Origin of the sequence: Affinundibacterium seohonense (genome assembly GCF_014284305.1) — a bacterium.
Taxonomy (GTDB): Bacteria; Pseudomonadota; Gammaproteobacteria; order Burkholderiales; family Burkholderiaceae_D; genus Undibacterium; species Undibacterium seohonense.
This window is the reverse complement of record NZ_JACOFW010000019.1, coordinates 57,672-99,390: the sequence shown is the minus strand read 5'-3', so window position 1 is coordinate 99,390 and position 41,719 is coordinate 57,672. Positions and strand designations below refer to the sequence as shown.

The window sequence follows — 41,719 nt, the reverse complement described above, 5'->3', positions numbered from 1 at the left end:
CATTGAGTCTTCGTTTGAAAAATACGTGGCGAAGTTCTTTTATTTTTAAAGTGCCTACTAGAGACGCAATCATTACCCAATAAAAAACCCCGCTTTTAATAAAAGACGGGGTTTGTCAGCGATCTGAAGCGCCAGAAAATTCTGGCGCTTTAGTAAGGCTGTTAAGTCAATTGCATTAATGTATCGTGGGTTCAGCGCCACAACAAACTTTGTATTTCTTGCCGCTGCCGCAAGGGCAGGGATCGTTTCTGCCGACTTTCGGTGCGTCACGTTTTACTGTTGCGACACCAGACTTGCGTAGTGGTGCCCAAAAACGCCGAATTTCTCCGATTGAGGCTTCCAATTTCAAGGCGAGTTGATGGCATTTCTCTGGCGTATCAACTAACTTCGTTTCTTCCTCTTCGATCTCCTCTGCACCTAGTAGGTAAATCGGTTCAAGCAGTGGCGCAATAGTTGGTGATTCCCAAGCTGCTTCCCAAGCTTCTTCGCGTAATTGCATGCCTTCCCAGAAGCCCCATGCCCAGGTTTCCCCATCAATTAGTTCTTTGCCGTTTTCTTCCATAACACAAAACAGTGGTTCGAATTCTTGCGGCGCGACTTCGAAGGTGATTTGAATTTCGTTCATGAAACGGGCAATTAAATTGGTAACCCGTTGCATTTCTTTAGGATTTTTAAATTTGGGTTCGCCCTGATCCGGCAATCCCCATACCAATGGTAGCCATTCGGTCATGGCAATGACTTCGGGCCCGAGCGCGATTGCAGTCAGATAGCCGTGCAGGGCGTCCATGGTCATGCCGTCATCGCCGACGGCATCTGACATTAAGAATTTATCGAGTTCGTTAAACTCTTTGTCGCTAAGGGGTTCGTCCAGATGCATGATACTTGCTCGTCTAAAGGTGGTTTCCAGATGTAATCGCTGCGTATTTTGTACGCGGATTTAATATCGGAAGTGTAGCGCTTTGTTTCGGGTTCGTGGTGAGAAAGCACGTACAATTAGGGCTATGAGCTCAAATATTCTAACTCCCGACCATAATCTGTTTGATCACAAGTCAGACGGCGACATAAATCGTCAAGCTAATCCTATCGATTTTTCAAGCCTAAGCCCCGATTGTGTATTCGATGCGATGCATGCACAGGGTCTTCATTGTGATGGGCGATTATTGGCTTTAAATAGCTATGAAAATCGGGTTTATCAATTGGGGATGGATGACGCGCCTCCCGTGGTCGTGAAATTTTACCGACCTTTGCGTTGGAGCGATGATCAGATCAGGGAAGAGCATCAGTTTGTGACGCAACTTGCAATTGCTGAAATTCCCGTTGTACCTGCTTTGCTGGATTTGAACGGCGAAAGTTTGCGTGAATTTGCCGGTTTTCGGTTTGCCGTATTTGAGCGTCAAGGCGGACGGGCTCCCGAATTGGACCGTGCCGGCACATTAGAATGGATAGGGCGGTTCTTAGGTCGCATACATGCAGTAGGTGCAAGGGAATCTTATCAATCTCGACCAGCAATAAACCAACAGACTTATGGCGAAGCATCACTGGATTATGTATTGCAGCATGATTTTATTCCAATGGATATTGTGCATGCCTACGAAGCGACTGCGCGCATGATGTTATCGGCAGTCAGTAATGCGTATCAACAAGCTGGCGATGTACAAAATTTGCGCTTGCATGGTGATTGTCACATGGGAAATGTATTGTGGACCGATGTTGGTGCCCATCCGGGACCACATTTCGTTGATTTTGATGACAGTCGCATGGGTCCTGCGATGCAGGATTTATGGATGCTGCTGTCAGGATCTCGTCATGAAATGCAAGAGCAGCTATGCGATATTTTATTTGGTTATGAAGATTTTCATAGCTTTGACGCGGCTGAACTGCATTTGATTGAAGCTCTGCGTAGTCTGCGCTTGCTGCATTATTCGGCATGGTTAGCGCAACGTTGGAATGATCCCGCTTTTAAGCAAGCTTTTCCTTGGTTTAATACACAGCGTTACTGGCAAGACCGTATTTTGGAAATGCGAGAGCAAATCGCTTTGATGGATGAAGCGCCATTGCGTGTCTGATAAATTATCTTGATTGGGGGATTCGCAGCGTCAATGCAGCCTTCCATCGTTTACAATGACGCCATTCTGATTATTTACTTTTATGTGATAGCTATGACACAAGATGAATTAAAACTCGCAGTCGCACAAGCGGCGATTGCTTACGTGGTCGAAGGTGAAATTGTTGGTGTTGGTACAGGTTCTACTGCTAATTTTTTCATTGATGAACTGGCGAAGATTAAGCACAAAATTAAAGGAGCGGTTGCCTCCTCAGAAGCAACCGCAAGCCGTTTAAGTGATCACGGTATCACTGTCTTTGACTTGAATGATGTTAGTTCTATGCCTGTCTATATTGATGGTGCAGATGAAATTACGGCGAGTGGTGCAATGATCAAGGGCGGTGGTGCTGCTTTGACTCGTGAAAAAATCGTTGCTTCCGTTGCAAAGTCCTTTGTTTGTATCGCCGATGGCTCCAAATTAGTGAATTTGTTAGGTCAATTTCCACTGCCAGTCGAAGTGATTCCGATGGCGCGTGAGTCTGTGATACGCGCCTTGAATTCGATTGGTGGTGAGGCTAAGTTGCGCATAAAAGATGGTGTCGCCTTGCTGACTGATAACGGCAATATCATTGTCGATGTCCACGGTTTGCAAATTGCCGATCCTGTCGCCTTGGAACAGCAGATCAACAATATTGTTGGTGTTGTGACGGTGGGTTTGTTTGCGGCGCAAGGCGCGAATGTTTGTCTGCTAGGTACAGCAAATGGTGTGAAGACCTTGCAGTTTTAATTTTAGTGATGTTAGTAACAACGGTAGCAATAAATTCGAGGTAATAAGATGGAAGATGCACAAATCAAGGATGACGCTGTCATCATACAAACGAAACTGTGGCTGGAGAAGGCTGTTATAGGCTTAAATCTTTGCCCGTTTGCTAAAGGCGTGCACATTAAAGATCAGATCCGCTATTTTGTTAGCCATGCAACAACGCCGGAAGAATTGATTAAAGATTTGATGGCAGAGTTAGAAGTGCTCGCTGAAGCAAATCCGGACAAGATCGATACCACGTTGATGATTCATCCTTACGTGATGCAGGATTTTCTTGATTACAACGATTTCCTTGAGGTGGCAGATGCGACGTTGGAGGAGTTGGATTTAGACGGTATTTTGCAAGTTGCGAGCTTCCATCCTCAGTATCAGTTCGAAGATGCTTCGCCGGATGACATCGACAATTATACGAATCGTTCACCTTTCCCGACCTTACATTTGCTGCGCGAAGATAGCATTGAAAAAGCGGTTGAGGCTTTCCCTGAGGCTGAGCAAATTTATGAAAAAAACATTCAAACTTTACGTGCTTTGGGGCACGAAGCTTGGAAAAAATTGTTCATTTGATTGAATTTACCCAATTCTGGATAAATAATTTAGCCTGAGTTTTTGCATTAATGCAGGACTTAGGTTTAATTTGATTGGATCACTTTTTGTTGGCCTTGTTGTTCCAAGAAGTCTGAAAACTAAGGCCTGCTATAGATTTTATTTAACCAAGTCGTTTCCGCGTTGATCAAGTACAGCAATTCTTTGCTTATATCGATATTTGTTTTGGTTATGTGAAAATTTCCTTTTCGTTTGCAAAACGGCTCGGTAATGAAAGTTCTAATTCACTTGATTTGGGTGAAATAGTTTGGCTTTTAAGCCTGCTTTATCTTCTATTTGTTGTTATCTCCTGATAAGTTTCTTCGAAAATGCAAGGCTGAAGTTTCGATATCGTCCAGTTTGATCTGTTTTTCGAATTTTCATTTATAGAAAATCGACAAAATCATTGCTCATTTTGATTGGCTTTTCTAAGAATTTTCTTCACTTCCTGAGCGTGATGTTTGTTATCGCTTAAAAATTAGGCGCTCGTGCCTTGTTATTTTGCAGAGCAGCATGTAAAGTCATGCGTTCTTTTTCTCGCTTTATTCCCTTTTTCGTCACTCTTTTTGAAATGTTATGGCTTTAATTGTCCACAAATACGGCGGTACGTCGATGGGGTCTACGGATCGCATTAAGAACGTCGCTAAGCGCGTCGCCAAATGGCATGATGCAGGTTATCAAATCGTAGTTGTGCCGTCTGCAATGTCAGGCGAAACGAATCGAATTATTGGTTTGGCTAAAGAAATTATGGCCGACCCTGATCCGCGTGAACTCGACATGATTGCCTCCACGGGCGAACAAGTATCAGTTGGTTTGTTAGCGATTGCTTTGCAGGCATTGGGTAAAAAGGCAGTTTCTTATGCGGGTTGGCAAGTGCCAATTAAGACCGATTCTTCTTACACCAAAGCGCGCATTGCTTCGATTGATGACGTTAAAGTAAGTGCCGATTTGGCTGAGGGTAAAATTGTCATTATTACCGGCTTTCAAGGTGTTGATGAGCTGGGGAATATCACGACTCTGGGGCGTGGTGGTTCTGATACTTCGGCTGTGGCGATTGCCGCTGCGTTGAAGGCGCAAGAATGTTTGATCTACACCGACGTTGATGGCGTCTACACCACTGATCCTCGTGTGGTGTCAGAAGCGCGTAAATTGAATACCGTGACATTTGAAGAAATGTTGGAAATGGCGTCGTTGGGTTCTAAAGTTTTGCAGATACGTTCAGTAGAGTTTGCTGGTAATTACCGCATGCCAACTCGCGTATTATCATCATTGACCGACCCATTAATGCCTTTGGCCGAAGAGATCGTCTCCGGCACCCTGATTTCGTTTGAGGAAGATACAAATATGGAACAAGCCACAATTACTGGCATCGCTTTTAATCGCGATGAAGCAAAACTCACTGTATTCGGCGTGCCAGATAAGCCAGGTATTGCCTACCAAATTCTTGGTCCGATCGCCGATGCAAATATTGAAGTTGACATGATTATTCAAAATCAATCGGTTGACGGTAAAACTGACTTCACATTTACAGTGCCTCGTGGTGATTACAATAAGGCGATGGATGTATTGAACGCTAGTGTCAAAGAACATATTGGCGCAGGTAATATTATTGGCGACGCTAAGGTATCAAAGGTGTCAGTGGTGGGCGTTGGTATGCGTAGCCACGTTGGTATCGCGTCTCAGATGTTCCGTACCTTGTCAGATGAGGGAATCAACATTCAAATGATCTCTACGTCTGAAATCAAGATTTCAGTTTTGATTGATGAGAAGTATATGGAATTAGCGGTGCGCGCTTTACATAAGGCGTTTGAATTGGAAGCCGCGTAATCGAGATTCCCACGCGAGATTTTCATGGCAAGTAGTTGACCAAAGATGAACTACCCGCTATGATCACGGTCTCGCTTGTAATGCATTGCGTGAGCATAGCGTTGTGAGAGTGTGGAGACGTGGCCGAGTGGCCGAAGGCACTTCCCTGCTAAGGAAGCATCTGGGGTAACCTGGATCGTGAGTTCGAATCTCACCGTCTCCGCCAAAGAATTGGTGCCCGCTTAATGAAAGTTAAGCGGGCATTTTTCTTTTGCGCGCTTGCTTTAATCGGCTTTCACAAAATTTATTTTGCGTGTAGGCTGTCTTTTTTAAGTGAATGTATCTTGAAATTCACTTGCGCTTCGTCTATTGTGCAATGCACCAATAATAACAAGGAATGCAATTGGCTCACGATCACACCAAGAGCAGCTTGTCTGCACTGACTTTAGCTGCGATAGGTATCGTTTATGGCGATATCGGTACTAGTCCTCTTTATACCATGCAAGAAGTATTTGATCATAAGCATGGTCTTGCCCTTAGCCCTGAAAACATACTTGGTATTGTTTCTCTGATTCTTTGGGGTCTCATTTTTATCGTCTCTTTAAAATACGTGACCTTGGTGTTGCGCGCCAATAATCGCGGTGAGGGCGGGATTATGGCTTTGGCGGCGCTGACCTTGGAATCGGTTGGTAAAAATTCTAAGATGTATTTTCCCTTAGTGATTTTGGGCGTGATTGGCGCTTCTCTTTTTTATGGCGATGGTGTCGTTACTCCAGCGATGACAGTGCTATCGGCGATTGAGGGAATTAAGGTGGCGACCCCCGCATTAAAGCCATTTGTTGTGCCGATCACTTTGATTATTTTGATCTGCTTGTATGCTGTGCAATCGCGAGGTACTGCGACAATAGGGAAATTTTTTGGGCCTGTAATGGTGGTTTGGTTTGCGGTCCTGGCTGCAATGGGCGTGTATAACATATTGCGTGTGCCAGCCATTTTGGAAGCGTTTAATCCAATGCATGCTTTGGAATTTTTGTATTTCCATCGTTGGGCGGCGTTCATTGCTCTTGGTGCGGTCGTTTTGGCATTTACTGGCTCTGAGGCTTTGTATGCCGATATGGGGCATTTTGGACCTAAACCTATTCGTGCTGCATGGTTCTTCATCGTATTTCCAGCACTAGGTTTGAATTATTTGGGGCAGGGGGCTTTGTTGATGATTGAACCAACGGCCGTTTCCAATCCATTCTTTAATCAGCTTGGCGATTGGAGTATTTATCCGCTGGTTGTGCTGTCAACTATGGCTGCGGTAATCGCTTCCCAGGCGACAATTTCGGGCGCCTTTTCAATGACAAAGCAGGCGATTTCTTTGGGATTTTTGCCTCGTATGAAAATCATACATACTTCCTCGAAAGAAATTGGGCAGATTTATATTCCGGTTGTGAATTGGCTGCAACTCGCTGCGGTTGTTGGTGCTGTGGTTGGATTTGGTTCTGCCACTAACTTGGCTTCTGCTTACGGAATTGCAAATACTGGCACGATGTTGGTGACGTCGATATTGACTTTCTTTGTTATTCGTTATGGTTGGAAATACAATTTAGCTTTATGTATTGCATCAACCTCGTTCTTCTTGCTGATTGATATTTCCTTGTTCTCTTCCAATGCTTTGAAATTCTTTAGCGGTGGTTGGTTCCCAATTGCACTTGGATTCTGTATTTGTGTTGTGATGCTCACATGGCGTCGTGGTCGCTCTTTGGTATTTGATAACTTGAAGAAGCATGCAATTCCTTTGGAAGAATTTTTGGAATCCTTGTTTATTTCACCACCTGTAAGAGTGGAGGGCACTGCGGTGTTTCTGCGTGGTGAAGCGGATGGTGTTCCACATGCTTTATTGCATAATCTTTCCCATAATAAAATTTTGCATGAGCGTGTGATCTTCATTACTTTGCATAATCGGGAAATTCCTTGGGTGCCGTTTTCTGAGCGCATTAAAGTGACTGATTTGAAAAATAATTGTTTTCAGGTCGATGTCTACTATGGCTTTAAAAATGAGCCTGATATTCCAAATGCTCTGGAATTGTGTGCGCCGTTCGGCTTGGTGTTTGAACCGCTAGATACTTCGTACTTCATTTCGCGACAAACCATCATTTCTAGTCCAGGCGGCGGTATGGCAATGTGGCGTGAGGGTTTGTTTGTGACGATGTCTAGAAATGCGCGTGATGCGGCTGATTACTATCAAATTCCAAGTAATCGTGTAATTGAAGTCGGGGCTCAAGTTGAAATTTGAGTTGCTCGGTGCATTTACGGTTTTTGGGGCTTATAAAATGAAATTACCTGTGCTATAATATTTTTCTTCGCGGCTGTAGCTCAGCTGGATAGAGTACTTGGCTACGAACCAAGGGGTCGTGGGTTCGATTCCTGCCAGCCGCACCAGATTTAAGGGACTAGATGTAAATCTAGTCCTTTTTTTCGTTTTACGTTGATCGTTTGCGAGAAGTAATATGCTGAAATTTTGAGTTGATCTTCTTCTGGCGTGTGGTGACATTTGTTTCGCAAATACATTACTTTGGCTACTTCATATTTGCGTTGTAGTCTGCTATAATATCATTTTTCGCGGCTGTAGCTCAGCTGGATAGAGTACTTGGCTACGAACCAAGGGGTCGTGGGTTCGATTCCTGCCAGCCGCACCAGATTTAAGGGACTAGATGCAAATCTAGTCCCTTTTTTCATTTGGTATTTGTATTTATGCTGTGAAATCGTCTGCAGTTTTAAGCGGTTTCCAGTATTCGACGTAAGCTCCAGTCTGACGGAAGTGGGTGGCTAGAATTTTGGATTGTAGTCGTGATTTTTTCTGAGCCATTCACTTGAATGCTCTCTTCAAAGGAAAGAATCAAACGATGGACGAGGTTGACATCAGGTAGCATGGTTCCAAGAAATAGAACTCTATGCTGATATTGAATCAGAATAGTTGGGAAGTTTTCGATATCCAAGTCGTCAATCAATTCAGCATGATCTTCGATGTCTATCCAGGCAAAGCACTTATCTGGATGTGTTGTTTGTAAATTATCAAATCCTTTCCTATACCCTTGGCAAGTATCGCACCAAGCAGCGCAAAGGCAGCTGATTAACCAAGGGCTGGTTGTTAATTTATCGTGAATGGCACGCAGGTTGTCGCTTGGGTAAATTTGAGTTTCCATATCTTATTTTAACCTATCAGCAAGCAAGCATGATTTGCCGAGCGCAAATTCTATCTCTCAATCAAATGTAAAGAAATCTCGTTGCTCGGGGTAAAATAAACAAATGACGATCATATTAGCTATTGAGACCTCGACAGATCTTGCATCGGTCGCTCTACTCTCCAATCAAAGAATTTTCAGCCGTGATTTGGCTGGTGTACAAACGCACTCATTTGGTTTGCTTCCTGCGGTTCAAGACCTGATGCTCGAGGCTTGCGTAGGCTTAGATGACATCAATGCGATTGCATTTGGGTGTGGGCCGGGTGCTTTTACTGGTGTACGAACCACATGCGGCGTCGTGCAAGGATTGGCATTTGGCCTGCAAATTCCGGTTTTGCCTGTAGTCAGTTTATTGTCTATGGCAGCGCTTGCTAGAGATGTTAATTCTTGGTGTGATGTTGTTTGTTGCTTGGATGCCCGCATGAATGAAGTTTATTGGGCGCATTATCGTTTGAGCGGGTTTGATTGGGTTGAGGTGGTAGCGCCGAGGTTGAGTGACTTTGATGCAGCGTTAACTTATGCTGCACAGATGCAGCTAAACATGGTTGTGGGAAAGGGTCTTGAAATGCCGGAGTCCATCGGCGTAAATCATATGATAGCAATGCCACACGCGCGTTCTGTTTTGCAAATTAGTGAACATAGTCTGAGGCAAGGTTTGGGTGTGGATGCTGATCAGGCTCAGCCGCTATATTTGCGAAATAAAATTGCCTTAACAACGGCAGAGCGCCAGTTAGCTCGTGAGGCGTAATGGAAGCTGCAACTTTGTCGATTGCTGACATGGATAATTACCGGATCTGTCAACTTAGTCTTGATGATCTAGGCGAGATTTTAGCCATTGAAGAAGCTGTATATAGCCATCCTTGGACCCGTGGTAATTTTCTAGATTCATTTTACAGTCAACATGAGGCGATCGGTATTCGTGACGAGCAAAGTAGCTTAGTTGCTTATTTTTTTTTAATGCCAGTGGTGGATGAACTACATTTGCTGACCTTTGCCGTAAGTGCCCAGAAGCAAGGGCTGGGGTATGGACTTGTTTTACTTAAGCAAATGAAGCGGCTAGCAGAGTCGAAAGGATTTTTATCGATGATGCTGGAAGTTCGGGTAAGTAATGCAAGGGCGATTGATATTTATAAGCGTTTTGGATTCCTCGAAATTGGACGTCGTAAAGCGTATTATCCTGCGCATCATGGACAGCGCGAAGATGCGATTGTGATGCGTATGGAGTTAAAACCGATGGCGAATGATGGAATGATCGAAGAGTGATTATGAGTAATATGCGCGATTACTATTTGCAAAATTTAGGTGTCGGTGAGATTTGGAAATCTCGAGATGTTGAGGTGATTTCCCGCGTTGTTGGTGGCGCGATGGTAGTCAGTGATGATCATTCTAATTTTGAACATCACTCCCCAGCAACGGTATTTCCAATGCAGTCAATCACTGATCTACAAGGACTTCAGGGACAAATTCAAGTTTGTACTCAATGTGGTCTGTGCAAGTCTTTGGGACAAGGGCAACTTGTGCATGCGGCGAGATCGATAGATGTGTTGGTGGTGACGGAATTTGCAGCGCCTTCGCAAATGGACGCGCAAGAAAAACTCTTCAACAATATTTTAGCCGCACTTCCAATTGAAAAGACATTCGCTCTTTATCGCAGTGCTTTACTCAAGGCACAATTTGCTGAATCGATAGAAAAAGAGCTCGTGCAAACCGCAGTTAAGGCCTGCTCTTCTTTTTTGAGGCAAGAAATTGATTTGCTAAAGCCAAAGTTCTTATTGATTTTCGGAGAGTTACCATTGCGGACGCTTATTGCACCAGATGTACCTATTGATCCGGCAAATTTGCGGCAGGTTCCACTGTACTATCAGAATATTCCTATTATTGCGACGTATAGTGCTAGTACTATTCTCGCGCATCCGGAACTCAAGCGTGAGGTTTGGATGCAACTTTGTAGACTTAAAGAGCTCATTGCATAGAGAGATAGACTATGAATACGTATCAGGATGGGTTCCATCAAGAGTGGTCTCGATTAACTGATAAACATGTTCGCGCCTTGGCGTGGTTATTAACCTCGCCTGATTTATTAGATAAAAATTCCGCGATTTGGTGGCATCAAATCGGTGCGATTGATGTGCCAAACCCCGAAAAGCTACGCGCTTGGCTTTTTGCCTTGGATGCACATCCAACGGCGTTACATGAAGCCTTGAAAATACATAAATTTTTGCGTTTGGGGCATTATGCTGAAGACTTATTGGCATTTTATTTTAATCATGAGGGCTTGCTTTTTGGGCATGGTGTGCAAGTTCACAACGCTAAAGCGGAAACAATCGGTGAATTTGATTATCTATTGTTTGCACAAGGCGGTTTGCTACACCTCGAGTTGGCGACAAAATTTTATTTATTTCATCACCCACAAGATGCGAGTCATTTAACGTCTGTTGCGGTCAGCGTATATGACTATTTAGGGCCAAATCTAAATGATAGTCTAGGTGCTAAAATGCAGAAAATTTTGCAACGTCAACTAAGCTTATCTGAGCACGATGCCGCAAAAAATTTGATACAAACAAAGATCATTGCGGCACGAGCAATAATAAAAGGATGGTTGTTTTATCGTAGTGCCGAGCCTAGGCAATTGGTGCCTGGTATTGGCTTAAATCATTGTCAGGGTTTCTGGTGGACTCAGGCTGAATTTGAGCAGCTCGCTATTCCTTATGCGTTGCGCTTGGAGCGATTGCAATGGTTAGCACCCGCCCAGGTCGGAGTCGATGAAGTGATGGATAAAAGTTTGATTATAGACCTATTGCATCGCCATTTTCATGCAGATTCCACACCAGTCATGGTGGCGATTATGAAGAAAAATGGTAGTGTGATGCAGGAATTTTGTCGTGGAATGGTGGTGCCAAATAATTGGCCGATGAAAGCCAATCAATTAATTAGATAAGCATTAAGCAATACTTAGTGTTTAGACTCACCGATCAGGGCAACCGAGTCAAATATTTTTTGATTTGCTCTATGCTTGAGCATCACAGCGTACATGGTGGATGCAACAAACAAGCCGAAAATAACGATGATGACATGGGTATGGAGATTGAGGGAAACCATGACTGCATACAGAGCTAATAACACCAAAATCGATAAATTCTCATTGAAGTTTTGTACCGCAATGGAGTGACCCGCACTCATCAATACGTGTCCACGATGTTGTAGTAATGCATTCATAGGTACGACAAAAAATCCCGCCAGACCACCAATAAAGATCAATAATGGGTAAGCAAACCAAACATTGGTGACAAAGATCATCGTGGTCACGACTAATCCCATCAAGACACCAAGTGGCATCACTGACAATGATTTTTTGAGGGGAATGATGCGGGCTGCAAATAAGGCTCCAATAGCGATGCCGACCGCGAACACACCTTGTAACTCACTACCCTTGTTGAGTGGCATCTGTAAATTGACTTCTGCCCATTTCAAAACTAGGTATTGTAAGGTCGCACCCGCTCCCCAAAACAAGGTGGTAACGGCAAGCGAAATTTGACCCAGTTTATCTTGCCAGAGTTTAATCGAGCAATGGGTGAAATCTTTCAAGAGGCAAATGGGATTGGATTTTTGAGTTTGATATTTCGCCCCTGTATCAGGGATGTAGCGATTGAAAATGGCAGCAATTATGTAGCAAATCGTGATGGCGCAGAGTGCAGATTGATTTGTCGTGTTAATGCCTAAATCGAACAGGGGAAAATCAAAGCTGAGTAAGCGTGCCGAAATCTGTGGGTCAACTAATTTTCCGCCTAAGACCACACCTAAAATAATAGAGCTAATGGTTAAGCCTTCGATCCAGCCGTTTGCAGCGACTAATTTTTCTGGTGGGAGTAACTCGGTCAAAATGCCATATTTAGCAGGAGAATATGCGGCAGCGCCAAAACCCACGACACCGTAAGCAATCACTGGATGGACATCAACGAACATCAAGGCGCAACCGGCAATTTTGATTAGATTGGTGAAAAACATCACCTTGCCTTTTGGCCGGGAGTCAGCAAAAGCACCGACAAAGGCGGCTAAGACCACGTACGATAAAGCAAAGCTCCATTTGAGTAAGGGTGTCATCCATGCCGGAGCGTCCATCGTGACTAAGAGCGCGATTGCTGCTATTAGCAATGCATTGTCAGCCAGCGAAGAGAAAAACTGCGCTGCCATAATTGTATAAAAACCGCGTTTCATTCGTTCTGTTGACCTTTGCTTTTTATTTGCTTCGTCTGGCAGGGATGCTTTATACCATGAAATACCTGTGACTTCCTTGAAATACCACAAGCTTTTGTTGGGATACTGGGTAAAATATCAGTACTTTCTTCCACAATTAAAGATCGATCTATCGCTGACAGCGAGATGCATTCAATATGGCTAAACAAAAAACAAACTACACATGCACTGAGTGCGGTGGTGTGCAAAGTAAATGGGCCGGGCAGTGTCCCTCATGCCAGCAATGGAATACCTTAGTGGAGACGCTAGTTGAGGAGGCTGGAAATCGTTTTTCAAATAAATATCAAGGTTTGGCACAAACTGCCCCAGTATTAAATTTGGCAGACATAAAGGCGGAAGATATTCCGCGTTTTGGAACTGATATTGAAGAGTTTGACCGAGTTTTAGGTGGCGGTCTGGTACCTGGAGGCGTTGTATTAATTGGTGGCGATCCAGGAATAGGGAAGTCCACGCTGTTGTTACAAGCTTTATCAAATCTGACTAAGATAAAAAAGGTCCTTTACGTTAGTGGCGAGGAGTCAGGTGCCCAGATAGCCTTGCGAGCCAAGCGTCTCGCAGTTGATGCGAAAGGCCTCTCGCTGCAGGCTGAGATTCAGCTGGAAAAAATTCTAAATACCCTCGCTGAACATAAGCCCCAAGTAGTCGTGATCGATTCAATTCAAACGATGTACTCAGATGCTCTAAGTTCAGCGCCTGGTTCGGTGGCGCAAGTGCGTGAATGTGCGGCGCAATTAACACGCGTCGCTAAGACGATGAATATCACCATGATCTTAGTCGGGCATGTCACAAAAGAAGGCGCGCTCGCGGGGCCGCGCGTATTAGAGCACATCGTTGATACGGTGTTGTATTTTGAGGGGGATACACATTCGAGTTTTCGCCTAGTTAGGGCGATAAAAAATCGTTTCGGTGCGGTCAATGAATTGGGTGTGTTTGCGATGACTGAACGTGGCTTGAAGGGGGTTTCAAATCCATCAGCACTGTTCTTGTCACAACATGACACGCAAGTGCCGGGTTCTTGCGTGATGGTGACGCAAGAAGGTACGCGTCCGCTCCTCGTCGAAATTCAGGCTTTGGTCGATACCTCGCATGCGCCAAATGCCAAGCGATTGTCGGTGGGCTTAGAACAAAATCGTTTGGCGATGTTGCTTGCTGTGCTGCATCGGCATGCTGGCGTTGCAGCTTTTGATCAAGATGTTTTTATTAATGCCGTTGGTGGTGTCAAAATTACTGAGCCAGCAGCGGATCTTGCTGTCCTGTTGGCGATCAATTCATCGATGCGCAACAAGCCTTTGCCGCGAGGTTTAGTGGTGTTTGGTGAGGTGGGATTGGCTGGTGAAATACGTCCAGCCCCGCGTGGTCAGGAGCGATTGCGTGAAGCCGCGAAATTGGGCTTTTCGATTGCGATGATTCCAAAGTCGAATGCGCCGAAACAAAAAATTGAAGGCTTGCAAATCATTGCGGTCGATCGCATCGATGAGGCATTGAACAAAATTCGTGACGTCGATGGTCTTGTCGAATGAGTGCTGCCTCAGTCAGTTAAAAATGCATATTGGCCGGCAAGCGAGCGCTCATCCGTATAAGTGTATATGTCTTACCGCAGTCTATTTTTTTGGTGGTTTGACTTTCTGTTTTGGTGAGAGCACTGTCGGTAAGGCTTTAGGAAGCGTGTTTGGATAGTCTCGACTGTAATGTAGGCCACGACTTTCGCGGCGTGACAGTGCACTGTTGACGATAAGCGACGCGACTTCGACAAGGTTGCGTAGTTCTAACAAGTTATTGGAAATGCGGAAATTGGCGTAGTACTCGTCGATTTCTTCTTTTAATAATTTGATTCGATGTTTGGCTCGTTCGAGGCGCTTTGTGGTACGTACAATGCCGACATAATTCCACATGAAGCGGCGCAGTTCATCCCAGTTATTGGCGATGACGACTTCTTCATCCGCATCTGAAACTCGACTTTCATCCCAGGCTGGCAGGTCTGGAATTTCAAAATGATCTTGTTCGGCGATATGTTGTGCTGCAGCCTTTCCTATGACCAAACATTCCAACAGGGAGTTACTCGCCAATCGATTGGCACCATGCAATCCGGTGTAAGCGGTTTCTCCAACCGCGTATAGCGCTGGAATGTCGGTGCGACCCAAGGTGTCGGTAACTACGCCACCGCAGGTGAAATGGACGGCTGGAACGACAGGGATGGCTTGTTTGGTGATATCTATGCCTAATTCTAAACAACGTGCATAAATCGTTGGAAAATGTTCTTTTAAAAATTCAGGTGATTGATGGCTGATGTCAAGTTCAACGTAGTCGAGGCCACGTTTTTTCATTTCGAAATCGATCGCGCGTGCGACCACGTCACGCGGAGCTAGTTCGGCACGTTCATCGTGCGTCAGCATAAATCGCGTTCCGGCTGCTGCACCAGCTTCTGGTGGTAATTTTAAAATGCCACCTTCGCCCCGCACAGCTTCGGTCACCAGAAATGATTTTGCATAAGGATGATAAAGGCAAGTAGGGTGGAATTGCATAAATTCCATATTCGAAACGCGACAGCCAGCACGCCATGCCATTGCGATGCCATCGCCGGTCGCGGTATCTGGATTGGTCGTGTATAGATAAACTTTGCCGGCGCCGCCAGTGGCCATCACGGTGTGTTGCGCGCAGAAAGTATGTACGGTGCCAGTCCTTACGTCTTGTACATATAAACCGAGGCAACGTGGCGTCGCGGAAGTATCACCAATTTTGCTCGAGGTGATGACATCAATCGCGTAGTGGTGTTCAAACAAACTTATGTTGGGATGGTTTCTGACGAGCTGTTCAAGTGTGACTTGTACTGCGTGTCCGGTCGCATCGGCTGCATGAATTATTCGTCGTTGGCTATGACCGCCTTCGCGTGTTAAATGAAAACCGAGTTCTGCATGTTGATCTTTGGTGAATGGAACGCCTTGTTCAATCAACCAATCGATTGCTGATCGACCTTGCTCGATGATGGCGCGGGTAGCGGCTTCATCGCACAATCCACCGCCAGCAATGATGGTGTCGGAAATATGTTGTTCGTGACTGTCGTGAGAGTCCAGTACCGCTGCGATGCCCCCTTGTGCCCAATTACTCGCGCCATCAAGCAGGGTGCGTTTAGAAATGATGGCGACTTTATGGGTTTTGGCTAAGTGGAGAGCAACCGACAAACCTGCTAAGCCACTACCGACAATGGCGACATCAAATTTCATCATGAGAATAAACCGTATAAATTAAAACTTAAAAGGGCTCAACTATATGCGATTTTTTTGTCTTCATGTGAAGGCAAGCCGTGACGCATACTCTGAATTGATTAAGGATGATCGGTTTTTTATTTATTGTGCTCTTGAATGACATGAATTTCCCTGCGTAAATATCACTTCAATTTGAAGGGGCATCGGGGTTTCTTTTTTTGTTGATGTGCTAAATAGAATTCTTGCCGGGAGTTTTTGTTGGTGATTCGCTTGAGTTTTATATGTTTTTTTAAAGCGATCCCAAAAAAGCCTGCAAACTGCTTGACACAATACTGATCGAATTGATCTAATACCGGATGCAAAATTTCCGCTGGCCCTGAATCGTTATGGTGGGCTGAATTAAAAAAGTCGAAAATATCATCGTAGTCTTAATTTTTTGTGAGGGGACCGTAAGTGAATAAAACTGAATTGATCGACCACATCGCTAAATCCGCTGATTTATCTAAAGCAGCTTCTGCTCGCGCACTTGATGCCATGATTGCGGCGGTGAAAACAACATTGAAAAAAAATGGCACGGTAACCTTGGTTGGTTTTGGTACTTTTTCTGTCGGTAAACGTGCAGCTCGTACAGGTCGTAACCCACGTACTGGTGAAGCGATTAAAATCAAATCTGCTAAGGTTCCTAAATTTAAGCCTGGCAAAGCTTTGAAAGATGCGGTAAACTAATGCTCTTCGTGATTTAAGGAATTAAATCACTTTGTTGTTGACATGTCGGGCGCTTAGCTCAGTTGGTAGAGCGGAGCCCTTACAAGGCTTAGGTCGGGAGTTCGAGCCTCTCAGCGCCCACCAGACGTCAGCAACTGCAGGAATTGGAGTGGTAGTTCAGTTGGTTAGAATACCGGCCTGTCACGCCGGGGGTCGCGGGTTCGAGCCCCGTCCGCTCCGCCAACATCTAAAAGGCGAACATATGTTCGCCTTTTTTTATATTTATTTTTGTCGCAAAATTTCGAATTGATTGGTCAATCATGTTTGAGTATATCCGTACCCATAAACGCATCATGCAAGGCGTGCTGTTGGTGATTATTTTTCCTTCATTTGCTTTGTTTGGTGTTGATAGCTTCATGCAGTCACGTAATGCAAATCAATCTGTGGCGACGGTTGCAGGACAAGCGATCAGCCAGCAAGAATTTGATCAAGCTTTGAGTAATCAATTAGATCGTTTGAAGCAAGCATATGGTCAGAATTTCGATGCTCAGATGCTGAATACGCCTGAAGCACGTCAAGGCATATTAGATGATTTGATCGCACGTAAAGCCTTGGCAGTTGAAACGGCAAAGAGTAAGTTGACCGTGTCTGACCAAGCTTTGCAGCAGAGTATTCTCGAGACCCCAGGATTGAAGAAGCCAGACAATTCTTTTGATAGTGATCGTTACAAAAGTTTGTTGGCGATGCAGGGTATGACGCCAGCCATGTACGAAGCTAGTTTGCGTCAAGATATGACATTGCAGCAGTTGGTTGGTGCTGTACAAAATACCGCAATTAGTTCTAAAGCCGTGGCAAATCGTATCGCTCTAATCTCCGAGCAAGAGCGTGAAGTGCAGTCTTTAAATTTCCATGCGAAAGACTTTGCAGCATCCGTTAAAGTGACTGATGATATGTTGCGTGTGTACTACGATAAAAATGCAAAACAGTTTGAGATCCCAGAATTGGTCAGTGCTGAATACGTCGTTTTGAGTAACGATGTATTAGCAGAACAAATCGTGGTGACTGATGCCGAAGTTAAATCACATTACGACCAGAATACAAAAAATTACACGACTGATGAGCAACGTCGCGCAAGTCATATTCTGTTGAACCTGAAAAAAGATGCTGCAGAAGCTGATGCCAAGGCAGTCAAAGCGAAGGCGGAAAGTTTATTGGCGCAAGTGCGTAAGGATCCAGCTCAGTTTGCCAAATTGGCGAAGGAAAATTCTCAAGATCCTGGATCGGCAGAGCGGGGTGGTGATCTGGACTTTTTTGCGCGTGGTGCGATGGTAAAAGCCTTTGATGAAACTGCATTTAAGTTGAAAGAAGGCGAAATTAGTGGATTAGTTCAGACTGAATACGGTATTCACATTATTCAATTGACTGCAATTAAGCCAGCAGCCGTGAAGTCACTTGATGACGTCAAAGCGCAGTTAATTAGCGACATTAAGAAACAAAAAGCGGGTAAGGCCTATGCCGAAGCTGCCGAAACTTTTACCAATACAGTGTATGAACAAGCCGATAGTTTGCAGGCAGTTTCTGATAAATTGAAATTGAAGATCGAGAAGGTGTCGAATTTAAACCGCCAACCGATTCCTGGTATGCCAACGACAATGATTGCGAATAACCCGAAGTTTTTGAGCGCAATTTTTTCTGAAGATGCATTGAAGAAAAAGAATAATATTGAAGCGATAGAGATTGCTCCCAATACGCTCGTTTCTGGTCGTGTTGTGGAATATAAGCCAGCATCCAAGCGTCCATTTGATGAGGTTAAAGCAGTGATCCAATCAAAGGTTTTGGAATCGGAAGCACTGGCTTTGGCTAAGAAGTCTGGTGAGGCTAAGTTGCAAGCATTGAAGTCCGCTGACAACGCCAATGGTTTTTCTGATGTGAAAGTCGTGTCTCGATTGAAAAAGGCCGATCTGAGTAGTGAAGCTCTATTGGCGCTCGTGAAGGCAGATGTGCAAAAATTGCCGACTTATGTTGGCGTGGATGTACCTGGTGTCGGCTACGACGTTTACCGTATCAGTAAAGTTTCTGTTGGCACTCCTGATCCCGTGCGTCGCGCTGGAGAAGCGCAGCAGTTAGAAAATTCTGCTTCACAGCAGGACGTTTATAGCTACATTGAAGCGCTCAAGAAAAAGTCGAAGGTGGAAATCAATAAGGCTGCATTGAATAGTAAAGCGAATACCAATGCGCCATAACTAGTGGTTCTCAACCACGTAAATAATTCTTTTTATTGCAGATGCCGTTCAGTAAAAACTGAGCGGCATTTTTTATTTTAAAACCGCATTAAGTAAAGCGCTTGAGGCTTGCTTAGTTCGATTCAGATTTTTCTAAAGAGCGCTCATGCCCATGTTTGCTACTCTTAGATCTCAAAGTGTCGTTATTGCCTCACTATTCTCTTCAAAGCTTCTTCAAAGAACGCATTCATCATTAAGAATTCTTACTGAATATTAAACTTCAGCGACGGTATCCAGTTGTCGCATAAACCTGTAGCTAAGCAGCCGATGTAGGCTTGTAATTTGTCTTTTTTTGTCGCGTTTTATCTTGATGTCCTGTTGTTTTTGGACTGATTTCAAATAATTTCTCTAAACGGTGAAAAGTTGCTTTGCAATACAGGTTATATTTGATTTGTATCAATGTAGCCCATGGGAACGATTGCTATCCTGCATCTGTAATTTTATTAACCGAGTGAGATCATGACAATAAACAATGAAAACACCTACAACTATCGAGTTGTTCGCCAATTTTCTGTCATGGCAGTAGTTTGGGGTGTGGTTGGCATGCTAGTTGGCGTGCTGATTGCAACTCAACTTGCCTGGCCAGAATTTTTATCCGGTATTTCCTGGTTGAGTTATGGGCGTTTGCGTCCATTGCATACCAACGCGGTGATTTTTGCCTTTGGTGGCTGTGCCTTGTTTGCGACCTCGTTTTACGTAGTTCAACGTACCACTAACGCGCGTTTATTTGGTGGCCCTTTGATCGAATTCGTATTTTGGGGCTGGCAACTGGTGATCGTGGCTGCAGCAGTAACTTTGCCATTGGGTTTCACGCAAGGTAAAGAATATGCTGAGTTGGAATGGCCAATAGATATCTTGATCGCATTGGTATGGGTCTCGTATGCCATCGTGTTCTTTGGCACGATCGTCAAGCGTAAGGTGGAGCATATCTATGTGGCGAACTGGTTCTTCGGTGCCTTTATCGTTGCGGTTGCCGTTTTGCATATTGTAAATAGTGCTGCGATGCCAGTGTCTTTCCTGAAATCATACTCGGCCTATTCAGGTGTGCAGGATGCGATGGTGCAATGGTGGTATGGACACAATGCCGTTGGTTTCTTTTTGACCGCAGGCTTCCTTGGCATGATGTACTACTTCGTTCCTAAGCAAATTGGTCGTCCTGTGTATTCTTATCGTTTGTCTATTGTCCATTTCTGGGCATTGATTTTCACTTACATGTGGGCGGGCCCGCATCACTTGCATTACACCGCGTTGCCTGACTGGGCGCAATCGATTGGTATGCTGTTTTCTCTAATTTTGCTCGCACCGTCTTGGGGTGGTATGGTCAACGGCGTGATGACCTTATCTGGCGCCTGGAGCAAGCTGCGTTCTGACCCTATCTTGCGTTTCTTGATCGTGTCTTTATCGTTCTATGGTATGTCAACTTTTGAAGGTCCAATGATGGCGATCAAAACGGTGAACGCTTTGTCTCACTACACTGATTGGACTGTCGGTCACGTCCATTCTGGTGCATTGGGTTGGGTTGGCTTTATTTCTATCGGTAGTTTGTACTACTTAGTGCCACGCTTGTTTGGTCAGACAGAAATGTATAGCAAACGGTTGATCGAAATGCATTTTTGGATCGCGACAATCGGCATCGTTCTGTATATCGCTGCGATGTGGATTGCGGGTGTGATGCAAGGATTGATGTGGCGTGCGGTCAATGAAGATGGCACCTTGACTTATACCTTTGTTGAATCTGTTAAGGCAACTTATCCCTATTATGTTATTCGTTTAGCTGGTGGCGTGTTGTACCTGAGCGGTATGTTGTTGATGGTATATAACGTTGCGAAAACGATGATGCTCGCAAAACCTGTGAACAATGCGATACCTGCGTTGCCAGCACATTCGGCTCACGCCTAATCTCGAGTCATCATTAGGAGAATCTCAATGCGTAAATTTACTCATGATTTGATCGAGCGCAATATCGGTCTTATGTTAGTGCTGGTCATCTTGACGATCAGTGTTGGTGGTTTAGTTGAAATCGTGCCACTGTTTTTTCAAAAATCCACGACGCAGGCTGTGCAAGGCATGAAGCCATATACGGCGTTGCAATTGGCTGGACGCGATGTGTATTTGCGCGAAGGCTGCTACGGCTGCCATTCACAAATGATCCGTCCGTTCCGTGCTGAAACTGAGCGTTATGGTCACTATTCTGTTGCTGGAGAATCGGTCTACGATCATCCATTTCAATGGGGTAGTAAGCGTACCGGTCCAGATTTGGCGCGCGTTGGCGGTCGTTATAGTGATACTTGGCACAAAGATCATTTGACTGATCCGCGTTCCGTAGTTCCTGAGTCAAACATGCCAGCCTATCCTTGGCTGTTGACGGCGACTGTTGATGGTGCCGGTATGGCACCAAGAATGCGCGCAATGCAGATTTTGGGTGTGCCATATACGGCCGAAGAGATCGCTAAATCTTCCGAGGAAGTTTCAGGTAAAACTGAAATGGAAGCTTTGATTGCTTACTTGCAGGTATTGGGTACCGCAATTAAAAACAAAAACTAGGATGACTTGATACTTCAGGAGAGTCAAAGATGAGTTTCACAATCTTAAGCAGTGTGATGACCGTGATCAGCATGATTGCGTTTATCGGCATCCTATACTGGGCCTTTAGTTCTAAGAATAAGGCTCGTTTTGAAAAACAGGCACAGTTGCCACAAGATGAAGAGAATGGAAAAGAGCCATGGCAGACTTTATAAGTGAATGGTGGAGTACCGCAATCGCCGTAATAACTGGCATTAGTATCCTTGCGTGCGGAGTGTTATTGTGGTCTCAATCCAAAGTGAAAGTGAAAATTGGTACTGATGGTAAGCCATTGCCAGCCGAAACTACTGGTCACGTTTGGGACGAGTCTTTGATGGAGCAAAACAATCCTTTACCAAAATGGTGGATGTGGTTGTTTTATCTGACGATCGTTTATAGCGTTGGGTACTTGATTGTGTATCCAGGCATGGGTTCTTACAAAGGCACTTTTGCTTGGAGCCAAGAGGGGGCATACGAAAAAGAAATGAAGGAGGGCGAAGCCCAGTATGGTCCTTTGTTTAATCAGTATCTAAATACCGACGTGAAACAGGTCGCAGTTGATCCGAAAGCGCGTGAAATTGGTCAGCGTCTGTTTTTGAATAGCTGCGCCCAATGCCATGGTTCGGATGCGCAAGGTGGCAAAGGCTACCCTAATTTGACGGATACAGACTGGTTGTATGGCGGTGCTCCTGAGACAATTAAACTCACGCTTCAAGAAGGGCGTAATGGACAAATGCCACCGATGGGGGCTGCACTCGGTACAGAAGATGACGTGAAGAATGTCGCCAACTATGTATTGAGTTTGTCAGGTGCTGCGCATGATCCGATCAAAGCCGCATTAGGCAAGGGCAAGTTTGGCGTATGCGCCGCTTGTCATGGTGCTGATGGCAAAGGTAATCAAGCACTTGGCGCTCCTAATCTGACTGATAAAGTTTGGTTATATGGCGGTGGGATCGACAATATTATGGAAACCATCAATAAGGGGCGTGCTAACCAAATGCCTGCGCATAAAACGATCCTAACCGATGCTAAGATTCATCTATTGACGGCGTATGTTTGGGGTATGTCTAATTCAGGGAAGACCGCAGTAACTGAATCAGAAGCAACAGCATTGAAACAAATTGCCAGTACACCAGTTGCAGCTGAAGTTGAAGTCGTACCTGCAAGTAAATAGCAATCAAATTACCGGCTACATGCCGGTAAATTAACCGGGTATTAACGTCGTATATGAAGAAAATTCCAATTATCCCAGTGCCAGTCGATGAAGCTGAAATGGCACTATTTGAAGAGCGGAAAAAAATCTATCCGCGTACCCAAAAAGGCTGGTTTCAGTCTTGGCGCTGGGCATTGGTATTTTTTACGCAAATTTTATTTTACGGTTCTGCGTGGTTGACCTGGAATGACAGGCAAGCCGTACTGTTTGATCTGGTCAACCGTAAGTTTTACATTTTTGGTTTGGTCTTGTGGCCGCAAGATTTTATTTACCTTGCCGTGCTTTTGGTGATTTCGGCTCTATCTTTGTTTTTGTTTACGGCGATTGCCGGACGCTTGTTTTGTGGATATGCCTGCCCACAAACGGTTTATACAGAGATATTTATGTGGGTTGAAGCCAAAATTGAGGGCGATAGAAGTGCGCGCGTCAGGCTTGATAATTCGCCGATGTCCCTCACAAAATTCCGTTTAAAAACAACCAAGCATTTGATCTGGCTGGCTATTGCCTTGTGGACCGGATTTACTTTCGTTGGTTATTTTACGCCGATTCATAGTTTGGCCGAAGAATTGTCAACCATGTCGCTTGGACCATGGGAAACTTTCTGGTTCTTGTTTTATGCATTTGCAACTTACGGCAACGCCGGATTTATGCGTGAGCAAGTTTGCAAATATATGTGCCCATATGCTCGCTTTCAAAGTGCGATGTTTGATAAAGATACTTTGATTGTGACTTACGACACGGATCGCGGTGAACCACGCGGTGCACGTACTAAAAAAATTGACTATCAAGCTCAAGGCTTAGGGTCATGTATTGATTGCGGAATATGCGTTCAGGTCTGTCCGACTGGAATCGATATTCGCAATGGACTCCAATATGAATGTATCGCTTGCGGTGCCTGTATCGATGGCTGCGATCAAGTGATGGATAAAATGGGGTATGAGCGGGGATTGATTCGCTATACCACGGAGCACGCTTTGAATGAAAAAATGACGAAGGAGGCAATGTGGAAACACGTATTCCGATTGCGTACTTTGATTTATGGCGCGATTCTCGGGCTCATCATTTTAGCCGCCGGCATTTCACTCGTGTATCGGGTGCCGCTGAAGGTAGACGTTATCCGAGATCGTGCGATGCCAAAAATTACTGAGATTGGTGCGATTGAAAATGTTTATCGTCTGCAAATCATGAATACGCTGGAGACTGATAGAACTTATCAAATCTCAGTAAAAGGGATTCCAGGTGCTGTGATTGTGAATGAGACCGAGGTGATGATTAAGGCCGCGACTAGCCATGTGTTTCCGGTGCGAGTTCGGATACCTGCAGGTGCTGCGCCGATCGGTTCGAATCGCTTGCGTTTTGTCGTAACCGATGGGGAAAATAGTAAAGTCACTGTCACAGAAAAAGCGGTATTTATTGTGCCAAGATAAAGGAAGAATATGAACTCTGCAATTTTGACTCATGCAATTAAAAAAGATGTTTGGTACAAAGAACCGTGGTTACTTTTAGTCATTGGTGGGCCTTTGTTGGTCGTTTGTGCCAGTTTGTTCACCGGATTTATTGCATTTCGTGGTGCTGATCAGGTAGTTGCGAAAGATTATTATCGTCAAGGTTTAATGATTAATACTAACTTGCAACGAGACGCCAAAGCCCTAGAATTAGGCTTGAATGCGAATCTTCAGTTGGATCTTGCGAATAAAAAAATTGTAATGCAGCTGACTTCAAAGCAAGCACTACCGGAGCTTGTACAGATTAGTCTGGCTAGTTCGGGAGCGATTGACGGTGCTGTCGAAGAAGTGGTGCGACGCATACCGTTGAAATTGATAAGTGCGGGGAAGTACCAAGCAGATCTCGTGAAAGATCCTAAGTTCGAAACGGCGATTCATACTGGTGCTATCCACATCTTGCACGTAAAGCTCGAAACAAATGAATGGCGACTCACAGGTGATTGGCTCAACCCACTTGAAAAAAATCTGCAAATTACGCCAGGGCGATAGACTTGGTTTGGTAATGTAGGCACGTGGTTTGTCTAGTGCCTATTTGGAATTGTTATATGCTTGTGCAAATGTTGTTGGCTTTTCTCATGTAAAAAATAAATAGAGAGGTGAAGTTTGGAACAGAACAAACCGCAGCAAGAAGAAATCTCCATGCGCTCCATGTTAATGGTTGTGCTTTGGCCGGCGTTTCTTATGGCTTGTGTTGGCACAGGCGTATTTTTCAGTCTGATCGATCCCATGGAATTGATTGTGTTAGATGAGCGTTTGCAAGTGCATATGCTTGGCGCTTACACCATCGGATTTCTAATGTTTTGGGTTCTCGGTATTTTTTCTAGCTGGCTGACGGCTTTACTCTTACAAAAAATTCGGTAAATACAATGGCATTGAGCACCACACCAGAAACTATCGTTAAAGATAATTTAGAGATCTCAGAGGAGTTGATTCGAAAATTTGACACTTTAGGACCGCGCTATACATCTTATCCTACCGCTGATCGATTTCACGCGGAATTTACTGAAGCCTCATATCTCCAGTATTTGCAGGAAAGAAATTCTTCGACAAATAAACCGCCACTGTCGCTGTATATTCACATTCCATTTTGTGCTTCACTCTGCTATTACTGCGCATGCAATAAGGTGATCACGAAGGATAGATCTAAGTCTGCGATCTACTTGGATTATCTTGCTAAAGAGCTAGCACTAGTGAAACGGCATTTGAGTGCTAGAGAGATCATTTCTCAGTTGCATTTGGGTGGCGGTACGCCAACCTTTTTAAGTCCGGATGAAATGCGTGGCTTGATGGCGATGCTGCGTGAGAATTTTGAATTTGCGGAAGATGCTGAAATTTCGATTGAAATTGATCCGCGTACTGTGACCAAGGAAACACTGCAGTTATTAGCCGAACTAGGATTTAACCGGACTAGTTTGGGTGTTCAGGATTTTGATGAGCAAGTTCAGCTTGCTGTTCACCGTATTCAACCATTTGAGATGGTTGAAGAGTGTATTCATCAAAGTCGGAAAGTTGGATTCCAATCAATAAATTTTGATTTGATTTATGGTCTGCCAAAACAAAATTTGGAAAGCTTTTCTCGTACGCTTGACCAGGTTATTGCTTTAGCACCTGCCCGCATTGCTTTGTACAATTATGCGCATCTCCCGACCCGTTTTAAGCCGCAACGTCGGATTAATGAGGCTGATTTGCCATCAGCAGAATTACGGTTACAAATTTTCCTAATGTCATTGCGACGCCTTCTGGCCGAGGGCTATGTCTATATCGGTTTAGATCATTTCGCGAAACCAGACGATAGCCTGGCGCTGGCTGTGAAAGATAAGTCGCTTCATAGGAATTTTCAAGGATACACGACACGAGCAGATTGTGATTTGATCGCGTTAGGTCTGTCATCGATCGGTAAGGTTGGCGCATCTTACGTGCAAAATTTACGTACTTTAGATGAATATTATGCCGCCCTCGACGCTGGTCGAATGCCAGTGGAAAAAGGTTTTCATTTAACTACTGATGATTTATTGCGACGTGAAATCATTATGGATTTAATGTGTAGTGCAGCCCTTAACATTCCTGAGATTGAAGAAAAATTTCAAATTGATTTTGCTGAGTATTTTCAGGACGAGTTATCGAGAATACAGAATTTCGCCGATGAAGGCTTGGTTGCTGTCGGTAGTTCAGAAGTCAGTGTGACATCCAAAGGGCGGATGTTTGTGCGAGCGTTTAGTATGGTTTTTGACCAGTATTTGTCGCGTCAAAGTGCAGCTAAATACTCTAAACTGATTTAAGTACACTGATGTTGACGCTCCCGCTGATGTTGGCCGCTATTTCTGCTGGTTTGATCGGCGGCTTTCACTGCGTGGGAATGTGTGGTGGAATCGCAAGCATTCTTACTAGTTTATCCAGCTACAAACTTACCCCCGTGACGTCCAACGACGTTGGACTCGCCAATGCAGATGGATTATCTACTGCAAAAGTGATTCCTATACAGCCAGTTCAAGATACTTCTGGGGCCATCCACAAGAAGCTTCAAATCCGTAGGCAAACTATCGTCTATCAGCTCAAATTACATGGCGGACGGCTTTCGACCTATATGCTAATCGGTGCTTTTTTTGGTGGTCTGGGGGCTGCTAGCTTGCAGTGGAAGGCAGACTTACCCGTGACGCGGGTTCTCTTTATTTTAGGGAATGTGGCTTTAGTTTTCCTAGGAGTACGACTTTCGGGTTTTCCTGTCGGCTCGCTTTTTCCGCGTTTTATCAGCGAAAAATTCACTAAAGCCTATGGTGGACTTATGCGGTTTGGCCACAAACCTGCAATGCATCCCTACCTAATGGGATTGGTTTGGGGTGGATTGCCTTGCGGCCTTTCGTATGCGATTGCGCCATTTGCACTGCTTTCAGGCGCTGCTTGGTCAGGCGCGGTATTAATGCTTTTGTTTGGCTTGGCGGCATTGCCACATCTATTGATTGCACAGGCGATGTCACGTCAATTAAAGCAACATGGGATGATGTTTGTTCTGCAACTTGTCTTTGCTGTACTACTGATAAGTTTGGGATTATTAGGTCTGTTTTATTTTGATATGAAAAATATGCCAGATTTTTTATGCATTACACCAACTTATTAGTGTGCAGATGATTTGCTTTATTCCCGTAGTTTTAGCAGAGTGGCTAGAATTTCATCGGCTGTTTTAACCAATTTCGCGGAAAATTCAAAACCGGCTTTATATTGCAGGTTATTGGTCAATTCAGTGGCTAAGTCGGTACTGCTAAATTCATTTACATTGTTTGTTTGCCCAGCAAGTTCCTGCGCAGCTTGGCTGATATTCACACGAACACCGCCATTGGGGTTTTCTTGAAAACTAGCAACTTGTGTTTGGTAGCCTTTGGTGAGTGCATTGGCAACGTTATTCGCGGTGCTATCTAAAGCGCCTTGATAAGCCTTCATACCAGAAATACCAATAGCAAGACTGGAAATGGCCATGATGTCGACTCCTTAAAGATAGATGAAATGCGCGAGGCAGTTTCAGGATAGCTTGATTTTCGACTGACTGCCAGAAATTTTAGCTTGAAACTTAAATCCTCAATACGACTCAAGACGGATTTCAATACGAATGCAACTATTTTGTACTCATGGGCGAATTTGCATTCTCAGAATTTAAGGGGATACAAATTTGAATTTGCGTTCCCTTACCAACCTCGCTGTGAACCTGAAACTCACCGCGCATGGCTTTGACGCGTTCACGCATGCCAACTAAGCCAAAAGAGCGGGTTTTGTTCATTGCACCTTCTTCAATTCCCCTGCCATCGTCTTGAATCGCAAAAGTAAGAGCGTCGTGTGTACGATCAAAGTGAATATCGACATGATTGGCTTTGGCGTGGCGTGCGACATTCGTCAATGATTCTTGAATAATGCGGAAAATCGCGGTACTGCGCTCGTCATCTAAAATCAATTGCTCTTCATCGGCAATCAAATCGCAGTGCACACCATGCCTTTGCGAAAACTCTTTTTGTAATGTCTGCAGAGCAAAGAACAGCCCGCCCTCATCTAATGCGCGAGGGCGAAGGTCAGTGGCAATTCGGCGCAATGTCGTAATCGACGTGAGTAGTAGTTGATCGATGCTAGATACCGTTAATCTCGACTTTTCTGTCATAGTCTGATCGCGTTGCAATAGAGATAAATCCATTCGTAATGCAGCTAACAGTTGTCCTAGGTCGTCATGTAATTCGCGGGCAATATGTTTGCGTTCTTCCTCGCGTATGCTCTGTAAGGCCGAGGATAATTGCGTCAGCTCAGAATGATACTGCGCCATTTTTTCTTTGGCGGCTTTTCGTTCGCTGATATCGCGAAAAATGACGGTGAAGAAGCGTTTATCATTTTCGATCAAACTGGAGATTGATGCTTCGATGGGAAATTCGCTGCCATTGGCGTGCAGACCCGTCACATAATAGTCATCAAAGCTACCTCCCATTTTGCGTTTGGTTTTTCCACGTTCGCCAAATTGATTCACATGTGCACTATGCACATGACGGTGCCTCATCGGGATAACGATGTCGATGGAAGCACCCATCAGATCATTGACTGCATAGCCAAAAATATTTGCGGCAGCAGGATTTGCCAGAATAATTTCGTGTTGATCATTGATCGTAAGAATGCCATCCATGGCGGTTTCAATGACGCCTGTTAATCTTTCTTTGTGGATGCGAAGCTCATCTGCAGCTAATTGTAGATCTTGCGTACTTTGAATTAGGCTGGAATAGGGGGCATGAATATTAATCCCAACCATGCCACGATAAATCGCCAGTGCCGCGAACAATTGAAATCCATGACCAATGGCGACGAAGATCTCATCAGGAAAACGATATAAGGAAAAGTAAATTTCCGAAATCGCCATCATTACTGCTGCAAAAAATAGCAGACTTCTTTTAATCTTGAGATGTCCTTCGATACTGAGGTTGTCAGTTGAAATGATTTGACGATAAAACAGCAAAGCCGTGACGGAATTGGTGGCAACTAAAATTATTTCACATTGAATTTTGAAGTTGGTCTGGCCACTATCTTTGAGGTAAGTGGTTGGTAAGACTTCAGGATAGTTAAATATGATAGTGGTGACAGCTAATGTAAAAAATAGGCCGAGGCAAATACTAATTGTTGAGATCTTGTCAGAAACATCGATATCACGGTTTTGTAGTACTAAACCTAGCAAGGTAAAGCTGATCAGAAAGCGTGATAGTAGCCAAAAGCTTAGTGATTTATGCATGTCAACTGCAGTCAGAAAACCTGGCATACCTTGAAATGAAATGGCATGAAAGAATCCAAACGTCGAGGCGCTCAAAAAGGTCACAGCTAGAATCAAACTGCTACGTTTGCGTAAGTTGCCGAACGCGTTCCAACAAACGATAAAGACGGACGTGAAAATAATGATGGTGGCTGTTTCTAGTCCCGTATGTATGGTCAAGGCATTGGGGATTTTTATTTGTGCAAGCCATGCTTGCTGCGACCACAAATAGCTGGAAATTAAAAATAGCACAAGGCTCAAAAAGGTAATGCCTTGTAGTTCATTGGGGATGAGTTTTTTCATGTGCAATGAGTTTGATTTGTAAGCGAATTTTGAATCGATATTGGCGAAGGTGAAGTCGTGATTAGCCTAGTGATGCTGGTAACGACCAAGTACAAATATTCAAGGGGGACATCATACTTCAATACGATCGAATCAAATAGCAGCTTTATTTGTAAAAAAGCCCGATGTCAATCGGGCTTAGGGCGTGTCGGTTTAGAGCTTGAGATTATGCCAATGTCAAAGTGCCTTTTCGCCTAGAGTTGTACTTGATGACAACGCCATATTGTCATCAATGCGACAAGAGTACTGGGATGTCCATCGTTTCTAGGATAGTCCGGGTCGTGCCGCCTAAGATCATTTCACGGAATCGTGAGTGTGCATAGCCACCCATAATCAATAAATCGGCATTCAATTCTTGGCACGTGGCGAGCAGCGATTTGCCAGTGTCGTGATTACTAAAGCGTGCCGCGATCTCGACTTTGACGCCATGTCGTGCCAAAAATAAGGCAATATCTGCACCGGGTTCCTCACCATGCGCTTCAGAATGTTTGCTTGGATTGATGATGGAAACATGGACGAACTGACTCTGTTTAAGTAGAGGCAACGCATCAGTCACAGCTCTTGCGGCCTCACGACTGCCATCCCAAGCAATTACACATCGCTCCGCAAAGCTAGTCGATACGCAATGATGTGGTATCACGAGTACGGGGCGACCTGAGTTGACGATCATGAACTCTGGAAAATCCGAAAGTACCGAAGGCGAAGGTTCATTTCGGTTGGTTTGACCTATCACAATGAGATCTGAGTACCGTGCCCGTAAGCCAAGTCCGCCGTTTGCTTCATCATTGGCGATTAAGGATTCAGTGGTGGTGATACCAAGACCCGCACTGACTTGCTTAAATTGCGTGATGGCTTTTTCGGCTCGTTCACGTAATGCCCCTAAGTGCAGCATGATATTGGGATCGCCAACACCAAGATCTGTACTCTCAAAAATATAGCGTGAGATTCCAGTGAGGGCGACTCCCGTTATATGCGCATCAAACATGCTGGCAATCTGGTGTGCTACATGGGTACGTTTGATAGCGTCTTTGGATTCGTCTATATGTACCAAGATGGTCTTGTAAGTCATATGCAATCCCACGTTAATTAGCTGCTACAAATTGATTTTGAGTTCGAGAGTGTTAATTAAGTGCTGCCGCCAATTCGCCATTCCATTGAGGCAGTAGATTTTTATTGACTAACGCCGTGACTTTCTCTGCTACTTTAATGCGTGCTTTCGCTGGTGGTAAGCGGCGTAGTGTTTTTAGTGCGACCGGATCGATTAAATTAATTTCACGTTGTTCTACTGAAATCATACCTAATTCATTCAGCGCAGATAAGGTACGACTGACTGTTTCCAAAGTCAAACCTAAGTAGCTACCAATTTCCTGACGTGTCATACGTAAATTAAAGCTGCGACCAGAATAGCCCATTTGATTGAAGCGTTCTCCTAAATTTGTCAGGAAACGAGCGACTTTTGCTTCTGCACTCAGGGCACTGAGCATGCTGATCATGAGTTGCTCACGTACTATTTCGCGACTCATTACACTAAACATCGCTTGTTCCAATTCGACATGGATACGCCCTAATGCGGTAAAAGTTTTGTATGGCAGTAAAATCATGTCGCAATCACTCAACGCGATGGCTTCGGAAGCATAATGTTGCTTATGAATGCCATCGATACCAAGTAAATCGCCTTTCATGGGGAAGCTCAACACTTGTTCGTTGCCATATTCGTCGATGTGGACAGTTTTTAAGAAACCAGAATTGACGATGTAAAGAGTGTCGAATGACTGACCAATGCGGTGTATGCGCTGGCCAGCTTTGAATCTTACATGTTGAAACAAGGTGTCCTCTTCATCCGCGCTGACTGGCGCTGGAATCGCTAATAAGTCGCAAACCTGGCGCAAGTTAGACCACAGACTGCCTTGTTGGCGCCATGCATTATCAGGCATCGTATTAATGTCAACAAAGCGGTTTGGCTGAGAAAGTGTAGATAAATTCGACATGATTGACTCTCTTTTATATTGAATTTGAATGCTGTTTAACTTGGATTTTTTTGCGTGTTGCGAATGTCGTTGCTGATGATTTCTAGATCAATGAGCTGTCCCAGTACCTTGCCATCGATGCAGAAGGTTGGGTATCTGTTCAAAATCTGTGGACTTGTCGAGAAAGCTGTCAGCCCCAGCTCTGAGTGCTTGCATACGATTTGCTTCACTCGAGTGATTGGTCAAGACAACTACACGAATTTCAGGATGGGTATTTTTGATTTTTTTTAGTAAGACTAAGCCATTGCCGTCACTGAGCTGAATGTCAAGAATCATGGCATCTGCATGCGCATTAAGAATTTTTTCGTAGGCGCTCCCGATGTCGGGGCTAATGCCAACGATGCTGACATCTGGCAACTCTTCAATAAATCGCACTAAGCGATTTTGAATTAAAAGAGAATCTTCGACGATAAACAAATTCATGGCACGTGTATTCTTTGAATGGACTAGCGTTATTTGCATGTGTCCATTATGGAGAAGTTGACGTTTGATTTATATCAGTGTTCGCTGATTTACAGTGTGGGACTTTGCCAAGGGATTGTAGGAATATTCCTAGCCGGCAAATATTTGGAAGGGGGATAGAGAAGGGGGATTTATCGACTTATCCCCCATGGTGCAATGTACGGTACGTTGCACAGCGGGTCATTTGAGTAAGTGATGAGTCATCGCGTATTGCACTAACTCGGAGATCGATTGCAGCGCCATTTTTTGCATAATTCGTGTTTTGTGAGTACTGACCGTTTTCACACTTAGATGCAGCATTTCCCCAATTTCGGTAATCGATTTGCCTTTGGCTAGATGGCAAAAGACTTCAAATTCGCGATCAGAAAGTGCACTGTGGGTTTGGTCGTTGTTCGCAGAAGGCATTGCTGACATCGCTAATTGCTCGGCGACCTCCATGCTGATATATGGTCGACCTGATGCAACTTTTCTGAGCGCAGTAACCAACTGAGTTCCGGCACTTTCTTTAGTCAGATAACCGTTCGCACCAGCCCGGATAGCGCGTACTGCGTATTGTTCTTCCTCATGCATCGTGAGAATTAAAATCGGCAGCTTTGGAAATTCCTCTTTGATCTGGTGGATTAAGTCCACGCCGCTGCGACCCGGCATCGATAGATCTAACAGCAATACATCAAACTCCTCTGATCGTACTTTAGTGATGGTGTCGTGGCCATCGATTGCTTCGCCGATCACCTGAATATCGTCTATGCCCTCTAAGATACGCTTTAATCCTTCGCGCATGATGGTGTGATCGTCTGCAATTAAAATTCGTGTCATAACGTAAGATCTTTGTATGTCTGGTCAATACTTCGAGGGTAATTTTGATTCAATCTTGTGTTTAGGTAATTTCGCGAATTTTAAATTGTCGGCCTTTAATATTGCAGCGACCAAGCTTGTTTAAGACCTGTTCGGCGATATCGCGATCGACTGCGACGTAGGACATGAATTCAAAGACATTAATTTTCCCAACTTGATTTTTGCTAACACCAACATCGCCTGTTAACGCGCCAAGAATATCGCCGGGGCGTAATTTATCCTTTTTGCCGCCGGCAATGCAAATGCTGATTTTCGGTGCGATTAACTCTGTTCGATTGAGGCTTAGCTCGCTTAAAAATTTCCAGCTTACACTTTGGTTTTGATATTCTTCAATCAGACGTACCCATTTTTTTTCATTTGGCGCAGCAAGCGTCAACGCTAAACCACGTTCGCCCGCGCGACCGGTTCGGCCTATACGATGAATATGTACTTCCGTATCTTTTGAGACGTCAACGTTAATCACTGCCCCCAGAGATTGAATGTCGATGCCACGTGCTGCTACATCAGTGGCAACGAGTACCGAGCAACTTTGATTGGCAAATAGCACCAAAATTTCGTCGCGATCTCGTTGCTCCATGTCGCCATGTAGGGCGAGGGCGGTGATGCCTTGCTGTTGTAATTCTTCGGCGAGTTCATCGCAATGAATTTTGGTGTTGCAAAATGCGATTGTCGAAATTGGCTGATAATGGAAGAGCAATTGGCTGACAGCTGCGTTTCTGTTGTCAGCGCTAACTTCGAAGAAAAATTGTTCAATTTGTTGACTGGCGTGTTGGCTTTCGACTTTGACTTCAACTGGGTCACGGAGAAAACTAGACGTGGCATGACGCATGTCATTTGGATACGTTGCGGAAAATAGTAGTGTCTGGCGGCGTGGGGAACAGGCTGCAACGATGCCGACGATGTCTTCAAAAAAGCCCATGTCGACCATACGATCGGCTTCGTCAAGTACTAAGGTCTGCACCGTTGCGAGATTGATGCTGCTTCGACCTATGTGGTCGAGTAAGCGACCCGGGGTGCCAACCACAATGTGTGCACCATGCTCTAGCGAGGCGATTTGCGGACGCATGGGAGCACCTCCGCACAAAGTCAGTATTTTTACGTTGGGTGTGGCGCGTGCTAAGCGGCGTAACTCATTGGATACCTGATCTGCCAATTCTCGCGTCGGACAAACTACCAGTGCCTGCGTGGCAAAATAACTGGGATTTAACTTGCTTAAAATGCCGATTCCAAAGGCCGCTGTTTTGCCGCTGCCGGTTTTTGCTTGCGCAATTAAATCGCGATGTTCCAGCATGACAGGGATGCTGCTTGCTTGAATTTCTGTCATTTCTACATATGCCAAACTTTCGAGATTGCTGATCAAAGCGGGGCTCAGTGGTAGATCGGAAAAGCGTTTTGCAGTTTGCGTCATGTGATTGCTCATTTTTCTGAATGCTGGACGAAGAGCGAAGTCTAACAGTTGCCGTTAGTCTGTACCATGTCTGCGGTACTCTAGAGTGGCTTCAATTAAAATTTTCGTGTCAATTGATTGTTTTCTTGATTACTTTCGTGTTTGTATTGGCAATGTACTGACAGCTGTTCTGCACTTTTAAGAAAAAATTCATGGAAATAGAAATTAGACATGTTTCCTAGCTGAAGTGGTTTCGTGCTAAAATCTAAGGTTAGATGAATTCTTGAAATTTTGTCTTAACCCTTTCTTTTTATTGGAGTTTTTAGATGGCTATCGAACGTACATTATCAATCATCAAACCTGACGCAGTTGCAAAAAACGTTATCGGTCAAATCGTAAGTCGCTTTGAAGGCGCTGGCTTGAAAGTTGTTGCAGCTCGCTTGACACAATTGTCCCGTGCTGAAGCAGAAGGTTTCTACGCTGTGCACGCTGCACGTCCATTCTTCAAAGATTTGGTCGATTTCATGATCTCTGGTCCAGTTTTCGTACAAGTATTAGAAGGCGAAAACGCGATTTTGACAAATCGTGATTTGATGGGCGCAACGGATCCTAAGAAAGCAGAAAAAGGCACAATCCGCGCTGATTTCGCTGAATCTATCGATGCAAACGCAGTTCATGGTTCTGATGCTGCTGAAACAGCTGCCAATGAAATCGCTTACTTCTTCCCAGCATTGAACGTGTATTCACGTTAATCTGTACTGAAGTAAATGTATTTGTAATTATTCGTTTTAACTGGGGCGCTAGCCTCAGGCGCGAGAAAAATTTATCTGCGAAGATTTAATTGAGAAGATTTAAATGACGGCACTCACCAACTTATTGGATTTTGATCCTGCACAGCTCGTGGCATATTGCGGCGAGCTGGGTGAGAAGCCGTTTCGCGCAAAACAATTGCAGCGCTGGATACATCAATTCGGCGCTAGCAATTTTGATGAAATGACCGATCTGGCAAAATCTTTGCGAGAGAAGTTAGCTGGTCGTGCGCATATTTCCGCGCCAGCAGTGATAAGCGATCACACGTCGACTGATGGAACCCGTAAGTGGCTCGTCGATGTCGGCAATGGAAATGCGGTTGAAACCGTATTCATTCCAGAAGAAAATCGTGGCACCTTGTGTATTTCTACGCAAGCGGGCTGCGCAGTCAATTGCCGTTTTTGTTCTACCGGCAAACAAGGATTTAATCGTAATTTAAGCGTAGGTGAAATCATCGGCCAATTGTGGATGGCTGAATTTGAACTGCGCCGTACCAAGGGTATAGAGCCTGGCCCCAAAGGTGAGCGCCAAATCACCAACGTTGTGATGATGGGGATGGGTGAGCCGCTATTGAATTTTGAGCCAACTGTCACCGCATTGAAATTGATGCTGGATGATAATGCCTATGGCTTGTCACGTCGTCGTGTGACTTTGTCAACCAGTGGCGTCGTGCCGATGATTGATAAGTTGTCTAAAGAATGTCCCGTGGCGATGGCAGTTTCGCTGCATGCGTCGAACGATCAATTGCGCGATGGCCTAGTTCCCCTGAATAAAAAATATCCTTTGCATGAATTGATGGATGCCTGTCGTCGTTATTTGGAGTTCGCTCCACGCGACTTCATCACCTTCGAATATTGTATGTTGGATGGTGTCAATGACACCGATCAGCATGCACGAGAACTGGTCGCTTTGGTGAAAACGGTTCCGTGCAAATTTAATTTGATTCCGTTTAATCCATTTCCAGAGTCTGGATTAAAACGATCATCCAACGTACGAATTAAATTGTTCGCACAAATTTTAATGGACGCTGGTATTGTCACGACTGTGCGTAAAACGCGCGGTGATGATATTGATGCGGCCTGCGGTCAATTGGCTGGTGAGGTGCAAGATAGAACGCGGGTGCAGGAGCGTATGCAGCAAATGTCGGAGTATCAGAAGAAATTTGGTCCCAATTTTGGCAAAATTACGGAGATAAAATAATGCGATTTTACAAGTCGACTTTTGTACTGATTATTACTTTTTGTGCGATGTTATTGTCGGCTTGCTCTAGCTTAAAATCTTCCAATTCGATGGATGATGAAAAGACGGTTGCTGGAAATCCAGATATTCAACGCCGTGTTTCAATTCGTATGCAGCTCGCTGTTGATTACTTCAAAGAGGGACAGTTTAAATTGGCCTTGGAAGAGATCAGAAACGTCATTTCTTTGTCGCCACAATTTGCTGATGCATATAGCCTTCGTGCATTGATACAAATGGAAATGAGTGATCCACAGCGTGCAGAAGAAAATTTCTTGCATGCCTTGAAATTGGATTCAAGTAACTCCGAGATTAGAAATAATTACGCTTGGTTTTTGTGTCAGAACGGCCGTGAAAAACAGGCCTTGCCACTTTATGATCGTATTCTTTCTGATCGTAGTTATCCAACGCCGATCAAGGCAATGTTGAGTGCTGGTGTTTGTAGCCTGCGCATGAAAGATATTGCAAACGCCGAGAAGTACTTCTTGATGGGATTTCAGGAGCAGCCGAATAATCCGTCTGTTAACGCCAATTTGGCTAAAGTGTATTACGACAAGGCGCAGTTTGAAAAAGCGAGGCCATATATTCAACGTGTGTTGAAAGAAGAAATCTTTGCTGCCGATGTGTTGTGGATAGCAATAAAAATTGACCATAAGTTAGGTGATCAAGCTTCGGTGAATGGCCTCGGGACTCAGTTGCGTCGCCGACACCCAAATTCGAGGGAGTTTGCTTTGTTTCAAAAAGGTGCTTTTAATGAATGATGTGATGCAAACTTCTGTAGCAGATCCAATTGACGGTAATCAAGAATTGAATAATGTCAAAGATGTGCTTGGGGTAAAGACGGCGGGTGAGCAACTATCAGCGAGTCGTCAGAGTAAGAAGTGGACTGTGCAGTTTGTGGCTGATCAGTTGAAGCTTTCGCAAGCGCAAATTGTGGCATTGGAATCGGATAATTTCGCTGCTTTGCCAAAGATGGTGATTGTCCGCGGTTTTGTTCGTGCCTATGCGAAATTATTGAAAATTGATTCCGATAGTTTGGTTTCATCACTTCCGCAAGATGTGATGCCGGTGCAATTGGAAAGCTCATTGCGTCCAGCTTTGTCTACGCCATTTGTCGAGTCTCGACTGTCATTACTTGGTCAGCATGATAATAATCGACGCTACATTATTGGCGCGGTGTTTTTGGTTGTTGTCGTTTTGATTTTTTTGGTTTTACAGACTAGTGAGTTTGGTAAAAATTTTCGAGCGATCTTTGATAAAAAAGATGTTGTTGTGGCTGAATCTGCTGCGGTATTAAATACGCCAGACAATGACGCACAACATACTACGGTGTCATCGAGTCAGCCGGCGGTCTCTTTGAGTGCTGTGCCTGTTTCGTCGCCAGTGGCTGAAGTCTTGCCGTCAATGCCCGCAGTAAGTGAAGTTGCAACTTCAAAGCCGGTAGAGGCGACTCCGCCCGTGGTTGATTCAAGCGTGATTTCAACAGTCGCAGCAGTAGAGCCTAAAGGTAATACAGCAGCGCCAGTGAATTTGCCGCCATTGAGCGAATTATTTGTGCTGAAATTTCGCCAAGATTCTTGGGTGCAGGTGAAGACTGAGTCTGGCACGATCCTGAGCTCGCATCTGGCGAAAGCAGGCAGTGAAGAATCATTCAGTGTGAAGCAAGCTCTTTATGTGAAGCTTGGAAATGCCGCAGGTGTTGACGCAATTTTGCGTGGAACGCCAATGACATTGGCGTCAGAGCGCGGAAATAATGTCGCTAATCTTGTCGTGAAATGACTATGCTGGTTGATCTCAAAGAAATTTCCTGTGGTGCTGGTGTACGACGAGAGTCGCGTGCAGTGCAGATTCGCTACCAAGATCGGGTCGTCGTGGTTGGTGGTAGCGCGCCTGTCGTGATTCAATCAATGACAAATACGGATACGGCTGATGCCATCGGTACTGCGATTCAAATTAAAGAGTTAGCTCGAGCTGGTTCAGAGTTGGTGCGTATCACCGTAAATAACGCGGAAGCGGCACAGGCCGTACCAGTAATTCGCGAGCAACTGGATCGTATGGGGATTGATGTGCCTTTGGTTGGCGATTTTCATTACAACGGGCACACTTTGTTGAAAGATTTCCCCGAGTGTGCGCAAGCCTTGTCGAAATACAGAATTAATCCTGGCAATGTTGGTCAAGGCGCAAAGCGCGACACGCAATTTGCACAGATGATCGAGATGGCGTGTTTACATCAGAAGCCGGTACGAATAGGTGTAAATTGGGGCAGCTTGGATCAAGCTTTATTAGCACGGATTATGGATGAGAATTCTCAACGTTCTGTTCCATTGAGTGCCCAAACAGTCATGTATCAGGCCTTGATTACTTCGGCAATAGAGAGTGCGCGCCGAGCGGAAGAATTGGGCTTGCCTGGAGATCAGATTATTTTGTCGTGCAAAGTGTCTGGGGTGCAGGATTTGATTTCTGTGTACCGTGAAATCAGTAAACATTGTGATTATCCCTTGCATTTGGGTTTGACTGAGGCTGGTATGGGCAGTAAAGGCATTGTTGCATCAACAGCGGCATTGTCTGTGTTATTGCAAGAGGGAATTGGCGATACGATTCGTATTTCTCTAACACCAGAACCAGGTGGTGATCGTTGTAAGGAAGTGTTTGTAGCCCAAGAAATATTGCAGACGATGGGTTTGCGCAAATTTATGCCTATGGTGATTGCTTGTCCGGGTTGTGGGCGTACCACTTCGACCGTATTTCAAGAATTGGCGGACGATATTCAATCGTTTTTGCGTGAGCAGATGCCTGTTTGGAAAACAGAATATCCAGGGGTTGAGGGTATGAATGTTGCGGTGATGGGCTGTATTGTGAATGGTCCAGGTGAATCAAAACATGCACACATAGGTATTAGTTTGCCAGGTACAGGTGAGTCACCAGCGGCACCTGTCTTCATTGACGGTGTGAAGGCAATGACTTTACGTGGTGAGAATATCGCGCAAGATTTTCAAAAAATTGTGCTTGATTATGTGCAGACGCACTACTCGCCAACCGTTTGAGACTTTAACGAAGAGTAATAGAAATTTAATTGTAATTTAGTTGAAAATAAAGTGGAATCAAGTGCATGTCCGAAGATAAAAAAATAGAAAAGATCAGCGGTATCAAGGGGATGAATGACATTCTTCCTGAGCAAGCTGCGCTTTGGGAATTGTTTGAAAATACTGTTCAGTCAGTATTGAAGAGCTACGGCTTTCAGCAAATGCGTACGCCCATTGTCGAGGCGACACCATTGTTTGCGCGGGGTTTGGGTGCTGTGACCGACATCGTTGAAAAAGAAATGTATTCTTTTGAAGACGCTATGAACGGCGACAAACTTACTTTGCGACCCGAGAATACAGCGGGAATTGTACGTGCTGCTATAGAGCACAATATCACCTATGAAGGACCAAAGCGCGTTTGGTATAACGGCCCTATGTTCCGTCATGAAAAACCGCAACGTGGTCGTTATCGTCAATTCCACCAAGTTGGCGCGGAGGCTCTAGGTTTTTCGGGACCTGATATTGATGCCGAATTAATCGCCATGTGTCAGCGCTTGTGGGATGATCTTGGTCTTTCCAATGTGCGTTTGGAATTGAATTCGATTGGTGATGCTGTGGAACGCAATCAACATCGCGCAGAATTAATCGCGTATTTTGAGCGGCACAAAGAGCAATTAGACGCAGAAGCGCAGCGTCGCTTGTATTCAAATCCTTTGCGTATTCTTGATACGAAAAACCCTGCGATGCAAGACTTAGTGAATAATGCACCAAAGTTATTGGATTTCTTGGGTGAAGAATCCAAGGCACATTTTGAAGGCGTGCAAAAAATATTGCGTCACAATAGTATCCCATTCACGATCAATCCAAGATTGGTGCGCGGTATGGATTACTATAATCGTACGGTGTTTGAGTGGGTTACCGACGAGTTGGGGGCGCAAGGCACGGTTTGTGCTGGTGGTCGCTACGATGCTTTGTTTACGATTTTTGGCGGTAAGTCGACGCCGGCTTGTGGATTCGCAATGGGCGTTGAGCGCTTGCTGGAGTTAATGAAACTTAATGGCGACGCTGAGTTTGCGAATGGTTGCGATGTTTATTTAGTACATCAAGGCGAGCAAGCACAGATGCAATCTTTCGTTTTGGGAGAGCGTTTACGTGATGCAGGCTTAGATGTTGTGTTACATTGCGCATCTGCTACGGGAATCGGTAGTTTTAAATCGCAAATGAAGAAGGCGGATGCTAGCGGAGCTGCATTTGCTGTCATTATTGGCGAAGATGAAGCTGCAGCTGAGACAGTCACCGTCAAGTCCATGCGTTCAGACGATTTTGCGAATAATCAAATCAGCGTTCCTTTCGATACCGCCGTTGATTATTTGGTCGATCAAATCGTAGGTACTGATCACGACGAATCCCAGTGCGATAATCCTAATCATATTCACATTCATCATTAATAAAAAATGGCATACGATCTCGAAGAGCAAGAACAAATAGACACCCTCAAAGCGTGGTGGAAACAATACGGTAACTTGGTAACGTGGTTGCTTATCGCGGCATTATCTAGCTTCGCTGGTTGGACTGCGTGGACAAATTATCAGCATGGTCAGTCCTCTCAGGCTTCGGCAATTTATGATGAGGTACAACGTGCCGCAGGATTGAAAGACAACGCAAAGGTGCAAGGTGCGACAGCCAATTTAGTAACAAAATTTGCAGGCACCTCCTATGCAAGTATGGCGGCTTTAGCGGCAGCAAAGACGGCATTTGACGCAAGTGACTTAAAAACTGCAAAAGTGCAATTAAATTGGGTTGTGGAGCATGGTTATACCAAGGAATTTAAAGCATTGGCAAAATTGCGTCTTACATCAATTCTCTTGGATGAGAAAAATTATGATGAAGCATTAAAAGTCCTCGGCGGAGAGTTCCCCGCTGAGTTTGATGCCGATGTTTTGGATCGTAAGGCCGATGTTTTGGTTGCCCAGGACAAGCTGAAGGAAGCTCGAGAAACCTATAAGAGCGCCTTGGATAAAATGGGTGAAAAACACGTTGGTAAGCAACTGGTGCAAATAAAGTTAGATGCATTAGGTGGAGCGCCTGATACGAAAGTTGCT

General features: G+C 44.7%; 39 protein-coding genes and 5 tRNA genes (1 of these 44 running past the window's edge). 33 read left to right on the top strand and 11 right to left on the bottom strand.

The genetic code is table 11. From position 1 onward, the window contains the following. Nucleotides 1–175 precede the first annotated feature (175 nt). Nucleotides 176–877: a UPF0149 family protein gene (locus tag H8K52_RS15555; RefSeq protein ID WP_186923823.1), complete on the bottom strand. Its 702-nt coding sequence runs from the start codon at nt 875–877 to the stop codon at nt 176–178. A 124-nt stretch (nt 878–1,001) separates the two neighbouring features. On the opposite strand from H8K52_RS15555, the gene H8K52_RS15550 reads away from it, so the two are divergent. The 8 genes from H8K52_RS15550 (at nt 1,002) to H8K52_RS15515 (ending at nt 7,939) form a co-directional block, all read left to right on the top strand. Beyond that, complete coding sequence (locus H8K52_RS15550; RefSeq protein ID WP_186923822.1) at nt 1,002–2,066, top strand: serine/threonine protein kinase; 1,065 nt, start codon at nt 1,002–1,004, stop codon at nt 2,064–2,066. Between the two features lie 93 nt (nt 2,067–2,159). Beyond that, complete coding sequence (gene rpiA, locus H8K52_RS15545) at nt 2,160–2,831, top strand: ribose-5-phosphate isomerase RpiA (RefSeq protein ID WP_186923821.1); 672 nt, start codon at nt 2,160–2,162, stop codon at nt 2,829–2,831. Between the two features lie 48 nt (nt 2,832–2,879). Then, nucleotides 2,880–3,431, top strand: coding sequence for a DUF1415 domain-containing protein (locus tag H8K52_RS15540; protein WP_186923820.1), 552 nt, complete (start codon nt 2,880–2,882; stop codon nt 3,429–3,431). 594 nt (nt 3,432–4,025) lie between these two features. Continuing rightward, the gene (locus H8K52_RS15535) at nt 4,026–5,276 is read left to right on the top strand and encodes an aspartate kinase (protein ID WP_186923819.1); all 1,251 of its coding nucleotides are present in this window, start codon (nt 4,026–4,028) and stop codon (nt 5,274–5,276) included. A 113-nt stretch (nt 5,277–5,389) separates the two neighbouring features. Further along, a tRNA-Ser gene (locus H8K52_RS15530) sits at nt 5,390–5,481 on the top strand. A 171-nt stretch (nt 5,482–5,652) separates the two neighbouring features. Continuing rightward, the gene (locus H8K52_RS15525; RefSeq protein ID WP_186923818.1) at nt 5,653–7,536 is read left to right on the top strand and encodes a potassium transporter Kup; all 1,884 of its coding nucleotides are present in this window, start codon (nt 5,653–5,655) and stop codon (nt 7,534–7,536) included. A 69-nt stretch (nt 7,537–7,605) separates the two neighbouring features. Next, nucleotides 7,606–7,682 (top strand) — tRNA-Arg (locus H8K52_RS15520). A 180-nt stretch (nt 7,683–7,862) separates the two neighbouring features. Continuing rightward, nucleotides 7,863–7,939: transfer RNA gene (locus H8K52_RS15515), tRNA-Arg, on the top strand. Nucleotides 7,940–8,017: 78 nt separating this feature from the next. Here H8K52_RS15515 and H8K52_RS15510 read toward each other — a convergent pair. Next, entirely contained in the window at nt 8,018–8,446 is a 429-nt protein-coding gene (locus tag H8K52_RS15510; RefSeq protein ID WP_186923817.1) for a thioredoxin family protein, read from the bottom strand. Nucleotides 8,447–8,549: 103 nt separating this feature from the next. Here H8K52_RS15510 and tsaB point away from each other — a divergent pair, with 103 nt between their 5' ends. The 4 genes from tsaB to H8K52_RS15490 are packed head-to-tail and all read left to right on the top strand — an operon-like array spanning nt 8,550 to nt 11,423. Further along, nucleotides 8,550–9,233, top strand: a complete 684-nt coding sequence (tsaB, locus tag H8K52_RS15505; protein WP_186923816.1) for a tRNA (adenosine(37)-N6)-threonylcarbamoyltransferase complex dimerization subunit type 1 TsaB — start codon at nt 8,550–8,552, stop codon at nt 9,231–9,233. Nucleotides 9,234–9,262: 29 nt separating this feature from the next. Continuing rightward, nucleotides 9,263–9,748: a ribosomal protein S18-alanine N-acetyltransferase gene (gene rimI / locus H8K52_RS15500; protein WP_186923829.1), complete on the top strand. Its 486-nt coding sequence runs from the start codon at nt 9,263–9,265 to the stop codon at nt 9,746–9,748. Nucleotides 9,749–9,750: 2 nt separating this feature from the next. After that, nucleotides 9,751–10,458 carry a uracil-DNA glycosylase family protein gene (locus H8K52_RS15495; protein WP_186923815.1) on the top strand — a complete coding sequence of 236 codons (708 nt, stop codon included), beginning with the start codon at nt 9,751–9,753 and terminating at the stop codon, nt 10,456–10,458. 11 nt (nt 10,459–10,469) lie between these two features. Further along, nucleotides 10,470–11,423, top strand: coding sequence for a DUF1853 family protein (locus H8K52_RS15490; RefSeq protein ID WP_186923814.1), 954 nt, complete (start codon nt 10,470–10,472; stop codon nt 11,421–11,423). 14 nt (nt 11,424–11,437) lie between these two features. Here the strand turns inward: H8K52_RS15490 and lplT are convergent, their stop codons facing one another. Then, nucleotides 11,438–12,700 (bottom strand): lysophospholipid transporter LplT, encoded by a 1,263-nt coding sequence (gene lplT, locus H8K52_RS15485; RefSeq protein ID WP_186923813.1) that lies wholly within the window; start codon nt 12,698–12,700, stop codon nt 11,438–11,440. 176 nt (nt 12,701–12,876) lie between these two features. On the opposite strand from lplT, the gene radA reads away from it, so the two are divergent. Continuing rightward, entirely contained in the window at nt 12,877–14,259 is a 1,383-nt protein-coding gene (gene radA, locus H8K52_RS15480; RefSeq protein WP_186923812.1) for a DNA repair protein RadA, read from the top strand. Between the two features lie 81 nt (nt 14,260–14,340). Here the strand turns inward: radA and nadB are convergent, their stop codons facing one another. Further along, nucleotides 14,341–15,960 carry an L-aspartate oxidase gene (gene nadB / locus H8K52_RS15475; RefSeq protein ID WP_186923828.1) on the bottom strand — a complete coding sequence of 540 codons (1,620 nt, stop codon included), beginning with the start codon at nt 15,958–15,960 and terminating at the stop codon, nt 14,341–14,343. A gap of 435 nt (nt 15,961–16,395) precedes the next feature. Between nadB and H8K52_RS15470 the strand changes: the two genes are divergently transcribed. From H8K52_RS15470 to H8K52_RS15410, 13 genes are all read left to right on the top strand, one after another. Next, nucleotides 16,396–16,668 carry an HU family DNA-binding protein gene (locus tag H8K52_RS15470; RefSeq protein WP_186889306.1) on the top strand — a complete coding sequence of 91 codons (273 nt, stop codon included), beginning with the start codon at nt 16,396–16,398 and terminating at the stop codon, nt 16,666–16,668. Between the two features lie 47 nt (nt 16,669–16,715). Beyond that, nucleotides 16,716–16,791: transfer RNA gene (locus tag H8K52_RS15465), tRNA-Val, on the top strand. Between the two features lie 22 nt (nt 16,792–16,813). After that, a tRNA-Asp gene (locus H8K52_RS15460) sits at nt 16,814–16,890 on the top strand. Between the two features lie 77 nt (nt 16,891–16,967). Next, the gene (locus H8K52_RS15455) at nt 16,968–18,890 is read left to right on the top strand and encodes a SurA N-terminal domain-containing protein (protein WP_186923811.1); all 1,923 of its coding nucleotides are present in this window, start codon (nt 16,968–16,970) and stop codon (nt 18,888–18,890) included. A gap of 498 nt (nt 18,891–19,388) precedes the next feature. Continuing rightward, nucleotides 19,389–20,828: a cytochrome-c oxidase, cbb3-type subunit I gene (gene ccoN / locus H8K52_RS15450; RefSeq protein ID WP_186923810.1), complete on the top strand. Its 1,440-nt coding sequence runs from the start codon at nt 19,389–19,391 to the stop codon at nt 20,826–20,828. Between the two features lie 27 nt (nt 20,829–20,855). Next, nucleotides 20,856–21,473: a cytochrome-c oxidase, cbb3-type subunit II gene (gene ccoO, locus H8K52_RS15445; protein ID WP_186923809.1), complete on the top strand. Its 618-nt coding sequence runs from the start codon at nt 20,856–20,858 to the stop codon at nt 21,471–21,473. A gap of 29 nt (nt 21,474–21,502) precedes the next feature. Next, entirely contained in the window at nt 21,503–21,667 is a 165-nt protein-coding gene (locus tag H8K52_RS15440; protein ID WP_186923808.1) for a cbb3-type cytochrome oxidase subunit 3, read from the top strand. Beyond that, nucleotides 21,652–22,665: a cytochrome-c oxidase, cbb3-type subunit III gene (gene ccoP / locus H8K52_RS15435; RefSeq protein WP_186923807.1), complete on the top strand. Its 1,014-nt coding sequence runs from the start codon at nt 21,652–21,654 to the stop codon at nt 22,663–22,665. Before H8K52_RS15440 ends, ccoP begins: the two co-directional genes overlap by 16 nt. 53 nt (nt 22,666–22,718) lie before the next feature. Beyond that, nucleotides 22,719–24,131 carry a cytochrome c oxidase accessory protein CcoG gene (ccoG, locus tag H8K52_RS15430; protein ID WP_186923806.1) on the top strand — a complete coding sequence of 471 codons (1,413 nt, stop codon included), beginning with the start codon at nt 22,719–22,721 and terminating at the stop codon, nt 24,129–24,131. Between the two features lie 9 nt (nt 24,132–24,140). Continuing rightward, entirely contained in the window at nt 24,141–24,698 is a 558-nt protein-coding gene (locus tag H8K52_RS15425) for a FixH family protein (protein WP_186923805.1), read from the top strand. Between the two features lie 114 nt (nt 24,699–24,812). Beyond that, entirely contained in the window at nt 24,813–25,070 is a 258-nt protein-coding gene (locus H8K52_RS15420; RefSeq protein WP_186923804.1) for a hypothetical protein, read from the top strand. 5 nt (nt 25,071–25,075) lie between these two features. Continuing rightward, nucleotides 25,076–26,488 carry an oxygen-independent coproporphyrinogen III oxidase gene (hemN, locus tag H8K52_RS15415; RefSeq protein WP_186923803.1) on the top strand — a complete coding sequence of 471 codons (1,413 nt, stop codon included), beginning with the start codon at nt 25,076–25,078 and terminating at the stop codon, nt 26,486–26,488. An 8-nt stretch (nt 26,489–26,496) separates the two neighbouring features. Then, complete coding sequence (locus H8K52_RS15410; protein WP_186923802.1) at nt 26,497–27,324, top strand: sulfite exporter TauE/SafE family protein; 828 nt, start codon at nt 26,497–26,499, stop codon at nt 27,322–27,324. 17 nt (nt 27,325–27,341) lie between these two features. Here H8K52_RS15410 and H8K52_RS15405 read toward each other — a convergent pair whose 3' ends face one another. The 7 genes from H8K52_RS15405 to dbpA form a co-directional block, all read right to left on the bottom strand. Continuing rightward, the gene (locus H8K52_RS15405; protein ID WP_186923801.1) at nt 27,342–27,680 is read right to left on the bottom strand and encodes a flagellar basal body rod C-terminal domain-containing protein; all 339 of its coding nucleotides are present in this window, start codon (nt 27,678–27,680) and stop codon (nt 27,342–27,344) included. Nucleotides 27,681–27,816: 136 nt separating this feature from the next. Beyond that, entirely contained in the window at nt 27,817–29,778 is a 1,962-nt protein-coding gene (locus H8K52_RS15400) for an MASE3 domain-containing protein (protein ID WP_186923800.1), read from the bottom strand. Nucleotides 29,779–30,046: 268 nt separating this feature from the next. Next, nucleotides 30,047–30,886 carry a universal stress protein gene (locus tag H8K52_RS15395; RefSeq protein WP_186923799.1) on the bottom strand — a complete coding sequence of 280 codons (840 nt, stop codon included), beginning with the start codon at nt 30,884–30,886 and terminating at the stop codon, nt 30,047–30,049. Between the two features lie 52 nt (nt 30,887–30,938). Continuing rightward, complete coding sequence (locus tag H8K52_RS15390) at nt 30,939–31,751, bottom strand: helix-turn-helix domain-containing protein (protein ID WP_186923827.1); 813 nt, start codon at nt 31,749–31,751, stop codon at nt 30,939–30,941. 141 nt (nt 31,752–31,892) lie between these two features. Continuing rightward, nucleotides 31,893–32,306, bottom strand: coding sequence for a response regulator (locus tag H8K52_RS15385; RefSeq protein ID WP_222613801.1), 414 nt, complete (start codon nt 32,304–32,306; stop codon nt 31,893–31,895). A gap of 180 nt (nt 32,307–32,486) precedes the next feature. Next, the gene (locus H8K52_RS15380) at nt 32,487–33,122 is read right to left on the bottom strand and encodes a response regulator (RefSeq protein ID WP_186923797.1); all 636 of its coding nucleotides are present in this window, start codon (nt 33,120–33,122) and stop codon (nt 32,487–32,489) included. A 61-nt stretch (nt 33,123–33,183) separates the two neighbouring features. Beyond that, the gene (dbpA, locus tag H8K52_RS15375) at nt 33,184–34,569 is read right to left on the bottom strand and encodes an ATP-dependent RNA helicase DbpA (RefSeq protein ID WP_186923796.1); all 1,386 of its coding nucleotides are present in this window, start codon (nt 34,567–34,569) and stop codon (nt 33,184–33,186) included. A gap of 305 nt (nt 34,570–34,874) precedes the next feature. Here dbpA and ndk point away from each other — a divergent pair, with 305 nt between their 5' ends. From ndk to H8K52_RS15340, 7 genes are all read left to right on the top strand, one after another. Then, nucleotides 34,875–35,300, top strand: coding sequence for a nucleoside-diphosphate kinase (gene ndk / locus H8K52_RS15370; protein WP_186889323.1), 426 nt, complete (start codon nt 34,875–34,877; stop codon nt 35,298–35,300). A gap of 103 nt (nt 35,301–35,403) precedes the next feature. Further along, on the top strand, nt 35,404–36,558 hold the full coding sequence (gene rlmN / locus H8K52_RS15365) for a dual-specificity RNA methyltransferase RlmN (protein WP_186923795.1): 1,155 nt from the start codon (nt 35,404–35,406) through the stop codon (nt 36,556–36,558). Continuing rightward, a complete protein-coding gene (gene pilW / locus H8K52_RS15360) occupies nt 36,558–37,355 on the top strand; it encodes a type IV pilus biogenesis/stability protein PilW (RefSeq protein ID WP_186923794.1) in 798 nt (265 codons plus the stop codon). Before rlmN ends, pilW begins: the two co-directional genes overlap by 1 nt. A 4-nt stretch (nt 37,356–37,359) precedes the next feature. Then, nucleotides 37,360–38,373, top strand: a complete 1,014-nt coding sequence (locus H8K52_RS15355) for a helix-turn-helix domain-containing protein (protein WP_186923793.1) — start codon at nt 37,360–37,362, stop codon at nt 38,371–38,373. Nucleotides 38,374–38,375: 2 nt separating this feature from the next. Next, entirely contained in the window at nt 38,376–39,638 is a 1,263-nt protein-coding gene (gene ispG, locus H8K52_RS15350) for a flavodoxin-dependent (E)-4-hydroxy-3-methylbut-2-enyl-diphosphate synthase (protein ID WP_186923792.1), read from the top strand. Nucleotides 39,639–39,703: 65 nt separating this feature from the next. Continuing rightward, on the top strand, nt 39,704–41,065 hold the full coding sequence (gene hisS, locus H8K52_RS15345) for a histidine--tRNA ligase (RefSeq protein ID WP_186923791.1): 1,362 nt from the start codon (nt 39,704–39,706) through the stop codon (nt 41,063–41,065). Between the two features lie 6 nt (nt 41,066–41,071). Then, nucleotides 41,072–41,719, top strand: the 5' portion of a protein-coding gene (locus H8K52_RS15340; RefSeq protein ID WP_186923790.1) for a YfgM family protein. It continues 21 nt past the right edge of the window; 648 of the gene's 669 nt are visible here — the first part of the coding sequence; the start codon lies at nt 41,072–41,074; the stop codon falls past the right edge of the window.

Bases quoted from the DNA above. Each gene is read 5' to 3' on its own strand.
- rimI (WP_186923829.1), top strand. From the start codon at position 9,263: ATGGATAATTACCGGATCTGTCAACTTAGTCTTGATGATCTAGGCGAG.
- ndk (WP_186889323.1), top strand. From the start codon at position 34,875: ATGGCTATCGAACGTACATTATCAATCATCAAACCTGACGCAGTTGCA.
- pilW (WP_186923794.1), top strand. From the start codon at position 36,558: ATGCGATTTTACAAGTCGACTTTTGTACTGATTATTACTTTTTGTGCG.
- rpiA (WP_186923821.1), top strand. From the start codon at position 2,160: ATGACACAAGATGAATTAAAACTCGCAGTCGCACAAGCGGCGATTGCT.
- tsaB (WP_186923816.1), top strand. From the start codon at position 8,550: ATGACGATCATATTAGCTATTGAGACCTCGACAGATCTTGCATCGGTC.
- H8K52_RS15525 (WP_186923818.1), top strand. From the start codon at position 5,653: ATGCAATTGGCTCACGATCACACCAAGAGCAGCTTGTCTGCACTGACT.
- H8K52_RS15390 (WP_186923827.1), bottom strand. From the start codon at position 31,751: ATGCCTGATAATGCATGGCGCCAACAAGGCAGTCTGTGGTCTAACTTG.
- H8K52_RS15425 (WP_186923805.1), top strand. From the start codon at position 24,141: ATGAACTCTGCAATTTTGACTCATGCAATTAAAAAAGATGTTTGGTAC.
- ccoG (WP_186923806.1), top strand. From the start codon at position 22,719: ATGAAGAAAATTCCAATTATCCCAGTGCCAGTCGATGAAGCTGAAATG.
- H8K52_RS15380 (WP_186923797.1), bottom strand. From the start codon at position 33,122: ATGACACGAATTTTAATTGCAGACGATCACACCATCATGCGCGAAGGA.
- ccoP (WP_186923807.1), top strand. From the start codon at position 21,652: ATGGCAGACTTTATAAGTGAATGGTGGAGTACCGCAATCGCCGTAATA.
- H8K52_RS15495 (WP_186923815.1), top strand. From the start codon at position 9,751: ATGAGTAATATGCGCGATTACTATTTGCAAAATTTAGGTGTCGGTGAG.
- H8K52_RS15355 (WP_186923793.1), top strand. From the start codon at position 37,360: ATGCAAACTTCTGTAGCAGATCCAATTGACGGTAATCAAGAATTGAAT.
- H8K52_RS15410 (WP_186923802.1), top strand. From the start codon at position 26,497: ATGTTGACGCTCCCGCTGATGTTGGCCGCTATTTCTGCTGGTTTGATC.
- H8K52_RS15550 (WP_186923822.1), top strand. From the start codon at position 1,002: ATGAGCTCAAATATTCTAACTCCCGACCATAATCTGTTTGATCACAAG.
- ccoN (WP_186923810.1), top strand. From the start codon at position 19,389: ATGACAATAAACAATGAAAACACCTACAACTATCGAGTTGTTCGCCAA.
- H8K52_RS15490 (WP_186923814.1), top strand. From the start codon at position 10,470: ATGAATACGTATCAGGATGGGTTCCATCAAGAGTGGTCTCGATTAACT.
- hemN (WP_186923803.1), top strand. From the start codon at position 25,076: ATGGCATTGAGCACCACACCAGAAACTATCGTTAAAGATAATTTAGAG.
- ccoO (WP_186923809.1), top strand. From the start codon at position 20,856: ATGCGTAAATTTACTCATGATTTGATCGAGCGCAATATCGGTCTTATG.
- H8K52_RS15440 (WP_186923808.1), top strand. From the start codon at position 21,503: ATGAGTTTCACAATCTTAAGCAGTGTGATGACCGTGATCAGCATGATT.
- H8K52_RS15405 (WP_186923801.1), bottom strand. From the start codon at position 27,680: ATGGCCATTTCCAGTCTTGCTATTGGTATTTCTGGTATGAAGGCTTAT.
- H8K52_RS15385 (WP_222613801.1), bottom strand. From the start codon at position 32,306: ATGCAAATAACGCTAGTCCATTCAAAGAATACACGTGCCATGAATTTG.
- H8K52_RS15400 (WP_186923800.1), bottom strand. From the start codon at position 29,778: ATGAAAAAACTCATCCCCAATGAACTACAAGGCATTACCTTTTTGAGC.
- H8K52_RS15555 (WP_186923823.1), bottom strand. From the start codon at position 877: ATGCATCTGGACGAACCCCTTAGCGACAAAGAGTTTAACGAACTCGAT.
- radA (WP_186923812.1), top strand. From the start codon at position 12,877: ATGGCTAAACAAAAAACAAACTACACATGCACTGAGTGCGGTGGTGTG.
- rlmN (WP_186923795.1), top strand. From the start codon at position 35,404: ATGACGGCACTCACCAACTTATTGGATTTTGATCCTGCACAGCTCGTG.
- nadB (WP_186923828.1), bottom strand. From the start codon at position 15,960: ATGAAATTTGATGTCGCCATTGTCGGTAGTGGCTTAGCAGGTTTGTCG.
- H8K52_RS15535 (WP_186923819.1), top strand. From the start codon at position 4,026: ATGGCTTTAATTGTCCACAAATACGGCGGTACGTCGATGGGGTCTACG.
- H8K52_RS15540 (WP_186923820.1), top strand. From the start codon at position 2,880: ATGGAAGATGCACAAATCAAGGATGACGCTGTCATCATACAAACGAAA.
- hisS (WP_186923791.1), top strand. From the start codon at position 39,704: ATGTCCGAAGATAAAAAAATAGAAAAGATCAGCGGTATCAAGGGGATG.
- ispG (WP_186923792.1), top strand. From the start codon at position 38,376: ATGCTGGTTGATCTCAAAGAAATTTCCTGTGGTGCTGGTGTACGACGA.
- lplT (WP_186923813.1), bottom strand. From the start codon at position 12,700: ATGAAACGCGGTTTTTATACAATTATGGCAGCGCAGTTTTTCTCTTCG.
- H8K52_RS15510 (WP_186923817.1), bottom strand. From the start codon at position 8,446: ATGGAAACTCAAATTTACCCAAGCGACAACCTGCGTGCCATTCACGAT.
- H8K52_RS15395 (WP_186923799.1), bottom strand. From the start codon at position 30,886: ATGACTTACAAGACCATCTTGGTACATATAGACGAATCCAAAGACGCT.
- dbpA (WP_186923796.1), bottom strand. From the start codon at position 34,569: ATGACGCAAACTGCAAAACGCTTTTCCGATCTACCACTGAGCCCCGCT.
- H8K52_RS15455 (WP_186923811.1), top strand. From the start codon at position 16,968: ATGTTTGAGTATATCCGTACCCATAAACGCATCATGCAAGGCGTGCTG.